A 57,671-nucleotide genomic window follows, 5' to 3' on the forward strand; every position below is an offset into this window, starting at 1 on the left:
AGCCCAGATTGCCGGCAGTGTCGCAGGCGCGCAGGATCTCTTGCGAATCGGGGATGGTATAACCGAAGTGATGCAGACGCGGGCCGGGGCCATGCAAGTACACCAGATCCTGCGTATTGCCTTTGCGTTGTAAGAATGCGGCCCCCATTCCACCCTCATTGAAATAGATGTCTGTCGCACGGAATCCCAGCTTCGTCATGTAAAATTCGGCTGCCCGCTGCACGTGGGGAGTGTGCAACTGGAAGTGATCCAGCCGCTGGGCGCTGCCGCCACGGTACAGATGCACCTGATGGTGCAAGCGCGGCACCACGGGCATTGAGGCGCACAGTTCGATCAGCGTACCAGTCGGATCGGTGAAATGCAGAGTACGCCCCTGAAACGGCACTTCGGCCCAACAATTTTCCAACCCTTGCTGGTCCAAAAACAGCTTGGCCAACTCCAGATCTTTTTCACGAAAAACACGCAGGCCAACGCGTTCGCACTGGGGCTCCGCCTTGCTGAGCTTGATAACCAGACTGTGGTGGCAAGCCTCTTCCAGCCCGCGCAAATAGAGCCGGTCCTCTTCCCGATGGGTCAGCACCATGCCGATCACCTGGGTGTAAAACAGCTCACTGGCGGCCAGATCACGCGAGGTCAGCACCAGATGGCTGGCGCGGGTAATGGAAAATGGCGGATCGTATTCGGTGAGGGGCAATGTGGTCATTGTGATTCCTTACCGGGGCCGTGGCCCCGTTTCCGTGGGATTCAGTAGCACATGATGACGGATTTAAGTTCGGTATAGGACTCGATAAACGCGCTGCCGAACTCGCGGCCAATACCGGAGGCTTTCATCCCGCCGAACGGCACCGCCGGATCCATAATGGTGTGCGAATTTACCCATACCATCCCGGCCTCAATCCGCCGCATCAAATCCATCGCCTTGCTGAAGTCATTGGTCCAGATACTGGCGGACAGGCCATAGGACGAATCATTCATCAAATGCAAGAGTTGCTCTTCATCCTCAAACGGCATAAAGCTCAGCACGCCGGCGAAGGCTTCTTCACGCATCAGCGGATCGTCCTGACCGGTGGCGCGGATCACCGTCGGGGTCACATAGAACCCCTCTCCGTCCAGCACCGTACCGCCACTCAGTACCTGGTCATGGCTGTGCGCCTGATCAAACATCGCCTTGATGCGGTTAAAATGCGCCTGGTTAGCCAACGGACCGTACTGCGTGGCTTCGTCCATCGGCGAACCTATTTGCAGCGCCTCGACCCGGGCGATAACCTGCTCGACAATCTCGTCGAAGCGCGACGCATGAATATAAAACCGCTCGGCAGAGGAACAGACCTGCCCCTGATGCACCAGCCCGGCGAGCATAATGCCGTCCACCGCCCGCTGGGTATCGACGTCGGCAAGAAACGCCGCCGGGTTTTTTCCACCCAACTCCAGGGTGATGCGGGTCAAATCGGCTTTTATCGCCGCCTGGCCGATCGCGATACCGGCCGGAACCGAACCGGTGAAACTGACTTTATTGACCCGTGGATGCTCGATCAGCCACTGCCCCACCTGGCGTTCGCCATTGACCACGTTGAACACGCCCGCAGGCACCCCGGCCTGATGGGCCAACTGCGCCAGACGCAGCAGGGTCAAAGGTGCAAACTCACTGGGTTTGACCACGATGCAACACCCGGTGCACAAGGCGGCTGCAATTTTCCAAATGGCGATCATCACCGGGAAATTCCAGGGAATAATGGCCGCCACCACGCCCACCGGCTCGCGGTAAGTCATCGCGGTATATCGCTCGCCGTTAAACGAAGGGATTGACGGCGCGAGGGTTTCACCATGCAGTTTGGTGGCCCAACCGGCGTAATACCGGATGAAAACGCAGGTATGGTCAACCTCGAACAGCCTGGAGGAACCGATCAGCTTACCGTTGGTCAGGGTTTCCAACTGGGCAATCTCCTCTCTGTGGGCCTCCAGCAGATCGGCAAAGCGTAACAGTATCTGCTGACGCTGGGCCGGCAGGCTTTTTCCCCATTCGCCCTTCAGCGCCCGGTCAGCCGATTGCATCGCCTGCTCCACTTCGTCGGAGGTGGCACCAGCCACGTTGGCGATCGTCTGGCCATTGGCCGGATTGACTACCGGCAAGCGTTGCCCGCCCGCCGCCGGGATCAGTTGTCCATCGATAAACTGCCCATGTTCCTGCGCCAGAAAGGCGGAAACCTGTGGAAGCACTTTGATATCAGCCATCGTAATCCACCTCGTTTGTCGGAAAAGAGTCCTTTAACGCCCTAAGGCGTCGTCAATCACCGGGTTACTCAGGGTGCCGATACCGGCAATCTCAACCTCCACCCGATCCCCCGCTTTCATCCAGACCGGTGGCTGTCGGAATGCGCCAACGCCACCGGGCGTACCGGTCACCAGCACATCGCCGGGCAGCAGATCGGTAAATGCCGAGCAATACTCGATCAGCGCCGGAATCGAGAAAATCAGGTCATCGACAGAGGCTTGTTGCATCACCTGCCCGTTCAGACGGGTTTCCAGCGTTAGCGCACGCGGGTCGGGAATGTCGTCGGCACTGACCAGCCAGGGACCAAAGGCCGCGGTGTGGCGGAAGTTTTTACCGGGAGTGAATTGCGAGCTGTGCCGCTGCCAGTCGCGCACGCTACCGTCGTTGTAGCAGGCGTAACCGGCGATATGCTGCATGGCATCGCGCTGGGCAATGCGGCGCCCCCCTTTACCTATCACCACGGCCAGCTCGCCTTCATAGTCAAATTGAGACGACTCCGGCGGTGCCAGCAGCGGCTGCTGATGTCCGACCTGCGAAGAAGGCAGCCGCAAAAACAGCGTTGGCCGATCGGGTTCCTCCCGGCCGGTTTCCAGCAGGTGCGGGCGGTAATTCAGCCCCACGCAAATAATTTTGTCCGGGTTGGGCACCGGCGGCAACCAACTGACCTCGCTGGCTTTCAGGGTGGCAGGCGCATTCACAAACGGCAGGAACACGTTAAAACTGCCGGCGACTAACGCGCTACGCACGTCCGGATAGGGCAATGACTGGCTGCAGTCGACAATCTCGTCGACTCCGCGCAGCAGGCCATAACCTGCACGCCCCTGGCTAATAAAACTGACGATCTTCATTTGGCCTCCGGGGACGCAGCCGCGCCGTTGAATATGGTGCTGTCGGCCTGGTTGATAATCCGCTGCACGGTGCTTTGATAATGCTGACTAAGCAGCTCGACGGCGCGGTCGGCATCGCGCGCCAGCACCGCATCCATGATGGCCTGATGCTCACCGTCGACATCGCGCGGTGAATCCATCCCTTCCAGCTCATAACCGAACCGCAGGCGGCGATAGCGCTCCGACTGATCGAACAGCAAGTCGGAAAAGCGCAGCATCCACGGTGAATTGCAGGCCATCAGCAGGCTGCGATGAAAGCTGTAATGGAGCTGGCTCCAGTTTGCCGAGTGATCTTCGTCATCCATGCGCGGGCAGCGCGTCAGTCGGTGAAAGGCGGCGATAATCCCCGCTTCCCATTCGGCATCGCCGTTGGCAATCGCTAACCGCAAAGCATGGGTTTCGATCAGTTGTCGATTGGCGGTAATGTCTTTCAGTTCGCTGAGTGATACCTCACTGGCACGAAAACCGCGTTGCTCGTGGGCGGTCACCAGCCCTTCCGTCACCAACCGCGACAGCGCCTCACGCACCAGCCCTGGGCTGATGTCCAATTCACCGGCGATATTGCCGATCACCAGTTTGCTGCCCGGCGAGTATTCACCGTTGATAATCCGACGGCGGATCAGCGCCACGGCGGCGCCGCTCAGGCTTTTGAAAGTCCCATTCTGCAATTGCAGGTTTTCTGTTTGTTTGCTGTTCATTCGCTGTTTTATCTCGCAGTACGGTTATAACAACGCTGGATAGGCGCCGCCGTCCAGGTGCATGTTTTGCCCGGTAATAAAGCCGCTCAGGTCGCTGCACAGGTAAACACAGGCCGCGCCGAATTCGGCAGGCTGGCCCATGCGACCGGCGGGGATCGAGTCAATCTGTCGTTGGCGCGCCTGTTCGAAGGTAATGCCGCTCTGTTTCATCGCCACCTGCGCCATCTGCTGCTGGCGAGGCGTATCAAAACGTTCCGGCAGCAAATTGTTAATGGTGACGTTATCGACAATGCATTCGCGGGACAACCCTTTACAGGCGGCCGTCAGACCGGCGCGGGACGCAGCGGAAAGCGTCATGTGCGCCCGCGGCGTACTGACCATCGCCGAGGTGATATTGATGATGCGGCCAAATTTCCGCTCGCGCATCCCCGGTATCAAGGCGCGGATCAACATCAGCGGTGCCAGCAAATTCCCTTGCAGCGCCGACAGCCAGGTCTGCTCGTCAAACTCAAAGAAATTCCCCGGCGGTGGCCCGGCGTTATTATTGACCAGAATATCGGCATCCGGGCAGGCAGCCAGTAAGGCTTCGCGCCCTTGTAGGGTGGTTATGTCACCGGCGACAGTAAAAACGCGCCCGCCGGTCTCAGCCTTAAGCCGCTGCTGCGCAGCCAGCAGGCGCTCTTCGTCGCGGCCATTAATCCAGACGCTGACCCCTTCTCTAAGCAGGGCTGCGGCACAGGCATAACCCAAACCACTGCTGGAAGCGCATACCAGGGCGCGTTTATCAGCCAGTCTCACATCCATAACCGTTCTCTCCTTCTAGCGAGGCAGCTCATGACTGAGCCGTGGGATGTTGCATAAATGTCATGCTATCGACAAAAAATAGTGACATCAACAAAAAATATTCTTTATATTAAAAAATATATTTTTCTTCCATCGCAAATTTTCCACCCTCATCTGCACGGAGAGAGCATGAAAGAGAATGAAAGGTACGACTACATTGTGGTCGGCGGTGGTTCTGCCGGTTGCGTGGTTGCCGGTTTGTTGGCGGCAAGAACCTCGGCGCGCATTTTGCTGCTGGAGGCCGGGCCAGAAGACAAAGGGATCTTCATCCGCATGCCGGCCGGATTTCCGGAAATTGTCGGCAAGCTGGTCTGGCCCTATCAAAGCGATGCCGAACCCCACATGGCCAATCGATCGATGAGCGTACCGCAGGGCCGTGTGCTGGGCGGTGGCAGCTCGGTGAATGGACAGCTCTACGTGCGTGGCAATGCCAGGGATTATGACGATTGGGAAACCCAGGACGGCTGTACCGGCTGGGGCTATCGCGATGTGCTGCCCTATTTTATCCGGTCGGAATGCAACCAAAGCCTGCACGACGACTATCACGGCGATAGCGGCCACCTGAAAGTCAGCGACTCCGGTTATCGCCATCCGCTCAGCTACGCCATCGTCAAAGCCGGTCAGGAGCTGGGTTATCCCTATCTCAATGACTTTAACGGCGCCAGCCAGCAAGGCATAGGCTTCTATCAAACTACCACCTATCAGGGGCACCGTTGCAGCACCTCGGTGGCCTATCTGGCACCGGTGCGCCAACACGCGAATCTCCAGGTGATGACCGGCGTGCTGGTTGAGCGCCTGTTGCTGGAGCAGGATCGTGCTACCGGCGTGGTATTTACTGACGCCGAGGGGAAACGCCAACAGGCGCTGGCCAGCCGGGAAGTGGTGTTATGCGCCGGCGCCATCGGAACCCCAAAACTGTTGATGCTGTCCGGCATCGGTCCAGCGGAGCATCTGCGCGAAGTCGGCGTCAAACTCCTGGTCGACAGCCCTCTGGTCGGCCAACGCCTGCAGGATCATCTGCATTTTTCGCTGATTGCCAGCCTGCGAAAGCCGATTAGCCTGCTCGGGCAAGACAAAGGCCTGAAGGCGTTGGCGAACGGTCTGGAATGGCTGCTGTTCAAACGCGGTATCTGCGCCTCCAACCTGCTGGAGTGCGGCGGTTTTTTCGCCACCGGCGACGACGATCGGCCAGATGTGCAGCTGATGGGGCTGGCGGCGTCGGATAACGTCGACGACAAGGGAAAACAGGCGCAAAACCAGCATGCCCTATCCCTCAAGCTGGCGCACCTGCGGCCACAGGCCAGGGGTGAAGTCCGGTTGCGCGACGGCAATCCACGTTCGTTACCGCGCATCAGCCTCAATTATATGGGGACAGCGGAAGATGTCGCTGCGCAGGTCAGAGCGGTACGTCTTGGCTTGCAGCTGTTCCAGGCCCCGGCGTTGGCGTCACTGATTGATCAGGTTCTGTTGCCCGCGCCGAATTTGAACAGCGATGAACAGTTGGCGTCGTTCGTGCGCGAGCATGGCAAAACGGAGTATCACCCTACCGGTACCTGCCGCATGGGGGCAGATCCCGCGACTTCCGTGGTGGATCTGGAACTTCGCCTGCGTGGCCTGGCGGGAGTGCGTATCGCTGATGCGTCGATTTTCCCGCGCATCCCGGCAGGCAATACCAATGCACCGACTATCATGGTGGCAGAGCGCGCAGTTGATTTGATGCTGGCCACTTCTCAGGAGCAGGAACATGCATAAAAAACTCACTTTGACCTTTGATAACGGTCCCCATCCCCAGGGAACCCCGCTGGTGCTGAAGACGCTGCAGGAGTTCCGCATTCTGGCCAACTTCTTCCCTATCGGCGAAAAGATCTCCGCGCCTGGCGGTGAAGCTCTGGTTAAATCGGTGAAAGACGCCGGTCACCGGGTCGGCATTCATACCCTGACCCACTCTCTGCCGCTGGGGCTGGGGGCACCGGGTTTTGCCCGTCACGAAATTACCGAAGGCCAGGCCCGACTGGGTCAATACGCCGAGTCGCCGCCGCTGTTTCGCCCCTATGCCGGTAAAGGGATCCTCGGACCGCACGTGTTGAATCAAGAGGCGGTTGAGGTGCTGCAACAGCAAGGATTCAGTCTGGTGTTGTGGAACTCGGTACCGCGGGATTGGGAACTGCCGACCGACGCCTGGGTGGCGCGTGCGCTGGAAGATATCGCCAATCAGCCCTGGACGGTGATGGTGTTGCACGATGCCCGGCCCGAAGCGATGGAGCATCTGGCGCATTTTATTGAAAAAGCGGTGTTGATGGACGTGGAAATCACGCAGCAACTTCCCGATTGGGTAATGCCGATGCAGGCGGGCCAGATCCGGCATCCCTTTTCTGAGTTGATCGCCCCTGTGGCGGAGTAACCGGCAACGACAAGGAGAATCTTTATGCAACAAGAAAACGTGATTGGTGAATTCCGCTATCAACAATATGCGGTCAAGCTACCGTCGCTGCACGATAACCGTGAACAGCGTCGGCATCGGGTGGTGATTGTCGGCGGTGGACCGGTGGGCTTATCGCTGGCGCTGGCATTGGCGAAACAAGGCATCGCTTCATTGGTGGTGGAGAATGATACCCAGGTATGCACCGGCAGCCGGGCGGCGTGCATCTCCCGCCGCAGCCTGGAGATCCTCGACAAACTGGGGCTGGCAGACATCTTTGTCGGCAAGGGTCTCGCCTGGACCCGTGGACGCAGCTTTTATCAGGGCGAGATGGTGATGCAGTTCGACATGCTGGTGGATGATAACCAGCAGTTTCCGGCGATGATCAACCTGCAGCAGTATTATATTGAGCAATTTTTGCTGGACGAGGTGCTGCGCCATGAGGATTTGATCGAACTGCGTTGGGGTACCGAACTCCAGAGCCTGGTGCATCATGACGAAGGTGTGACATTGTCACTGAATGCTGTCGGGGTCGATTACCAGTCAGAAGCCGACTGGGTGATTGCCTGCGACGGTGGCCGCAGCCGGGTGCGGGAACAAATGGGCCTGCATCTGCAGGGGGATGTGCATCATGGACGCTTCGCCATCATAGATATTGAATTGGAAAGCGAGACCCCGGCAGAACGGCGCGTGTGGTTCGAAACCGCCCTGCGCCCTGGCCCAATGTGGATGCACCGCCAACCGGACAACATCTGGCGCATTGATTACCTGCTGGAAGACGGCGTCAGCGACGAAGAAGGACTGAAGCCGGAAAACGTGCTGCCGGTCGTCGAGAGTTTTCTCGATATGGTCGGTGAAAAAGGGAAATGGCGCCCGATTTGGATCAGCATGTACAACGCCAAAGCGCTGTCGCTGGACAACTATCATCACGACCGGGTGCTGTTCGTCGGCGATGCGGCGCACGTAGTGCCAATTTTCGGCGTACGTGGGCTTAACGGCGGGCTGGACGATGCCTATAACCTCGGCTGGAAGCTGGCCTACGTGCTGAAAGGGTTGGCGCCGCCGTCGCTATTGGCCAGTTATTCCAGCGAACGTCAGAAGGCCTGGAGTGAAAATGCCGGACAAGCCAGCCGCAGCGCCGAGTTTATGTGCCCGGCGACCCCGGCCGGCAGCACGCTGCGTAATGCGGTGCTGTCGCTGGCGGCTCGCCACCCGCAGTTTTCCGCGCTGATCAATCCCCGTCAGACCCACAGCATTTGTTACGGGGATTCGCCTTTGAATACCCCGACGGTGACGGCCCCCGCGGCTGTAGGGCCCAAACTCGGCGCGGTATTGCCGGAGTTCCCCCTGTTACTGAATGGTGAGCCAACCCACCTGACCCGATTGCTGGATGCGCGACTCTTCACCCTGCTGCGCTTCCCGGCGCAGGACGCTACCAGCGCTGTGGAAATCAGCGACCATCCGTTGCTGCGCGTGGTCACTCTGGGGCGGCCTGGACAACCGCAGGCCGGTGCTGCCGGATGGGTGGAAGATCCTGATGGACAGGTGCACGCGGCCTACAGCGGGCCCGCCGGCGCACTCTATCTGATCCGACCGGACGGGCACGTCTGCTGGCGCTGGACGCAGAGTGATGATGTGGACTCTGCCGTCATCGAACAGGCCATCTTGCGGGCCAGCGGCTGGCAGAACGATAACCAAGGAGCAAAAGATGCAGGCTAAATTGACCGAACAGCAGCTCGATGAGCTGTACAGCCAGTTTTATCTGGCCGCCGAGCCGTTTACCGGCGAACCTCTGGCGCTATTTTTGACTCGCCTTAACCTGCTGTTGCTGGACGCATTGGCGAATGAAACGCTGGCGCGGGAACTGATAGCCGAAGCCGCGCGCTTTAAGTTCGACGCAGAGTAGCCCTGCGTTCAGGCAGCCGGCGGGGTGTCCGTGAGTTTCTGCCCCGGCGGTAATCTGGATTGCCGATAATACTCCGCGACAAAATCGACAAAACTGCGAATGTTAACCGGCAGATAACGCCGGTTAACATAGACCACATACAGCGATCGATGGCTCCAGGTGTAATCCCTCATTAACCTGATCAACGCGCCGCTGGCCAACGCCTCTCTCACCACGAACTCCGGCTCAAGAATAATGCCTCTGCCCTCCAGCGCGCTGGCCAACAAGGCATCGCCACTGTTGGCTCGCAGCGATCCGCATACCGGCACCTCGATCAGACGCCCCTCCTCATCCAGGTATTCCCATTGTTCCGCACGGGGCAACAGTGAGTAGACCAGACAATTGTGCTCCCGCAGTGCCTGTGGGTTGTCCGGGGTCCCGTGGTGCTTTAAATAATCGGGAGACGCACAAAGTATTCGGGGTATTTCACACAGCTTGCGCGCCACCAGAGACGAATCCGACAGATTGGCCACGCGGATCGCCACATCAATCCCTTGGTCGATCAGGTTGATCAACTGGTCGCTGAGGCAGAACTCCACCGACACCCGCGGATAACGACGCTGATAACCGGCCACTATGGTTGCCAGTTCAGCCCGACAATAGGGGTGTGGCGCACTGATACGCAAGGTGCCTGCGGGCTGCCCCTGGTTGCCCATATAGGCTTCCAACGCCTGGCATTCGCCGGCAATGCGCTGGCTGTATTCGTAACATTCCCGCCCGGCCTCCGTCAGCGTCATCGACCGCGTGGTACGGTGCAGCAAGCGCACGCCAAAATGCTGTTCCAACTCGGCAATACTCTTGCTCACGCGCGGTCGGGAAAGGTCAAGCGCCTCTGAAGCCGCCGTAAAATTGCCGCCTTTTACCACCGCATTGAATATGCGTAATGCATTCATCATGTCCACATTCACGTCCTTTCAGCACGCTCGTCATTAGCACAATATACGTCATCCATTGGTGCCTGTTCGGCACCAGTGTGATACGGCAAGCCCTCTGGTTGTTCAGCCTGACCACAGCTAGTTTAGCTTTATCCCTCGAAAGAGGATCCCCACAGACTGAAACAAGGACTCCCTATGAGTAGCCAGACGAAAACCTTTAAACAATGGCAGCAGCAGGCAAACGCACTGCAGATCGAAGGGCGTGCCTATATCGACGGTCAGTATCAGGACTCTGCCGACGGTGCCACTTTTGCCGATATCAGCCCGATCGACGGTCGGCTGCTAGCGGCGGTTGCCGACTGCGACGCCGCCACCGTGGATCGAGCCGTTGCGGCGGCGGCCCGAACATTTGCATCCGGAATTTGGCGCGACCAATCGCCGGTACAGCGCAAAAACGCCCTGCTGCGCCTGGCCGATTTGGTCGGTCAGCATCAAGAGGAACTGGCGCTGCTGGAAAGCCTGGACACCGGCAAAACCATCCATGAGTCGCTGGATATGGATATGCAGGACGTGCAGATCGCACTGCGTTATTACGCCGAGGCGATCGACAAGATTGCCGGCGAAATCGCCCCTACCAGCGACAGCTTCCACGGCATGATCACCTACCAGGCCTTGGGTGTGGTAGCGGTGATGACGCCGTGGAACAACCCGCTGATGATTGCCTGCTGGAAGATTGCGCCGGCGCTGGCGATGGGTAACTCGGTGGTGTTCAAACCTTCTGAAAAAGCGCCGTTAACCGGTATCCGCCTGGCGCAGCTGGCGCAACAGGCCGGTATCCCCGATGGCGTATTCAACGTGGTGACCGGCGGGGCTCAGGTCGGACAGGCACTGGCGCTGCACCCCACCGTGCGGGTGATGGCCTTTACCGGCTCCACCCAGGTGGCCAAACAGCTGCTGATTTATGCCGGCCAGTCCAACATGAAACGCACCTACCTCGAAGGCGGCGGTAAGAACGCGCATATCATTTTTGCCGATACGCCAGATTTGGCACGCGCAGCACGTTTTGCCGCCTTGGGCTTTTGCGCCAATCAGGGGGCGGTCTGTGCCTCAGGGACCCGCCTGCTGGTGCAGTCATCCATCAAGGAGCAGTTTGTCGCGCTGCTGATTGAAGAAGTGAACCGCTGGCAGCCGGGGCATCCACTCGATCCCGCAACCATGATGGGGCCAATGATTGATGCCAGGCATCAGGCCAATGTCCTGCGTTATGTCGACTCCGCGCGTGATGAAGGCGCCAGCATCGTCTGTGGTGGCCATGCGGACGACAGCATCGTACCTGGTGGGCATTTCTTCTGGCCAACGGTTATCGACAACGCCACCCCGACCATGACCGCGTCGCAAAACGAAATCTTCGGCCCGGTCGCTTCGGTCATCGCGTTTGAAGACGAAGCAGACGCCATCCGGTTGGCAAATGACAGCGAATACGGCTTAACCGCCGGATTCTGGACGCCGGATATCGCCAAAGTTCACCGCGTTGCCCGCCAACTGGAGGCAGGAACCGTCTGGGTCAATCACTTCCTGACCCGCGATATTCTCTCGCCTTTCGGCGGTTTCAAACAGTCAGGCATCGGCCGCGACCTGTCGTTACATGCGATGCGGCAATACGGCGAAATGAAAGCCACCTGGATTGCTCTGAAAGACGTCGACGCTCACTAAGCCCGCGCGTCCAAACCAATAAAAAGGGATCGTCATGAAACAAGATAAACTACAGACCGACGCCGGCCGCCGTCGGTTCATTGCCGCCAGTCTGGCAATGAGCGCTGCAGCCGCACTGCCTTTCTCCGGCTATGCCCGCCAGCCGGCCCCTCGCAGCACCGGGACCGGAAGCGACGACAAAAAATACGACTACATTATTATCGGCGCCGGTTCGGCCGGCTCGGTGGTGACCCGCCGGCTGGTTGATGCAGGATTAAAGGTCCTGCTGCTGGAAGCCGGGCCACGCGACGATATGCCGGCCATTCATAACCCGCCGGAAGCCATGGCGCTGTGGCATTCCGCGGTTGACTGGGGTTTTTCGACTCAACCGCAGATTTACGCCGGCAAACAGGATATTTACTGGCCGCGCGGCAAGACCCTGGGCGGTTCCAGCGCTATTAACGGCATGATGTACGTTCGTGGCCTGCCCTCCGATTACGACAACTGGGCGGCGATGGGGGCTACCGGCTGGAGCTGGAAGGACGTGCTGCCTTATTTCCGCAAAGCGGAAAACTGCAATATCGATGGCTTGTCTAACCTGCATGCTACCGGAGGGCTGCTGCAGGTATCTCGTCCCGCCATGACGCCATTGGCCCACGCCTTTGTCGAGGCCGGACAACAGGCCGGATTGCGGCTGGTGCAGGATTACAACAACGGCCAGGATTCCACCGGCGTCAGCTTCCCGCAGTACACCATGACGCCAGACGGCAAACGGGCCAGCGCCTGGGTCTGTTACGGCGATGCCATCCGCGGAGCGGATAACCTGTCGGTGATCACCGAAGCTCGGGTATTGAAGCTGCTTAACCAGGGCGATCACATTACCGGCGTGCACTTTGTACATCGTGGCACCGATTATCGCATCGAGGCCCGTCATGAGGTGCTGCTGTGCGCAGGTTCACTGATGAGCCCTTCCATTCTGCTGCACTCCGGTATCGGCCCGGCCGAGCAGCTGGAGAAAATGGGCATTAAGACCCTGGTCAACCTGCCAGGCGTGGGTGAAAACCTGCACGATCATCTGGTGTGTCCTATGGTTTGGTCTTCGCCGCAGCCGGTGGCTGTCGGTCTGGCCTCCGGCATCGAAGCGCAGATTTTCCATAAGTCAGCCCCGGAGCTTTCCGCACCGGACACCCAGTCCCTGCTGTTCACCATGCCGTTCATGCCGGGCGTTACCCAGGGTTACACTGTCACTCCAGGTCTGGTCGCACCGAAAAGTCGTGGACGTCTCTGGCTCAACTCACGTGACCCGCTGCAAGCCCCACTGATGGATCCGCGAGTCTATTCTGAAAACGAAGATCTTGAGGTCATGACCGACAAGGCCCTGCTGTTGCGCGAAGTGATGAAGCAAACCGCATTGGCACCGTGGCGCGGCAAAGAGATGGGCATGGAGGGTGTGAATAACCGCGATAAAATGCGCGATTACATTCGCCGAATGACGGCTTCCTACCACCATCAGGTCGGTACGGCGCGCATGGGGACCGACAACATGGCAGTGGTTGATCCGCAATTGCGCGTGCACGGTCTGTCTGGTCTGCGCGTGATCGACGCCTCGGTGATGCCGGTCATTCCTACCGGCAACACCAATGCTCCCAGCATTATGATCGGTGAAAAAGCCGCAGACATGATTTTGTCGAGCAAGGCATAACCATGACAACCACCGTATTGATTACGGGTGCCAACAGGGGCCTGGGTCATGAAACCGCCCGGCGTCTTGCCGGGTGCGGGTGGCACGTAGTCCTCGGCGCGCGGGATCCCCTGCGCGGCGAACAGGCCATTCAAGAGCTGGCGCAGCAGGGCCTGCATGCAGAATTGCTGATCATCGATGTGATTTCCGAGGAGTCAGTGCGTCAGGCGGCGGCGGATTTCAGCAAGGTGCACGATCGCCTTGATGTTCTGATCAATAACGCCGGCGTTTCTGGCCCCTGGGGACACCCAAGGGAAACCTGCGCCGTAGCCCTGACGGAAATCTACCAAACCCAGGTTTTTGGCGTAGTTCGCATGATGCAGGCCTTTCTCCCCCTGCTGCAAGCCGCCGCCAACCCCAGAGTGGTGATGGTGTCCAGCTCGCTGGGCTCGTTTCATACCATGACCGGCAAAAGCGGCACCTTCGAGTCCAGAATATTGCAACTGGCCTATCCCTCTTCAAAAGCGGCGCTCAACATGCTGGTAACGCAATACGCCAAGGCGTTGCCGAAAATCAAGATTAACGCCGTTAACCCGGGCTTTACCCAAACCGATCTCAACCCTCTGGGTTGCCAGACGATAACCGAGGGTACTGATGCGATCGTGGCACTGGCCTCCATCGCAAACGATGGCCCAACGGGAGGATTTTTTGATCGTCATGGCGAAATTCCCTGGTAATGCGCCAATGGCACCCTTTTCCGCTAAAGTCCGTTAATGTCTAAGCAATGCCTTATTTATATTAAGACATTGTTTCAAAATTCCTTCCGCATGTTGCTGACCTTTGTTTGAAAATTACCTTCAAAATAAACGTATTGGGCCGGTACCCTTACTTTTCTTGAGGAGGTTTTTTGTGCCGTGTCAAGCCCGCAATCGCCCTTAAATCGTGCCATTATTGGCCACAAAACAAGCAATTTATTGATTTTTATTAAAAAAACCATAAATACCCCCCGGCCAAATAACTATTGAGCCGGGGGGTAAAAAGCCATATATTGGGCCCGTTTTTCTCACGGTAGTTAATTGTTCAATTCAATAATTCAACTAGGGCGTCATTGTTACCCCCAGTTGTAGGAGAGATATGATGACGGATAAAGTCCGTATTGATAATTTCGGTGTGAATTTAGAAAGTGTAAATAACGAAACATATTTGGCGCGACAAGCTGAATTTGAATCGAATGTCAGGAGTTACCCCCGTAAATTGCCGTTGGCAATTGCGAAAGCCCAAGGCGTTTGGATCACTGATGTTGAGAATAATCAATATCTTGATTGCCTGGCTGGTGCGGGTACGCTGGCTCTGGGTCATAACCATCCTGACGTCCTCCAAAGCATCCAAAATGTCATTACCAGCGGCTTGCCGTTACATACCCTCGATCTTACAACACCGTTGAAAGATGAGTTTTCTGCCTATTTACTCTCTTTATTGCCAGGTCAAGGCCAGGAATACTGCCTGCAGTTCTGTGGCCCTTCGGGCGCAGATGCGGTAGAAGCCGCACTGAAACTGGCGAAAAAGCATACCGGCCGTACCGGCGTGATCAGCTTCTCCGGCGGTTACCACGGCATGACCCATGGCGCACTGGCGGTCACGGGCAACCTGTCGCCAAAAGAAGCCATTAACGGCATGATGCCGGAAGTCCAGTTTATGCCTTACCCGCACGAATACCGCTGCCCGCTCGGCATCGGTGGCGAAGCCGGGGTCAAAGCGCTGACTTACTATTTCGAAAACCTGATCAATGACGTCGAAAGCGGCGTGCGCAAACCTGCGGCGGTCATTCTGGAAGCCGTTCAGGGCGAAGGCGGCGTTAACCCGGCCCCGGTCGAGTGGCTGCAGCGTATTCGCAAAGTCACGCAGGAACACGGCATTTTGCTGATCATCGACGAAGTTCAGGCTGGTTTTGCCCGTACCGGCAAACTGTTCGCCTTCGAACACGCCGGTATTGAGCCGGACATCATCGTGATGTCCAAAGCGGTTGGCGGCGGTTTGCCTCTGGCAGTATTGGGTATCAAGAAACAGTTCGACGCCTGGGAGCCTGGCCACCATACCGGTACTTTCCGCGGCAACCAACTGGCGATGGCTACCGGCCTGACCACCCTGCAACACCTCAAAGATAACCAGGTGGCCGAAAAGGTTGCCGCGCAAGGCGAATGGCTGAAAGCCAAGCTGGCCGAGCTGCAAAAACGTTATCCGGTGATTGGTCATGTGCGTGGTCTGGGTCTGATGATCGGTTTGGAAATTGTGAAACCGAACGAAGCGCAGGATCACATGGGCTGCTACCCGGCTGACGGCCAGCTCTCTGCCCTTCTGCAGAAGAAATGCTTCGAAGCCGGTCTGATCCTGGAGCGCGGCGGCCGTAACGGCTGCGTGCTGCGTCTGCTGCCTTCCCTGCTGATCACTAACGACGAACTGGCTATCTTCCTGGATAAATTTGAACAGGCCCTGTTAGCTGCCGGCATCAAGCCGGTGGATGTGGAGTGAAGTCGATGTCCCGGTTAAACCCGATTCTGGCCGCTTCTGCGCAAAGCACCGAGGCGTACCAGCAAGCGATCGAACAGAGCAGTCAGGCCGTGGTGCAGTGGCTGCAACAACCCGAGATGTATCAGGGGAAAACCGTTGCCGAGCTGCGTGAACGCATCAAGCTTGATTTTACCCCTCAGGGCCTGGGCAACCAGGTCGCTATCGAACGCGCCATTGAGTATTTTTTAAAAGACAGCCTGTCGGTGCATCACCCGCAGTGCGTCGCGCATTTGCATTGCCCTAGCCTGGTGATCAGCCAGGCTGCCGAAGTGTTGATCAACGCCACTAACCAGAGCATGGACTCTTGGGATCAAAGCCCGTCAGCGACCCTCATCGAGATGAAGCTGATTGAATGGTTGCGTACCCAGGTAGGTTACCAGCCTGGCGACGCCGGGGTGTTCACCAGTGGTGGCACCCAGAGCAACCTGATGGGGCTGATGTTGGCGCGTGACGCCTTCTTCGCCAAACAGGGCCACTCTGTGCAGCAGGATGGCCTGATTGGTAATCTGAGAAAGATTAAAGTGTTATGTTCTGAAAATGCCCACTTCTCGGTGCAAAAGAACATGGCTTTACTCGGCCTGGGTTACCAATCCGTGACGCTGGTGAAAACCGATCAATTCGCACGTATGGATCTGAACGATTTGGCCGAAAAACTGGCGCAGGCCAAGGCCAATGGCGAGCAGATCCTGGCGATCGTCGCCACCGCAGGTACCACGGATGCCGGGGCTATCGACCCGCTGCGCGGCATTGCGCAATTGGCGGCGGAACATCAGATCTGGGTGCATGTCGATGCGGCCTGGGGCGGCGCCTTGCTGCTTTCCGAGAAGTACCGCGACTATCTGGATGGCATTGAATTGGTGGACTCCGTCACGCTGGACTTCCACAAACAATTCTTCCAGACCATCAGCTGCGGTGCTTTCTTGCTGAAAGAAGCCCGTCACTATGAACTGATGCGTTATCAGGCGGCCTACCTGAACTCCGAGTTCGACGAAGCTCAGGGCGTGCCTAACCTGGTGTCCAAATCCTTGCAGACCACCCGCCGTTTTGATGCGTTGAAACTGTGGATGGGCCTGGAAGCGTTGGGGCAGGAGCAATATGCGGCGATCATCGATCATGGCGTAACGCTGGCGCAACAGGTGGCTCACTACATCGGCGATCGGCCAGCGCTGGAACTGGTCATGCAGCCGCAGCTGGCCAGCGTGCTGTTCCGCTACCGTCCGCAGCAGTTAGCCGCCGCCGGCGATGCCGCCGTGGCACTGCTGAACCAACGGATCGGCGATGCGTTGCTGGAATCTGGCCGCGCCAACGTCGGGGTCACCGAGTTTAACGGCGTGACCTGCCTGAAAATGACGTTGTTGAACCCGACGGTCAGCCTGGACGATATCAAAGTCCTGCTGGCGCTGGTGGAAGAAACCGCGCAGCAGTTGCCTGCCGCCTAATCCGCCCGCTCTGCCCTAACCGGCAGCCAAAAGCCGATAACATTAGCTTGTTATCGGCTTTTTTGTTGGGCAGAAGCAGCATTACCATCGTCCGCAGGAAAAGCATCTTCAGCAATCTGTCACCGGCGCAGCACTAAGGGTGTCCGGCCAAACCCCATTAATGGCGCAGCGCATCGATCAACAAGGCAAACGCCGGGGGATGTTGCCTCCGGCTGGGATAATAGAGGTAGTAACCGGGAAATGTCGGACACCATTCATCCAGGATCTGGATAAGCTCCCCTGATTTGACTGCGTTTTGGATCATATCTTCGGGTACGCAGGCGATACCAAACCCTGACGATGCCGCGTCGATCCTCTCTGCCAACAGATTAAATGTCAGTTGCCCTTCCACTTTCACACGCAGCGGCTTACCGTCTTTCTCAAACTCCCAGTGGTATAAACCGCCGGCGGTAGGAAGCCGCATGTTGATGCAACGATGTTGCTGCAACTCGTGGGGCGTCTGCGGGATCCCGTGCTCGGCAAAGTAACTCGGCGCCCCCACAACCACCATTCGCATGTCCGGTCCGATTTTTACGGCAATCATGTCCTTATCTACGCTTTCCCCAAGGCGAATACCTGCATCGAAACGCCCTTCCACGATGTCAACGAACCCATTATCCACCACCAGTTCGATATTGATTTCCGGGTATTCCAAGAGAAAAGGTTTTAGCTTCGGCCACAGCAGGCATCGCGCTGCATGCTCCCCGGCGGAAAGTCTGATATTGCCCGAAGCGGTGCCATTTGGTTGGAGCAGGATTTCAAGTTCATGCTCAAGATCGGCAAGACGTGGCTCGAGACAGGCGATTAACTTCTCCCCAACCTCCGTTGGGGCGACGCTGCGGGTGGTTCGGGTCAGAAGACGCGTATTTAAACGTTGTTCTAATGCCTTCACCGCATGGCTCAATGCCGACTGAGAAACCCCCAGCTTAGCCGCCGCTTTGGTAAAGCTTTTCTCTCTGGCAACCACCAGGAAAATTTGCAGCTCATTGAAGTTTTCTTTCAACATGAGGTATTTCCTTAACGCATTGAGTAATGGCAGATAAAACTAATGACAACGCGCGATCTACGCAATCATTTTAGCCCGAAATGTCCAGCCAATTAGCGGCAAGATGCGTGAGTCATCGCAACCCCCAATCCCCGGTATGCGCCAATGAGCAGCATGGTCTGTTGCTGTTTTGGCGGTGTTTGCATGCATGAAAGTATTCCTCTGTGTTTCCGTTGTCATGTGCGGTAAAAAATATAACTATGCTAAATAGATTACGGAAGACGCAGCATTTGTACTAATCACCTGCATCGGACGCCTCTCCTATCAATAAACCAGGATCCCCGACATGTCAGAACCCGATCTCAATTTACTGATTGCGCTCGATGCGTTGCTTACGCTCGGCAGCGTGGCCGAAGCTGCACGCCGCCTAAACCTCAGCGCTTCGGCCATGAGCCGCACGCTTGGCCGCTTGCGGGCAGTCACCGGAGATCCTTTACTGGTAAGGGCCGGCCGCAATATGGTGCTCACTCCCTATGCCGAAGAGATTCGTGAACGTACGCAAAACACCGTATTTGAGGCGCGTTCGATACTGCGCCCCTCGGTTTCAGAACTGAGTTTATCAACGTTGGAACGCACATTTACCCTGCGCGCCAACGAGGGCTTTGTCGAAGCATTCGGCGCCGCACTGATCTCCGCCGTGGCAACGGCAGCCCCGTTGGTGAGACTCTGTTTTGCGCCCAAACCGGAAAAAAACTCCCGCCATTTGCGTGAGGGACGGGTTGATTTGGAAATCGGCGTTTTGGGGGATATGGGGCCGGAAATTCGCTTGCAGGCACTGTTCCGCGACCGATTTGTCGCGGTGGTCAGAAAGGGCCATCCGTTGGAGCAGAAAGCCGACATCACCGCGCGGGCCTATGCCGACTGTGGCCATGTGGTCGCATCACGCCGTGGGCTGGTCACCGGCCCGGTAGATCAGGGATTGGCTGAATTGGGGTTGGAGCGAAAAATAGCCGCCGTGGTGCCGAGTTTTCCCGCCGCGCTGGCGGTGGCTCAGGCGTCCGATCTGGTGGCATTGGTCCCTGCTTCTTTCCTGATCAATCAACCGCTGGGCACTGCGCTTTATATGTTTGAACTGCCGGTAAAAACCCAAAGCATCACCGTTTCACAGATGTGGCACCCGCGTTTGGAGGCCGATCCTGCCCACCGTTGGCTGCGGCAATGGGTGTTGAAGGTGGTTCAACAACGTTTTGCCACGCTAAATAACTGAAAGCACTGTGCCGGCAGATATTCTAGCCTTAATTTTCATCGCGTCGGAAGTTTGAGTCAGGTATCACGATAACCACCCCTTTTCTTCTGTATTCTTTGCTAAGGAATCTATTTTATCGGGAGATTAGGTGACATGAAAAAAACAGTTATATTCACCATGATGGCGCTGGGCAGCCTTATCGCCAACGCGCAGGCGAGCGACAAACTAGCTGGTAATGAAATACTTGCCGTTCAAAAAGGCGGCGTGCCAGACAAGGTTTTCACGCAGGATAAACCGCATTTGAAGATAGCCACCTATAACATCGGTAAAAATGAAGCCTCCTCTGCCGTCTCCGATTTCACTGCACTTAATTCGGCCATTAAAAGAATAGATGCGGATATCATCGCCATTCAGGAAGTGGACAATAAGACCCAGCGCAGTCAAAAACTCGATCAGCTTAAAAAAATCGCTGATGCCAATAAAATGCATTATGCCTTTGGCAAAGCGCTTGATTTCGATGGCGGCGAGTATGGGGTAGGACTGCTTTCCAAATATAAAATTCTACATTCGCAGGTGGTGAAATTACCCTCGGGTGATGCCGAACAGCGCGTCACATTACTGGCGCAAGTTGAGGTTCCCGGATTTGATTCAGCGCCAATCATCATGGTCACCCATCTCGACTGGCAAAAAGATCCGGCAATACGCACTGAACAAGCACGCTACCTGTTGGATTTGAGTATTGGCGATGCCGCATCTGATTTCAAAGATATGGCTTCCTCGATTAAGATCCTCGCCGGCGATTTCAACTCGACTCAAGATGAACAGCCATTGAAAGAAATACGCTATTTTTTCAATGAAGTTGCGAAAGATGGAGCCGATACTCGCAGTTGGCCAGCGGTTAATCCCGCTATTGATATAGACCATATCTTCACATTTAAGGGGCAAAAGTGGAACGTGAAGAATCTGGCTATCCCACATAATTCGCCTGAATTTACCTGGTCAACGGCAAGCGATCACCTGCCGGTTATTGCCGAGCTTGAGCTTTCAGAACAGTAAGGCCAATGAGGAAGCCAGTCACAGGCTTCCTCACTGTTTTTTACCCATCATGGTCCTTGCTGGCCTCAGACGCGAACCACCAGTTTGCCCTGAGCACGGTCATTCTCGATCATGCGGTGAGCGTTGGCGACATCGTCAAAGTCGAAGGTTTTCACCCGCAGCGACGGCATGGCCTGGTCCGCTACCTGTTGAGCAATCCACTTCAGCGGCGAATCGGCCAAAGGCAGCGCTGCGGTGCCAAGCAACCCACTGCCAAAGAAGGTCAAGCGTGTTGCATTGGGAAGATCGTTCATCAGATGCAGATTATCCAACACCGGTGCCCCGCCCAGCAGGCCTATTACCACTGCGGTACCAAAAGGTTTGAGCGCATTGAGGCTATCGCGCACCGTGGCGGCGCCAACCACCTCAAGGGCCACATCTACGCCTTCCGGCGCTACACCCCGTATTTGGTCTGCAATTTCACCGGTATCAATCACCACCGCATCTGCGCCAATGGCGGTCAGCCGGGCTGCGTTACTGGCCGAGCGGGTGGTGGCGATAACCCGCTGTCCACGCGCCTTGGCATAGGCCACGGCAGCCTGACCCACCGAAGAGGTCGCGCCGCGCACCAGCACCGTCTGCCCCGGTACGTTGTCGATTAAGCGGCCCAGAGCCCCCCATACGGTAAGATAGCTCTCCGGCAATGCGGCAAGTTCTTCCCATGAAAGGCTGATGCCGTCCAAATCGATGACGTTGCTGCGTAACACCGTGACCTCCTCGGCGTAGCTGCCGTTGCGGGTGAACTGCAATCCCCCCATGGCGGTGGCCACATGCTGCCCGGTGCGAAACAGTCCTGAAGCATCCTCAATCACTTCGCCTACGGCTTCAATCCCAGGCACAACCTGTCCGGCGATCGGGCCCATTTTACCGGCACGGCGGTAAATTTCGGCGCGGTTAAGACCAAACGCCCGTACCCGAATGCGAACTTCATCCGCCTTTGGCGCGACAGAAGGAATATCGCGCAGTTGCAAAACGTCCGGGCCGCCAACTTGTTCAATCACATAAGCTTTCATAACCGTTCTCCAGTTCAACAGTGAGTTAATCAACGAGCTATCTCGCCGATAGGTTGAACTGTATAGATTCCAATATTGATGGGGAATACACGAAAATGGTAACGTCAATCTCATAAATGAGAGGAGTGTCGTATGGACTTCAACGCAGCCAAAATGTTTGTCTCAGTCGTACAAGCAGGCAGTCTTTCGGCCGCCGCCGACAAGACCCATGTGCCGCTCCCTACCCTGAGCCGGCGCATACGTGAGCTGGAGCGCGAACTTGACGTGCAGTTGCTGGAGCGTTCGCCGCGCGGTATCAAGCTGACTGAAGCCGGCAGCCGTTTATATGAACATGCCAGCCGCGGGGTGGAAGCTCTGAACGAAGCTCAGCAGGCCGTGATGAACGATGAAACCCGGCTTAAAGGCCGCCTGCGTCTGTCGATGCCCCCCAACTTTGATCCCTGGTGGGACTTGCTGGGGGCTTTCCAGCAACGGTTTCCCGAAATCAGCGTTAGCGTATTTTCAACGGAACGGCGGATCGATCTGGTACAGGATGGCATTGACGTTTCGCTCCGCGTCGGCACCATCGTGCATGAGTCTATGGTGGCACGACAAATGCTGAAGTATCGGCATCTACTGGTTGCTGCGCCGTCATTACTGGCGCAGTTTGGCCAACCTGCCAGCGTGGAGGATTTGCATCGCTACCCTTGCGCGAGCTGGGCGGCGGACTCCAGCGCCCGTGGCCTCTGGCGGCTGGGCCATCAGGTGTTTGAGCCGAAGGCGGTACTGGTGGCGAACGATTACGCACTTTTACGCAGCAGAGCCGTCGCGGGTCAGGCGGTCACTGAGTTACCGCCCTTTATGGCGAACAAGGAGATCGCCGCCGGCCGTTTGTGCGCAGTCTTACCTTCTCACCCGTTGCCAGAACAAACGCTTAGCTTGCTCTATCCATCACAACGGCATCCCTCGCGACTGGTGCGGGCGTATCTCGATTTCTGTCAGGAACAGCTGACAACCTACCTGAGCGCGAATGTTGAATAAGCCAGATAGCGGCGAGGTTGGACGATAAAATTCACAGGTGATTGATAGCGGGAAATTTAGCAGAGGACGGCGTTTTTTGGGATTTTCCGCTTTAAGATTAATAATGCTTTAATAGTGCCCACTATGCAGTACAGTAAAACGATGACGCCCAATCAATCGAAGCACTGCATAGTGGAATACTAATGTTAACGTAATGAGTTAATTTCTATAACCTTATGTAACTAAAGAAACTGAAAAGTAACCTGATAATCCTTTCTCGTTGCCAGAGCAAAAATATAAAAGCGACTGGGGTATATTCTCTCTGTATAACACTCGTCCTTTTTACTTCCAGCAAACGCCTCAGGGTTTATAAATTAGTCAATAACCGCATCATTAACGCACAGCTTTAATCCAGAAAACGCGAGCGTATGCCCCATCCCATTCAACAATGATGCAGGGGCTATTAAAGGCTTTCGCCATTGCTTCTGTGTAAGGCGGTGCCTCATCCTGTCTTCACGCAATAAATAATAACTGCGGCAGTTCAGCAGATACGGCTGGCGTATGTGGCTGCTACCTTCCTTTAAATAACCAGGCATCACAAATTTTGCGCGGGGGTACCTTGCGGGCTTGGGGAGTTGCTGGACGCCTAAGCCGCGTTCTCTCCAGGATGGAGCACGCTGCCCTGCAGTTGTTGCAATTCGGGCTAAGAATTTAGTTAGCAGGCAACATATCCTTAACTTTATAATGAATCAAATGGTACAATATCGACATTCCATCGTTTGATTTACGCTCTGCTTTCACCCCACCAGGGAACGGTACGGACGCGATCATTCGAGGTAAACATGAAGAAAAACATTATCTTGGAGTCTTTCAGACATGCCTGAATCAAATGCCCGTCCGGGTATAAAACTTAAACTATGGTGTTGTTTATTAGGGATAATCCTTACCGCTGTCGGCCTATTCTTCGCCATCGCTGGCGGTAAGCTGGTTTCGCTGGGGGGCAGCAGCTACTTCCTGATTGCCGGTATCGTAACTCTGCTTTCCGCCGTGCAATTCTTCCGTCGCAAATCTTCGGCCGTGCCGCTATTCCTGCTGGTGTTTGTCGGCACGCTGGTTTGGTCGGTGGTTGATGCCGGTTTCGATTTCTGGCCATTGGTTTCGCGGCTGATGGTCCCTGCCGGTTTGATGCTGTTGGCCTTCCTGAGCTGGCCGGCCCTGCGTAAGCCAGAAGGCAAAACGCCGTTGGCAAAATTGTCTTACCTGCTAAGTGCGGTATTGGCCGTTGGCATGGTCGGCACCTTTGTGCAGATGTTCCAGCCACACCCTACCGTGGCTTTCAGCGGTGAGCCGTTGCCGCTGATCCCAGTGGACAAAAGCAAACAACAAAAAGATTGGGATAACTACGGCAATACCCCGGGTGGCAGCCGCTTCGTGGCGCTGGACCAAATCACCCGCGACAACGTGAAAGACCTGAAGGTCGCCTGGACCTTCCACACCGGCGATACTCCGTTGAGTCCGGATGGCAACGGCGCTGAAGATCAGCAAACGCCGTTGCAAATCGGCAACCGTATCTTCCTGTGTACGCCGCATAACAACGTGATTGCCGTCGATGCCGACAGCGGTAAAGAGATCTGGAAACGTGAAATCAACGCGAAATCCCAGGTCTGGAACCGTTGTCGCGGCCTGGCCTACTTTGATGTTGCCAAGCCCCTGCAACAACCGACCGTACCCGGCTCTACGCCCGCTACACCGGTCACCCTGGCTGCGGGCGACAGTTGCCAGCGCCGTATTCTGATGAATACCATCGATGCGCGCCTGGTGGCAATCAACGCCGATAACGGTGAATTCTGTCAGAACTTTGGCAACCAGGGCGTGGTTGATCTGAAAGTCGGTCTGGGCGATGCGGCCGATCCGAAATATCAGCTGACTTCCGCACCCACCCTGGCGGGTACCACCGTTGTCGTCGGCGGCCGCGTAGCCGATAACGTACAAACGGATATGCCTGGCGGCGTGCTGCGCGGTTTCGACGTGATCACCGGCGCGATGCGCTGGGCGTTCGACCCGGGTAATCAGGATCCAAACTCGGCCTTAAAACCCGGCCAGACCTTTGTACGCAGCACCCCAAATTCCTGGGCACCGATGTCCTATGACCCGGCGATGAACACCGTGTTCCTGCCAATGGGCAGCTCCTCGGTGGATCTGTGGGGCGCTAACCGTAACGCGTTGGATCACAAATACGGCGCTTCCATCCTGGCGTTGGACGCCACCACCGGTAAAGAGAAATGGGTTTATCAGACCGTTCATAACGACCTGTGGGATTTCGACCTGCCGATGCAGCCTAGCCTGATCGACTTCCCAATGAAGGACGGTACCACCAAACCGGCCCTGGTCATTGGTGCCAAAACCGGTCAGATCTTCGTGTTGGATCGCCATACCGGGAAGCCTTTGACCGAAGTGAAAGAGCTGCCGGTGAAAACCCGCACCATCCCCGGTGAGCAATACTCCGCCACTCAACCTTTCTCTGTCGGCATGCCACAAATTGGCGCTGAAAAACTGACTGAGTCCGACATGTGGGGCGCTACGCCGTTTGATCAGCTGATGTGTCGCATCAGCTTTAAATCCATGCGCTATGACGGCCTGTTTACCGCACCGGACACCGATATTTCACTCAGTTTCCCAGGCTCTCTGGGCGGCATGAACTGGGGTGGCCTGTCGACCGATCCGAACAACCATTACATCTTCGCCAACGACATGCGTTTGGGCCTGTGGGTACAAATGATCCCGCAAAAAACCGATGCCAATACCCCGGCCAGCAATGGCGGTGAATCGGTCAATGCCGGTATGGGTGCGGTACCGTTAAAAGGCACGCCTTACGGCGTGAACAAAAATCGTTTCATGTCACCTCTGGGCATTCCTTGCCAGAAACCACCGTTTGGTACCCTGTCGGCGATCGATCTGAAAACGCAGAAAGTGGTGTGGCAAGTGCCGGCCGGTACGGTTCAGGATACCGGGCCTTTCGGTATCAAAATGCGTGCACCAATGCCGGTGGGCATGCCGACGCTCGGCGGCACGCTGGCGACTCAGGGCGGCCTGGTATTCATTGCCGGTACTCAGGATTACTACCTACGGGCCTTTGACTCCTCCACCGGTAAAGAAGTGTGGAAAGCGCGCCTGCCTGTCGGCAGCGGCGGCACGCCAATGAGTTATGTTTCACCGACAACCGGCAAACAGTACATCGTGATTTCCGCCGGTGGCGCTCGTCAGTCGCCGGACCGTGGCGATTACGTCATTGCCTATGCACTTGATAAATAAATCTAACCACAGGTTATGATCGCAGCCCCCGCCTCACCGCGGGGGCTTTTTTATATTCCCAGGCAACGGTCTAATAGCCGAGACTTCATTAAGCTGGCCCATTAAAAGGCGGAAATACGAGAGTATTCCTAATGTGTTAACCGACTTTATATCTCATTCTCTCTGGCGGCTTTTTATTGCGCAGAAACGGCTATTGAATATTTCCACCCGCAGGCTTTTTATTAGCTAGCATAAAAGACAGGTGGTTTTCAGAGGAAATGACGAATGAGTGTTCTACCCGAGCGCAGTGATGAAAAACCGCCTGTGGATATGGCTAATGAAATTTTTAATGGTTTACCTAATCTCATTGGCATGGGTAATAGTCTCGGGGGACATTTCAATAAGCTTTGGTGTGAATATACCGGCCTCTCCTCATTTGATAATCCAGGCGCTTGCTGGTTGAAAGCCCTGCACCCTGCCGAATATCCTCTTATCGAATCGCTATGGCAGCAGGCGATTGCCACGGCGACCTCTTTCGTTAATGAAGTTCGCCTGCGACAGTACAACGGCGAGTACCGCTGGTTTTTACTGTCTTTCGGCGCGAAGAAAAAGCCTGATAGCGAGGAAACAGATTGGTATCTGAGCGGCACCGATATCCATGATTCCGTATTGGAAAAACAGCGAATTACCACCACGCTGGCCGCGCAGAAAAACATGCTTGATGCCAGCGTCGACTGCATCAAGGTCATCAATAATGACGGCACGCTGCTGCACATCAACAGAGCCGGCAGCGTCGCGCTGGGCATCGATGAGCACCAACCGCAATTTGGCATGCCCTGGCTGAATCTGCTGCAACCCGAAGTGCGCTCGCGCGGCAAAAAAGCGCTGCGTAAAGTGCTAACCGGTAAAAACGCCCGCTTCGCCGGCCTTAGCGCCACGCCTGACGGCAAGCTGCAGCACTGGGACAATATTCTCAGTCCGGTCTTCGATAACGAGGATCGAATAGAAAATATATTGTGCGTCTCGCGCGACGTTAGCTCTCAGCGAATAGCTGAAAAACGTTTGCTGATCGCCAGTCAGTATGACGAATTGACCGGTTTGCCCAACAGACGCTTATTCAAGAAAAGATTAAAGCAGGAAATGAAGCGAGCCCTGAGCAGCAATAAATCGCTCGGGTTGATTTTGCTGGACCTGGACCATTTTAAGCTGGTTAACGACACCCTAGGGCACGCTGCCGGCGATCATCTGCTGCGCGTGTTGTCCCGTCGGCTGACGGCTTATTTAAATCCGAACTCGTTCGTTTCCCGCCTGGGCGGCGACGAGTTTGCGATTGTGATCGGCGACGTCGAAAACGAGCAGGATATTTACAAAATCGCCAATACCTTTCTGTTGCAGCTGGAGTCACCCATTACCCATGGCGGCAAGGCGTTGCATTGCGGCATGAGTATCGGCTGCGCCCTCTATCCTCAGGATGCCCGCGACGCCTCGGAATTGATGAAATGCGCCGATACCGCGTTGTACGAACTCAAGGACGGCGGCCGGGGCGGCGTGTACATGTTTAATCCACAGATGATGGATAAGGCCAAAGAGCGTGCCGCGCAGCTTAATCACGCACGGCAGATAGTTCGCGATAATCAAATCCGCCCCAGTTACCAACCCAAGGTCAGCCTGGCAACCGGTGCCATTGTGGGCTTTGAGGCGCTGCTGCGCTGGTATTGTCCGCATCATGGTATGAAGATGCCAGATACCGTCGTCGAAGCATTCAACGATTACGAATTGGCAACCAAGATCAGCGAAACCATGCAGATGAAGGTTTTTGCCGATATCGCCACTTGGATCGCGTCTGGCGTGGAGGTGTTGCCGGTGTCTTTGAACGCCGCACCTATCGAATTTTTACGTGATAACTACGCCGAAACTTTCCTGCGGCGTCTGCAAATGTTTCGCATCCCCCACCATCTTATCGAGCTGGAGGTCACTGAACATGCCTTCAACAAACACGGGTCGAAGTATGTGCTGCGAGCCTTGCAAATGCTTAAGGAAATGGGGATCAGGATCGCGCTTGATGACTTTGGCACCGGCCACTCCTCCTTTACGCACCTGATGGACTACCCTCTGGACTGCATCAAGTTGGATCGGGATTTCATCCGCCGCATGAATAACGAACCGGCGATTTTGGGCATCGTGGAAAGTATGGGAATTTTGGGGCAGAAATTATCCATTGATATTATTGCGGAAGGCATTGAAACCGAGCAGCAGCGGCAAACGCTGCGTGATTCCGGCTATCACCTGGGGCAAGGGTTTCTGTTCAGCCAGGCCGTTGAAGCGACCCAAGTCATCAATATGCTACGAGAAAACGTCCCTTCAAACACCTGAACCGGTACAATACTTTCCGGGACTTCTTAAGGAAAGGCATGATGATTCGACAGTTCATCAAAGGCGATGAAATTGCGCTGTTTCGCGTTTTTTTCTCTGCGGTGCATGAGGTCGCATCACGCGACTACACCACTGAGCAAGTCAATGCCTGGGCTCCCGCCGATACTGATCCCCAGCTTTGGGCGGCTCGCATGAGAGATTTGCATCCCTTTGTCGTTGAGATTGATAAACAGATTGTCGGCTATGCCGATCTCCAGCCTGACGGCTATATCGACCATTTCTATGTATCCGGCGCCTGTCCCCGACAAGGCATTGGGACCTTATTGATGAATCGAATCCATAAAGAGGCCAGACTGTTAGGGCTTAAAGAGCTGACCTCAGACGTCAGTAAAACCGCAGAACCCTTCTTTATGCGCCAGGGATTTCAGGTCGTTGAGCGGAAAAGTCCGGTCCTGCGCGGCATCGTGCTGCAAAATGCTTTCATGCGTAAAAATCTCGACGTTTAAGCCCCTCACGCTCACCGAGCGCTCCCCCTTCTTTGCAACCTAACCGTTTGTAAAATTAGTTAGCCAATTTTGTTCGTTCACAGATTTAGCGGCTTGAAGGATAGTGAGTTGACCGCCTCAACAACATAATAATGCAGGTAATAATAATGATATATAGCGCAAAACTCACCGCAGCGGCGGCTCTCCTGAGCCTTTCCGCCCTGGCCCATGCCGCACCGGGGCTGGACCTGATCGCCAACGAAACCCCTATTCATACCCAGAAGGATCCCGAGGCTGCGGCCAAAATCCCCGCCGGGTTCAAATTTGTTGAACCGGGGACGCTGACCGTAGCCGTCGCGATCTTGGGCAGCGGCCCACCGTTCGGTCTGTACGCGCGCGACAATAAAACGGTGATTGGCAGCGAGTCGGATATTGCCAGGCTGGTTGCCGACGGCCTGGGGTTGAAACTGAAACTGGTTCCGACCTCATGGGAAGACTGGCCGTTAGGCGTCACCTCGGGTAAATACGACGCCGCGGTTTACAACATTACCGTCACTCAGGAACGTAAAACCAAGTTCGACTTCGCCACCTATCGCCAGGATACGTTGGGCTTCTACGTGAAATCCGACAGTAAGATCACCTCGATCAAATCGGCGCCGGACATTGCCGGCAAAAAGATCATCGTAGACTCCGGCACCAATCAGGAAGCTGTGCTGCTGGCCTGGGATAAAGAGAACCAGGCCAAAGGGTTACCGGCCCTTCAGCCGATTTATGTCACTGACAAGGCGGCGTCGACGCTGGCCATCCAGTCCGGCCGTGCGGATGCGACCTTCGGGCCGAACGTGTCCGGCGCTTATCAGGCAAAATTGACCGGTAAAACCCGGTTGGTCGGCATCGTGCCGGGCGGTTGGCCGCGCAGCGCCAACATTGCCGTTACGCTGAAGAAAGGCAATGGTTTGGTGGAAGCGGTGCAGGCGTCGCTCAATAGCGCTATTGCCAACGGCAGTTATCTGAAAGTGTTGGATCGCTGGGCGGAAAGCGACGAGAAAATCGAACGATCCGAAATCAACCCACAGGGATTGGGCGATAAATAATAACCACGCGGGGCCCTGAATGGGCCCCCGCTTTGTCAGCTCTCGGCGCGATGTTTCTCCATCTTGCGGTAAAGCGTACTGCGCGAGATCCCTAATCGTTTTGCCGCCAGGCTGATATTGCCCTTGGCGTTTCGAATAGCCGTCAACATGTCTACCGATAAGCTCTGCGGCGCTACGGGGCGAGCAAGCAGATAAAACTGCTCCGGCAGATCCTCAAGCCTGATCAGGTTACCGTCATCGGCCAAAGCCAACAGCACTTTCAAGGTGCTCAACAACTGCCGCACATTACCGGGCCAGGAATAACCCGCCAAGGCGGTGATAGCGTCCGGTGCCAGTCTGATGCCCCGCGTATCACCCCCCAATTCGCTCCAGAGATTGAGGATAAAACGATCAACGTGCGCGCGCTGCCGCAGCGGCAAGATGCGCAGGCTGAATTCCTGAATGCGATACAGCAAATCTTCGCGGAATGCCCCTGCCGCAACCCGCTGTTCCAGATCCTGATGGGTGGCACAGATAAGCGAGAAATCGACCGCATAGCTGACGCGGCTGCCGAGCGGCGTGACCGTCTTTTCCTGCAGCACCCGCAATAACCGGGTCTGCAAACTCAATGGCATATCGCCAATCTCATCAAGGAACAGCACCCCGCCGTCGGCCTCTCTGATCTTGCCGACGTACCCTTTGGTGCTGGCGCCGGTAAACGCCCCTGGCGCATAGCCAAAAAGTTCGGACTCGATCAGACTTTCCGGCAGGGCTGCACAGTTGATAGCCACAAAATTGCCCTGTCGCCGGTGGCTTTCCTCGAACAAACGCTGGCTGAAATACTCTTTACCGCAGCCGGTTTCCCCGCTAATGCATAGCGCCAACCCGGCATTAAGAATACGCAGGGCTTTCTGTCTGTCTGCTCCGTCACGATCATAAGGCTGCAACTGCTGCCTGACGCACTGCGATGGGCGTTCCGGCATCTGCAACAGTGAATAATAGTGACGATTATTCACCGCCAGAGTCTGTCGCGGCGCATTCATTGTCTGGAGGGACATTTCCGGAAACAGCGTGGCAAAGTCCATCGACCCAAAGGCCGCCGCGCTGAGATTGAATTCTTGCATCGCTAATCGGTTGGCCGCGGTGAGGATCTCATCGCGAAACACCAATATCATCTCATGGGCGCTGCCGAGAACCCGCGCATCGCTGTGCAGGCGCAGTGTCCAATGTCGGTCGGTGACACAGCTTTTCACCCATTGATGTTCAATGTGCCGGACAGCCTGCAGAATCAACGAACCTGCTTCGCTGTAAGGATGTTGGGCAGGCGTCGAGATATCCAATACGCCGGCGATCAGGCCGTCGGGGCGATAAATCGGCGCTGCGGAGCAGTAAAGCCCGGCATTCTGATTGAGAAAGTGCTCGTCGCCATTGACTTCGCACAGCGCCCCCATTGCCAAAGCGGTACCGATGGCATTGGTGCCACGCTCCTGCTCGCCCCACAGATTGCCCGGAGCCAGAGAAACCCGCGATGCCTTACGTAAAAAGTGCGTGTTGCCACAGGTTTCCAGCACCAGGCCACCGGCGTCGGACACCACCACAATGGAGGGTTGTCGGTTGATCTCACCACCCAAGCGCTCGATCAGCGGCCGCGCGAGCTGCGCAACCCAACCGTTTTGCCCCCGCACTTCTTTCAACAGGGTCGGCCGGATAAAAGGAACATGGTCGTCGCTTCGATTGAGGCCATAGTGCCGGCTGCGTAACCAGGATTCGGAAAGTGGGCCGGAGAGTGACAGGCGATCGTCGTCAGAGATACACCCGGTCTGGGTGGTCTGGTCTTTATGCAGCATACCCAACTCCCGCCAATTAAAGTGTTGCATTTTTGTATCATAAATGTGTCCCATGCGTTGCGACATGGAACACAAAAAACAATAGAAATGAATAGTAAGCCAGGGGCTTTATTGGCATTGGTAGCTATTATTCTTTTTTAATTAGTTGATATTTTTATATTATTTATTTATGTGGCACAGCTTTCCATCAATGTGGCATGGGCAATGCTTAAGTGTCTGTAGAGTGCCGGCAATCAGGCACCACCCTTACAGTCTCCGTTCCCATGAGAGGTGTTACATGAAATACGTTCATCCCGGTTTGCCTGGTTCGTTGGTCTCTTTCAAACAGCGCTACGGCAACTACATTGGCGGTAAATTTGTCGAACCCGTTTCAGGCAACTACTTCACCGACACCTCCCCGATGACAGGTCAGACTGTCGCCGAATTCCCGCGCTCCGACGCGAAAGATATCGAACAAGCGCTGGATGCGGCGCATGCCGCAGCCGAAACCTGGGGGAAAGCCAGCGTTCAGGAAAGGTCTAATGTGCTGCTGGCGATCGCCGATCGTATGGAGTCAAAGCTCGAATTGCTGGCACTGACCGAAAGCTGGGACAACGGCAAACCGATCCGCGAAACGCTGAACGCGGACATTCCGCTGGCGATCGACCACTTCCGCTATTTCGCCGGCTGTTTGCGTGCACAGGAAGGCACCGCCGCTGAGATCGATCAAAACACCGTGGCCTACCATATCTATGAGCCACTGGGCGTGGTTGGGCAGATTATTCCCTGGAACTTCCCGCTGTTGATGGCCGCATGGAAACTAGCCCCGGCGCTGGCCGCCGGCAACTGCGTGGTGCTTAAACCGGCGGAGCAAACCCCGCTCAGCATCTGCGTGCTGCTGGAAATGATTGGTGACTTGCTGCCGCCGGGCGTGCTCAATGTGGTTCACGGTTTCGGTAAAGAAGCCGGTGAGGCATTGGCAACCAGCAAGCGTATCGACAAAATCGCCTTTACCGGTTCAACCCCGGTAGGCCGCCATATTCTGGCCTGCGCGGCGGAAAATATCATTCCCAGCACCGTGGAGCTGGGCGGTAAATCGCCTAACATCTTCTTTGAAGACATCATGCAGGCGGAACCCGAATTCATCGACAAGGCGGTTGAGGGGCTGATTCTTGGCTTCTTCAACCAGGGTGAAGTCTGTACCTGCCCTTCGCGCGCCCTGATTCAGGAATCGATTTACCCGCAATTTATGGAAAAAGTGCTGGCGCGCATCACCACCATTCGCCAGGGTGACCCCTTTGACACCGACACCATGATCGGTGCTCAGGCGTCTCAGCAGCAGTTCGACAAGATCCTGTCTTACATCGAGATCGCTAAAAACGAAGGCGGCAAAATCATTGCCGGCGGCGAGCGCGCCAGCCATGAGCAAACTCTGCAAAGCGGTTTTTATCTGCAGCCCACCTTAATCACCGGCAATAACAGCATGCGTTTCTTCCGTGAAGAGATCTTCGGACCGGTGATCGGCGTGACCACCTTCAAAGATGAAGCCGAAGCACTGGCATTGGCCAACGACAGTGAGTTCGGGCTGGGTGCCGGTTTGTGGACTCGCGACGTAAATCGCGCCTATCGCATGGGGCGCGCCATCAAGGCCGGACGCGTGTGGACCAACTGTTATCACCTGTATCCGGCGCATGCTGCCTTTGGCGGCTACAAAAACTCCGGCGTCGGCCGCGAGACCCACAAGGTAGCGCTGTCGCATTACCAGCAGGTCAAAAACCTGTTGGTCAGTTACGACAGTAAACCGCTCGGGCTGTTTTGATTTTTAGCGTTACTGCAAACTAAGGCCACCTCGGTGGCCTTAGTTATTTGCGCGGGATTATGATGCGGAGAGATCGATAACCATGCGGCCACGGATAGTGCCCGACTTCATCTCTTCGAAGATCGCGTTGATGTCGCCCAACGGACGCTTGGTCACTTTCGGCGTCACTTTGCCTTCGGCGGCAAACTGGAAAGCTTCTTTAAGGTCTTCACGGGTTCCCACCAACGAGCCCACAACCTGAATACCGTCCAATACCAAGCGTGGAATGCTCAGATCCATACTCTCTGGCGGTAGCCCCACGGCGACCACTTTGCCCCCTGCGCGAACCGCATTGACCGCAGAATTAAAGGCTGAACGCGCCACCGCGGTGACTACGGCAGCATGCGCGCCCCCGACTTTTTGCTGAATGATTTCTTCGGCGTTTTCAGTTTTGGAGTTGATGACCAGATCGGCGCCGATTTCTTTGGCGAAATCCAACTGCCCCTGGTTGACGTCAATGGCGATCACTTTGGCGTTGAACACGTTCTTGGCATACTGCAATGCCAGGTTGCCCAAGCCGCCCAGGCCGTAAATCGCGATCCACTGCCCCGGTTTGATGTCGGAAATTTTCACCGCCTTATAGGTAGTGACACCGGCACAGGTAATGCTGCTGGCTGCAAAGGAGTCCAGGCCATCCGGCACCTTGACCGCATAGTCCGCCACTACGATGCACTCTTCCGCCATGCCGCCGTCGACGCTGTAACCGGCATTTTTCACCGAGCGGCACAGCGTTTCGTTACCATTAACGCAATATTCGCAATGACCACATCCCTGATAGAACCAGGCGACGCTGGTGCGATCCCCGACTTTCAACGAGGTGACACCTTCACCTACGGCGGTGACTACCCCAATCCCTTCGTGCCCCAGGGTGATGCCGGGCACTTCGCCAAAATCGCCATTTTTGACGTGAAGATCGGTATGGCAAACGCCGCAACACTCCATTTTCAGCGCGGCCTCACCGTGTTTCAGTGGACGAAGCTGTTTATCCTGAATATCGACACTGTGGTCTTTAGTCACTACGGCTGCTTTCATAGGATATCTCTCCTCAGGTGAGTTGAAGTACAGTTGTTAATGTAGTTACTCATAACCCTGAGGGCAAGAAATGTGGGGTTTTGTTTAAAAACAAATATTTAATATCAACCAGCACGATTGCGGTTGTGAAACGAAAATAATGATTAACGCTTGGTTTTAGTGATTTTTGTCGCTTTGGCAGGGTTACCGGCAACGAACTCCAGCGTTGGCGAATAGTAAAAAGGCAACCAGGCATGGTAACTGCTTTCCCACTCCCATTTTACCGGGCAGGGCCACAGAATATCTTCATGCAGAATGTAGTAGACCCATCGGCCATGCGGGCGGCGTGGTTTGGTGGTGCGCATAGCGTCTGACTTCTTCGGGGCGGATCGGTTATCGCTGATATTCAATGGCCCGCAGTCGCAGAGCCACGTTGCAGGCCTTAGGGGCAACATCCTTCGTGATGGGATAAAAATGGCCGATCTTCATGTTAAATTCTCTTTGTCATCAGGGATACAGAGTTACCTGGCACAAATTTAACATGGACCGCGGTCCGCAAGCCATCTTTCCCGCCAGCATGCTCACTGCCTGAGACCGGCGGCTGCGGACTTGCTCGTGCTCTGCCTCAGCCGGCTTGCTTTAACGCCTCTTGCCGCAGAATCGATTGAATATAGGCATTATTGTTTTTTAACGTCACAAAGTCGCCGCTGGCGACGATACCAATTCACGAATAAATCGACTCAGGACGCCAATTCACCACCGCCCGCGTAGGCAGTCTTACCGGCAATCTTCATCACTTCGGCTCCCAGGGTGACAAAAGGCGCTTGCCGACAGGCATAAATCAGCCCGCCGGCCTTGGCGCGCACCGCTTTTACCGTATCGGTGATCGGGTCGATAATTTCGGCCACCGCCTCGTCGGCCTCCACCCATTCCCCCGGCTGGCGCAACAACAGCAGAATACCGCTGGCGGATGCGGTAATGATCTCCCCGGCGGCGAACGGCAGCATCGCTACTTCGCGTTGCGGTATCGCCGGAGAGGGTCCGGCCACGGCGCCTCGGTGCTGTAAATAGCGGTACAAGCGTTCTGCGTCACCGCTGGCCAATTCATGACTGATATCTCGTTGTCCGCGTAACTCCAGCGTAACCGCCATGCAGCCCGGTTTGAGCTGGCTTAGGTCAGGATGCTGTTGCGACAGCCGAAGCCAGGGCAAACCGCAGGCTTCATCAAATGAACCACCACCGCTGTCTTGCGAAAGCAGTACCGCCTCTATGTTCATAAAGCGCGCCAGAATTTCGGCCTGCCGTTCCCAGGCCGGATCGGCGTACATATGCAAGATCGCCCGATCGTCACAGTGCAGATCCAGCACCACGTCGGCATCACAGGCCAGTAGCAGCAATTGCCGCCGCAGCGCCATGACTTCACTGCCCTCGGTCATGGCTTGCAAAACGGTACGCATGGCGGCCCGGACTTGCGGCTGAAGAGGTTCCGAGGCGGTAAAATCGTAGTTTTGCAGCAGACGCGCCAGGTCGGGAAAATCGCGGTTGAAGTTGCGACCGCTAACCAGGTCGAAGCGCCCTACGCCGCCGTTGAGCAACACCTGCGCCAGCCCTGGAGGATTGGCCAGCGGCACCAGAATTATTTCGCTTTGCAGCTCACCACGCCGTTCCGCCTGGCTGAGTAATCTTTTAAGATAATGCAGCACCAGCATTCCGGGCAGTTCGTCGGCATGCAGACCGGCCTGCAGGTAAATTTTTTCGCCTTTGCCCGGCTGGCCGAAATGAAAACTGGTGAATTGACGCTGCCCCCCCAGGGCATGTTCAGGTAACTTATGATGTTTACTTTTCATTGGACGCCCTATCTGTGGAAAAGAAAGCCCGGCTTGATCGCATCGACAAAAAAATCCTTGAAATACTGTGCCGGGATGGCCGCATTTCCTATCAAAAGCTGTCCGAGCAGGTCAATCTGACCGCTCGCCCCTGTCTGGAACGGGTGCGTGGGCTGGAGCGCGACGGCATCATCCGCGGCTACAGTGCCATCATTGAACTGCCGGAGCCGGAGCATGCGTTCGTGATCCAGGCTCAGATCGCGCTGGCCGACCACGGTCATTCCCAACCGGCGTTTGAGCAGGAGATGCGTAATACCCCGGAGGTGCTGGATTGCTGGCTGGTCAGCGGCAACTTCGATTTTCTGGTGCGCATTGGCTGTCGCAGCATGGAAAACTACCGGTTGCTGGCCGACAGCTGGCTGACCAGCAAGAAATTCCGGGTGGATAAAATCGTCACCCTGACCGAACTGCAATCCATCAAACGTTCCTGAACGGTCTCAATCACGACGTATAAAGCCCAACCAGCGCCGCTCTGCCCGCGAAAACAGGAATATCAGCAGGAAGGTGCACAGCAGGTAGAGCGCCGCGGCCATCAAAAACGGGATAAATGGCGAATAGGTGGCGGCATAAAGTGCCCGTGCCACGCCGGTGATATCCAATAGCGTTACCGTGCTGGCCAGCGAAGTGGCATGCAGCAAAAACACCATTTCGTTGTTGAGTGCTGGAATGCCGCGTCGTAGCGTTGCCGGCAGCACCAGTCGGCGAATGATCTGCCGCTGGCTCATGCCATAGGCTTCACCGGCAATCCACTCCTGGCGCGGGAAGGTCTCCATCATGCCGGCCAGCAGCTGCGCGACGTAGGCACTGGTATTGAGCACCAGCGCCAGCGTGGCGCAGAAGGTCGCGTCGCGAAACAGCAGCCAGAAAGGTTGGTCGTTCTGCCAACCCAACTGCACCACGTCAAACTGCGACAGGCCGTAATAAATCAGCATCAATTGCAGGTACAGCGGCGTACTGCGGAAAAAGTAGGTCACGCTGCGGATCAGATAAGACAGCGGACGCGGGCCGTAAACCTGACCGATCGCCATCAGCATCGCCAGCACTAAACCGGGGACGACCGACAGCAAGAAGAGTTTGGCAGTCATCGCTAGCCCGGTGACGTCGGACCCGTCACTCCACAGAAAACTCGGTGCGGCTTCCAGCATATTTTGCAGGTTCATCAGCGGGCTCCTGCATTTGAGGAAGCCAAGGCGTATCGCCGCGACAACCGGCTAAAGCCCCAACTGGAAATCGCCGTGATCGCCATATAGATCAGCGCCACCAGGAAATAAAACAGGAATGGCTTTTGCGTTGCCCGCCCGGCCTGTTCGGCCAGCCAGACCATATCCTCCAGCCCGAGGATCGACACCAGCGCCGAGGCCTTCATCAGCCCAAGCCAGTTGTTGTTGATGCCGGGGATGGCAAAGCTCAGCATTTGGGGTAACAAAACACGGCGAAATACCTGGCCTGGGCTCATCCCATAGGCCATCGCGGCCTCCAGTTGGCCACGCTCCACGGTAAGAAACGCGCCACGGAAGGTTTCGGTATAGTAAGCGCCAAACACGAAGCCAATCGCCAACACCCCAGAGATAAAGGTGTTAAACCGCAGCGGCCCCAGCCCCAGCAGACCCAAGGCTCCGTTAACCAGCATCTCACCGCCAAAGAACAACAGCAGCATAATCACCAGTTCGGGGATACCGCGCACCAGCGTGGTGTAGCCGGTTGAAACCCAGCGCAGCCAGCACGGACCAAAGAGTTTGATCAGCGCATTGACCAGTCCAAGCGCCAGCGCCACCGCCAGTGACACCAGCATGACGCACAGCGACAGCGCCGCCCCCTGCGCCAGCAACGGTAAATACTCTGTGACCATACCCGGCCTCCCATACTTGACAGATTGCCGGGCCAGCCGGCATTAGCGCGCCGGTTTAGTTACCGTAAATATCGAAGCTGAAATATTTTTTCTGGATGGCTTCGTAAGTGCCGTCGGCACGAATCGCCTTGATTGCACCGTTTAGCGCATCGCGCAGCGCCGGGTTGTCTTTGCCTACCGCGATGCCGACGTCGGAGGAAATGCTGCTGTCTTCAATCACCGGGCCGGCAAAGGCAAATTTCTGTCCGCGCGGGGTATCGATAAAGCTGCTGGCGGCCTGAGTATTGTCCTGCAACGACGCATTAATACGGCCGGACATCAGATCCAGATAGACATTATCCTGGTTGGCGTAAGAAACAATTTTCACCCCTTTTCCGCCCCAATGTTGTTTCGCGTAGGCTTCATGTATCGAGCCGGTCTGCACGCCGACGATTTTGCCTTTCAGGCTGGCAACGTCAGGCAGTAAAGCGCTGCCTTTACGCGCCACCAACTGGGCGGAACTGCGGTAATAGCGATCGGTGAAATCCACTTCCTTTTTGCGCTCATCGGTGATGGTCAGCGAAGCGATAATGGCATCGAACTTATGGGCATTGAGCGCGGCAATCATGCTTTCGAAGGGTTGTTTGACGAACACGCATTTGGCATGCAGCTGCGTACACAGCGCATTGGCGATATCGATATCAAAACCGGTGATCTCACCGTTGGGCGCGAGCACGTCAAACGGCGGATAGCCACCGTCAACGCCAAAACTGATGGTGTCGAAGGCCTGAGCCGCCGCAGGACCGCCCAACGCCAGGCTGGTCAGTAAAACCGCTAATGTTTTTTTCATCGCTGAGATCCCCGGTAAAAGAAAAGATTAGAAACGAAGTGACAGGCAGGTCAGGCCGCCGTCCATTTTTTTAAATTCACTGGTGTCGAGCTGAACGATGGGCATGCCCAGCTTTTCGATTTGCGCAAGCGTGTATGGATAGCCCTGCGGCGTAATCAGCGTATCGTTGATCCACAGCGTATTGCCGGCGTAGGACTCCGCTTCAGGAATGACGATCGAACTGAAACCGCTAAAGGCAGGATGGTGCTGGTAGTCTTCGGTCAGCAACAAGGTATTGCGGCCAACGTAATTAACAATGGACTTAAGGTGCAGACCGGCGCTGACTTCAATCGCCGTCACCCGATAGCCATAGGGCTCCACCGCCGCGGCGAATTCGCCAATACCAGCCTCATCGGTACGGGCCGTCAGGCCGACGAAAAACTGGCGATCGACCAACAGCACATCCCCCCCGTCCAGATGACCGCGTTCACTCATACGTACCACTGGCCGTTCGCCTTCAAACAAGGGCGCAATGGTGGCCACCTCGCCCTGACGGCTGGGTGCGCCCGGATGGCTGATCACCGCCAGCTCAGGCATCACCACCGCCGTGTCTTCAACAAAGTGTGCATCCGGGAATGCGGGTGCTGCCGGTAAAACGGTCACTTTTAGCCCCAGACGGAGCAAGGTGTCCACATAGGCCAAAAACTGACGGCCGGTGGCCGCGATATCGGGCACGCCCAATTGGGCGGTAGTTTGTCCGCTGCCGCAGCTGTCGGCAGGGAGTCTGGCAATGGCTTGAGTAAAGTGCATGGCGATTCTCTCGATTGAAAGGGACGATCACTGTTGCTTCGATTATCAAACAGATAACGCCGCCAATCAGGTTGAATCCGCGCGCCGACACTCTAGATTTGCGCTGTATATCGCTCCGCTAACGACAAATTCCGCTGTACGCGTTTTTAGGTCGTTGGCGCATTTGCGCCGGTGATACGCGGCATCACCTCTTTCATCAGCTCAAGGAATTTACGCAGCCGGGCAGGATAATAGCTGGCGTACGGATAAAGCAGATAAATCGGCAAGGGCGCGGCACGCCAGGTTGGCATTAAAGGAATCAGAGCGCCCTGCTCCAAATCCTGTTTGACCACCCAGGAGGACAACATCGCCACCCCGACGCCGTTCAACGCGGCTTTACGCACCGCATAAAGACTGTCGGTGCTTAATCTGGGAGCAATGTCAAAACGATAGGCTTCACCGCTATCCCTGTGAGTCAGGGTGACTTCGTTACGGTAAAAGCTATTCAACGCCAGCCAGGGCAACTGCGCTAAATCGCCGATCTGCTTCAGAGGATCATGACCTGCTAATAAGCTCGGTGCTGCCACCACAATGCGCGGCACTTCCGCCAGCAATACCGCCACCACCGAAGGATCGGTTACGGCCCCCACGTGGATCGCGCAGTCCACGCCTTCGGGGATAAAATCCGGTGAGTGGTCGTTAAGCGTCCATTCCACGCTGGTCTGGCGATAGCGTTGCAAATAGTCACCCAGCGGCCCGATTAGCTGATCCTGGCCGAAGGCATGCGGCGCACGTACCCGTAATACGCCGACCGGCTCATCGCGCACGCCGCGCAGCTCATCCTCCATGATTTGCCACTGCTCTATCAGCTTGCGCGCATGCTGATAACAACGCTCTCCGTCATCCGTCAGCTTCATACTGTGGGTGGTGCGCTGGATTAATTTAACGCCCAGCAGTTGTTCCAGCACCTGCAGGCGCCGGCTAACGGTGGGTTGTGAGGTCTGCATTTGCGCCGCAGCGGCAGAAAGACTGCCGCTGTCTACGATGCGCACCAGCGTTTGCATCATGGCTATGCGATCGCCATTGGGAAATGAGTTTTTATTCATACGTATTACGTATAACAGTTCTACCCGTTCGGGGGCTACAGTTTGCGGCAAATACTGGCAAAAATAAGCGCACTTTACCTCTACGGGATAATTACCATGACCCTGATTTCACCAGCCAATCATACCGGCACCACACCGGCCCATGCGCTTTCCGCCAAGGTTGTCTTTCTACTGGCGACCGGCGCCGGTCTTAGCGTGGCGTCCATTTACTATAGCCAGCCGATGCTAGGGATTATGGGGAATGCGTTCCATGCCGGAGTAAGTGACGCCGGCTGGGTCCCTACGCTCACCCAGGCAGGCTACGCACTCGGGATCCTACTGTTGGCCCCGCTGGGCGATCGTCACGATCGTCGCCAGATCATCCGTATAAAAGGCTTGCTGCTGGCTGTTACCCTGCTGTTCTGTGGTTTTTCATCCTCATTCCCGCTGTTGCTGCTCGGCAGCCTGGCGATCGGCCTGGCCGCTACGGTGGCGCAGGACATTATCCCGGCGGCCGCAACGCTGGCAACCGACGCCAATCGGGGTAAAACGGTGGGAACCGTGATGACCGGACTACTGGCGGGGATTTTGCTTTCACGGGTGTTCAGCGGCGTGGTGGCGGAATATTTCGGCTGGCGCAGCGTTTACCTGCTGGCGGCCGTGGCGGTGTTGGCGATCAGTTTTGCCATCGGGGCCGTATTGCCCCGTTTAAAACCCAATACTTCCCTCAGCTACCCGGCGTTGTTGCGTTCATTGGGCCAATTGTGGGCCGATTACCCGGAGCTGCGGCGTGCAGCGCTGGCGCAAGGCTTGCTGTCGATCGCGTTCAGCGCTTTCTGGTCTACGCTGGCAGTGATGTTGGCGGAACGGTATCAGTTGGGTAGCGCCGTCGCCGGGGCTTTTGGTTTGGCCGGTGCGGCAGGCGCATTGGCTGCCCCCTTGGCAGGCATGCTGGCCGATCGTCACGGGCCGGACTATGTCACTAAGATTGGCGCTGCCATGGTGGTGGTTTCTTTTGCCCTGATGTTCCTGCTGCCGTTGCTGTCGCTCCCCGCGCAATTGGCGTTGATTGCCCTGAGCGCGGTAGGTTTTGATCTCGGCATTCAGGCCACGCTAGTCGCCCATCAAACCATTATTTACGCTATCAATCCGGCCGCCCGCAGCCGCCTCAACGCCATCATGTTTACGCTGGTGTTTATCGGCATGGCAGGCGGGGCCGCGCTGGGCAGCAAGATCCTGGAAGCTGCCGGCTGGCCTGGCGTAGTGACGTTGGCCTCGCTGACGGCTGCTGGCGGTCTGGCAATGAGGTTGTTCGCCAAAACCGCCCCGCGCGTGACGGCCTGAAAAGTACATCACCGATAGCCGCAGTCACTGCGGCTATGATGCCATCGCCTCACGGCCACCAAGGGCACTATATCTACTTCTGATTAACCGCCTGGAATTCTGCCAAATTCTGCTGTGTGATGGTTTTGTAAGGTACCCAGTTATAAGGCTCGACCTTTTGTTTTTCCAACAGCGCCTTGGTTACCTGCACCGCCCCGATGGCCTGCCCTTTGGCATCCTGGAAAATGGTCAACGTCATGCCGCCGTTTTTAATGAACTGCTGACCGTCCGGCGTGCCGTCGATGCCCGCCACCAGAATGGTTTTGTTTTTGGCTTGATTCAGCGCCATGATGGCACCAATCGCCATTTCATCGTTGTTAGCGGCAATCGCGTCAATCGGTCGGCCGTTCAGCAGCCAACCGGACACCACGTCCACCGCCTCGTTGCGCTGCCATTTGGCGGTCTGCTTCTCCAGCACCTTCATGTCTTTGTATTTGGCGATCACCGCTTCCACGGCGCGGGTGCGCTCGCGTGCTTCTTCATTGGACAACGCCCCCATCAGGATCGCCACGTTCCCACGGTAGTTCATCTTTTTCGCCAAGGCTTCCATCTGCATTTCACCACCCACCGCAGAGTCAGAGCCTACGTAGGCCATGTCCTTGCCCAGTTTCACCTCCGGTTTGCGGTTGACGAAAATCAACGGAATATTGGCCCGTTCGGCGGCGTCCATCATCGGTTTCACCCCCTGAGTGTCAACCGGGTTGAGGATAATGGCGTCCACCCCGAGGTTGATAAAATCGTCCACCTGCTGCACCTGCAACGCCACGTCCCCTTTGGCATCGACAAACTGGCCGTCCATCCCCAACTGCATAAGTTCGCTCACCATCTGTGAACGCAAAATAGAGACAAAGTTAAGGTCGAAATTGGCCAGCGCCACGCCGACCTTGTAGGTTTTCGCCTGGGCGCTGAAGCTCATGACGATGCTCAGCAGTATCAGTAGCAAGCTTTTGGTTTTCATGATGACATCCTGTAGGTTGAGGTTTATTTATTATTAAAATCAACGCATCATTTTGAATGCCGGGCAGCGGCCCTGCCCGGATGTGTTCAGGCTATCGGGTAAAATGGTCGCGGAACTGTAACAGCGCCTCGGTGCTGTCACCGGATGCCCACCCTTCCATCGCCACCACGCCCTGATAACCGATGTCTTCTAACGTGCGTGCGATGGCGCGGTAATTGATTTCACCGGTACCAGGCTGTTGCCGCCCCGGCACGTCCGCCACCTGGATTTCCCCTATTGCCGGGCCACAGCGACGGATCAGTTCGATAAGATCCCCTTCGCCAATCTGCGCATGGTAAAGATCGAGATTCATCTTCAGGCCCGGACGGTTTACCGCCTCCACCAGAGCCAGGGTGTCGCAGGCTTTGGCGAAGGGTGTGCCAGGGTGGTCGCGTGGCAAATTGAGGTTCTCCAGCGTGAAGACTTTCCCGGCCTGCTCCGCCATGTGCGCCAGCCGGCTTAGCGTATCGGCCGCCTTGAGCCACATCGCACCGGTTACCGCCGCCACCGGTTTCACCGGTAATCCCTGAGGATCCAACCCAGTACCGTGAAGATTCAGGCTCGGGCAATTCAAGCGTTGGGCGACGGCCAATGACTGCTCCGCGCTGTGCAACAGTTGGGCAATGTCTTCGTCGTCGGTCAGGTTGCCGGTCAGATAGCCGGTCATTGATGTAAAGCGCGCCCCGCTGGCGGCCAAAGCATCAAGGTCTTTATTGGCCCAGTTCCACATTTCAACGCCAAAACCCAGCGCATCGATACGCGCCACGCGTTCGATAAACGGCAGATCGAGAAATACCATTTCTGCGCATACAGAGAGCTGATAACTGGCCATTATTGCCCCCCTAATTTGACCGGTTTGCCCTGCTGCACCGACTCGATACAGGCCAAGGCTATCGCCAGCGCATTGCGCGCATCTTGTCCGGTAGCACGCGGGCTGCAACCCTGCCGGATGCTCTGGGCGAATTCGGTCAACTCCGCCACGTAAGCGTCACGCAGCAGATCGGTGTCCTGCCGCGAGGTTTCTATGGCGATGCCTCCGGCGTGATAACGCACGCAGTTGTTCAGGTTGATATTGCCCGCCTGCAACATGCCTTTGCTGCCAAACACCTCGCCGCGTACGTCGTAACCGTACACCGCCTGGAAATTGGCTTCGGCAGTGGCGATTGCCCCGTTGTCAAAGCGAATGGTGACCACGGCGGTGTCCAGCAGCCCTTTGTCTTTGAAGTCCGGCCGCACCAGGGCGTCCGCCAACGCATACACCTCTACCGGCCTGGCGCCAGGGTTGAAATGCAGCAAGGTATCGAAATCATGAATCAAGGTTTCAAGAAAGATGGTCCACGCCGGGATAGGCGCCGGATCCCGTAGCAAGGGATCGCGCGTCACCGAACGGGATAACTGCGTAGTGCCATTCTCACCCGCCTTTACGGCGGCGATAGCGGCGGCAAATCCGCTGACAAAACGGCGATTAAATCCGACCTGCAGAACCACGCCCGCCCGTTTTGCGGCGGCAATTGCGCTGTCTGCCTCATCCAGCGTGATGGCCATCGGCTTTTCGCAGAACACATGCTTACCGACCTGTGCCGCTGCAATCACCCACTCCGCATGGGTGCGGGCCGGAGATGCTATTACCACCGCATCAATAGCCGGGTTGTCCAGCATCGCCTGCAAATCGCTGTAGGCTTCAACGTCCAAACGTTCCGCCAGCCGTTGCGCCGCACCCGGCAGAGGATCGGCCACCGCCGCCAGCACCGCCCCCGGCACGCGCCGTGCCAACGACTCCGCATGGAAAGTGCCCATTCTGCCAGCACCGATCAGACCAACACGCAGGGGTTGGGATAAATGACTCATAGTGATTCCTTATGTGAGGTAACACCCTATTGGGCAACGGAGTTCACCCTGGGTATTGCAAAGGGGATGCCAGCTCAAAACACGCGGAATTTGTGAGACGTTGCACAGATAGGCATAACAAAGTGACAACTAAATTGACATGTCAATTTCACATGTCAATAAAATGAACATTACATTCCAAACAGCGGAGCGCACCATGCAGACAGCCGCCGGCCTGATGCCGATCAAAGACGAGAGCGATCCGATCTTCAGCCTGCCTGAAGGGGCGGAATCCGGTGAATGGGACAGCCTGTTTTGGCAAGGGTGGCAGGCGTTTAATGAAGGCGGCCAGCCCGGCTGGATACGCAAGTCGATCCTGCAATCCTGGCGACGCTCGCGGGAATACGGCATCGATCCCGATGAGTTTGTCTATCACGCGCCACCGCCTGACCAACTGCTGGCGATTCTGGCGCACAATGCCGAGCTGATTGCCGTGGCGCGCAGCATCATGGAAAATTTGCTGGCCTATAATCCCGACGGTCACATCAACCTGACCGATGCCCATGGCGTCACCCTTCACTACTGTGGCGCAGACATGACGCCGATCGGCAGCATCTTGCGTGAAGAGGTTCAGGGCACTAACTGCACCGCACGCTGCCTGCTTGAACAGCGGCTGGTATATGTGCTGAGCGGTGAAAACTGGAAGATGGGCCTGCGGCAACGGCATCGCCAATGCGCCGCCGCGCCGGTGCGCAACGCCGAAGGCGTCATGATTGGCGTGCTGACGCTCACCGCCACGCCGGACAATTTCAATGCCCACACTCTGGGTACCGTGCAGGCGGCTGCGGAGGCCATCGGTCAACAGCTCAAGCTGCACCGGCTGTTGGCCGAGCAGCAGTCCATTTTGGAAACCCTGAATGAAGGCGTGATGGTCTGCGATAGGCACGGCCAGCTGAAAACGGTCAACCGCTATGCTCGCCAAATTTTTGGCGGGCTGGAACCCGGTGATACGCCGATCGATGAGCTGTTGTGCCCCCAATCCGGATCGTTGTTAACCATGCCGTTTTGCAACGATCGTGAAATGGTGTTTATGCCCGTCGGCAAGCCGGCCCTCTCCTGCGTGATTTCGCTGATGCCTGCGCCAGATAATGGCCGGGTGCTCTCCCTGCGCGAAAATCAGCGCATCCGTGCCATCACCCGACGAGTCATGGGCGTGAGCGCCAGCTACACCTTCGAGATGATTTTCGGTCATTCCAGCCGCATGCGGGAGGCGATCATGCAGGCGCGCACCTGCAGCCGCAGTGACAGTACGGTCTTGCTGACGGGGGAAAGCGGCACGGGCAAGGAGCTGTTCGCTCAGGCAATCCACAACGGCGGTGAGCGCTGCAACGAACCCTTTGTCGCGGTCAACTGCGGCGCCCTGCCGCGCGATCTGGTGCAAAGCGAGCTGTTTGGCTACGTCGATGGCGCCTTTACCGGATCGCGTCGCGGCGGTTCGGCAGGCAAATTCGAACTGGCGGACGGCGGCACGCTGTTGCTCGACGAAATCGGTGAAATGCCGTTGGATGCACAAACCAGCCTGCTGCGCGTATTGCAAGAAGGCGAAGTGTTGCGGATTGGCGCGGCGCATCCGGTCAAAGTGAATGTGCGAATTATTGCAGCTACCCATTGCGATTTGCTGCAGGCCGTGGAGAACGGCGCGTTTCGTCGTGACCTTTATTACCGCCTGAACGTCCTTTCCCTCCCCGTTCCGCCCCTGCGTGAACGTCGGGAAGATATCGCCGGACTGGTCAACGGCTTTATTCACAAGCTGAGTACGCGGATGAAGAAGATCCCGCCCCAGGTCTCACCGCAGGCCATGGTTTGCCTTAACGCCTGGCACTGGCCCGGCAACGTGCGCGAATTGGAAAACCTGGTGGAGCGGATGGTGAACCTGTGCGAAGGGTTGCTGATCGACGTGGATGATTTGCCCAGGGAGATCGCCCAGGCTTTTCCTGAACAGGAAGCCATCCCCTCAAGCCGCCTGGAGGACAATGAGCGCGCCCATATCATTCAGATCATTGAATCCAGTAACGGTAATCTGCGACAGGCGGCTCGTCTGCTCGGGCTTTCGCGCACCACCTTGTACAATAAAATCAACAGGTGGCAGATTGATTTGACCTTGCTGCGTCCCTGAGGAAGACGGCTTGACAGCACGACGGCGGCGTTCGATGATGCAGGCTCTCTCTCGCCGCTATGGTTCTGCCCATGAAAACATCCCCTGCCGTCACCATTCACTATTGTTCGCAATGCAACTGGCTGCTGCGTGCGGCATGGATGGCGCAAGAGTTGCTCCACACCTTCAGCACCGATTTAGCCGCCGTCACCCTGGTACCCGGTACCGGCGGCATTTATGAAATCACCGTCGACGGCGTGGTACTTTGGGATCGTAAAATCGAGGGCGGCTTTCCGGATGCGGCGGCATTGAAACAGCGCTTGCGCGATCGTTGTTTCCCCGAGCGCTCATTAGGGCACGTAGACAATAAAGGCACGAAAGCTTAAGGGGTGACGGCTTGAGCCGCCTGACGCAGTTGGCCAATGGCCGCCGGCATGGCCAGGCCAAAACTCAGCAGCGCATTATCATCAATCACCAACAGGCGCCGTTGTTGACCCGCCGGGGTAAAAGCCAATCCCGGCAGCGCCCAGATATTCGCCTCACCGCCCATCCGTCGCAAACTGCCTTTGCCTATCACCAGCAGCTGGGGCGCAGCGGCCACCAGACCCTCCTGGGTTAACGATTGATAACGTGCTACGCCGCCCATGGCATTTTGCAGCCCGGCGCTGCGAATGGCGCCATCGGCGGCGGTACCGCTGCCGGCCCCCATGGCCGTGATCCCGGTGTGCGCCATGATAAACAGCACCCTGACCGGCAGAGGGTTCGTCGGCACCGCGGCGAGCTGGCGATCCAACGCTGCCTGCAGGGCTTTCCCCTCTTTTTCGCGGCCCAGGATAGCGGCGATCGCGGTTATTTTTTCGTCGATCGCGTTCAGTTCAGGTTTGCCTGTCACGGTGACGACTTTTACCCCGGCCTGCTCGACCTGCTGCAACGCCAACGAGGGTTGTGACAGCATGCTGGCAATCACCAGCGTGGGTTTCATCGCCAGCATCCCTTCGGCATTGAGCTGTCGCATATAACCGACATTGGGCAGCGCCGTGGCTTGCGGCGGTTGCAGACTGGTGCTGTCGCGTGCGACCAACGCTTGCTGGGCGCCAAGCGCATAAACAATCTCCGTGACGTCTCCGCCAATCGAGATCACGCGTTCGGTGGCGCAGAGCGAAAACGGCAGTGCCAGCAAGCCGATAATCCACAGTTTCATGGGGTGTCTCCTTCAACGGGCGATGGATGACCAAGCCGCCTTTCACTGGCGAAGGGCGGCATAAGGAACGTTAAGGTTTCATCCACCGGATGAGCTTAGAAATCCACGTTTACGCCTAACTGGAAAGTTCTTCCCGGCATAACGGCCAACGCATTATCGTAAGCATCCTGTTGAGTCGAGTCCGTGAGTTCGCGGCTGCTCAGGTAGTCACGGTATTTTCTGTCGGTGATGTTATACACACCGCCACTCAGTTTCACATTGCGGGCCACCTGCCAGTACGCGGACATATCCACCAGGCCATAACCCGGCACGCGCAAATATTCCGTGGTTGCGTCGGTGAGCGTACTGCCGCTGGCGTTGTTGTAGCTTTCACGGTTGGTGGCCGTTGCCTGCTTGCCTTTAACGAAGGTCGCCGTCACCGCGGCGCCGTAGCGTTTCGCCGGATCGTCCCACGCCACGCCGACAATGGCCTTCATTGGCGCAACGCTGTCGATATCGACATATTTATCGCCGGAGTAACTGGACTTGGACTTGCCCTGGTTATACCCCAGGGCAAAGTTGGCGCTCAGGCCGTTAACCTGCTCAAACCAGGTGCCAAAATTCAGCCGGGTGCTGATTTCACCGCCGTAGATGTAGGCCTTGTCGCGGTTTTCTGCCTGATAAATGGTGTAGATATTGGACGGCACGTTAGCAAACTTGTCCGGACTGCTGGCGCGCTGGTAGCGGGTATAGGCAATGAAGTTTTTATAGGTGTTGTAGAACAGCGAGGTGCGCAGGGTCACGCCTTCGACAACCTCTCCCTTCACGCCCCATTCCAGGTTATTGCTGGTCTCGGTATTCAGATCGGCGTTGCCGATCAACGCATACTGCGCGGTGCCTGCGTAGCTGGAGCCGAGGTTCCATGAGCCATAAAGTTGGCTGGCGTTCGGGAACTGCGCACCGCGTTTGTACTGGAGATAAGTCATCAACGTCGGCGTCAGATTGTACTGGAAGCTGAGTGACGGCAGGACCTGGGTATCGGTGTTGCTTTTGCCGTACAGCGTTTCCAACTCGGACTCCGTCAGCACCGTGCTGCCGGTAGTCAGGCTGCTCAGGTTCTGCGGCTTGGTACTTTGGTGAGCCACGCGCACGCCCGGCACCACGGCAAAGCCGTGCCCGTCGAGATCAAACTGGATCCTGTCCTGCACATAACCGCCCAGCACATAGCTGCGACTGTCGGACTCCGGCTGCATGATGGCGGTAAATGCACTGGGTGCAGGCTCTTCACGGAACGGTCGCTCGGTATCGGTCAACCTTGCATTGAGTCCCCCGCTCAGCGTGTGCCGTCCCCATGTTTTGGCTATCTGGGTTTCAAAACCATAGGTGTTGACGTTGTAGTCGGAGTAAACCCGTTCCATGCTGCCAGTGCTGGTGGGCATATAGGTGTTGTCATGCGCCTGAGTCTGTTGGTAATAGACTTTTGAGGTCAGGGTATCGACAAAATCGTTGTACGGCGTCCATTCATCTTTCAGGCTCACTCCCCAACGGCGCGTATTGCTTTGCTGTTGGGCGGTCCCCAGAATGGCGCTGCCGGCCGAGTTCCAACTGTCGTAATGGGTGTGGTTGGTTTTGTCATAGTAATCCACCGTGCCCGTGAGTTTGTGTTCGTCGTTCGGTTGCCAGATACCGGAGGCCATCAGCGCATTGGTGTGCCAGTTGGCCGGATAGGCCTGGTGGGTGCCGCTGTTATTGCGCGTTTCCTGGCCGTCACGGCGACTGTAAACAAACACCCCGCGCAGTTGTTCATCGCCCGCAGCGGCGGTAATGCCATTGTGCCAGCTGCGATTGGACGAATCGTAATCGCTCTGGTAACCAAAGTAGGTCTGTTTGGTGGGGGAAAGGTACTGATCGGCTGATTTCGGTAAAAACGAAACGGCGCCGCCAATAGAAGTATTACTGCGTTCAATCGAGGTTGCGCCCGATTCGATCTCCACCTGGCCGTACATGTAAGGGTCGATATAGTCCCTGCCGATGCCAAAGGTATTGAGCCCGGCGCGGCTGACGTAGCTGCGTCCGGTGGCATCAGGCTGTGGAATGCCGTCGACGTCCAATCCGACGCGATTGCTCTCCAGGCCACGGATGTTATAACCGGTATACCCGCTGCGATCGAAACCGCTTTTCCCCGATGATGAGCCCCCGCTGACACCGGTGGCACTGATCAAGGGTTCGTAGCGCATAATCGAACCGAAATCATTGCCCCCTTTTTTCTGCATGTCTTGCGCGGTAATTGTGGTGATTGTCCCCGATTTGTTTTCAATAACCGGCGCCACTACCGTTATTTCTTCTTCACTTTGCGTGGTCTTTTCTAATGATATTTTCTTAACTTCCGCATTGGCGTTAAAGGCACTGGCGATTAACGCACCCCATAAGGCGGAATGCCCGATAATTCCCCGACAATTAAAAGTTCTGCACATGTGTTAGCCCTGCATTAATTATTAGTATTCGCTCGCAGTTGCTTCGCCACTCGGGTTTAACCGAGTTAAAGAGATTAAAAGAAATTAATAATGCTAAAATAAAGGTCTTTCTTCGCAGACTCAGTAAATTGATAATAATGACAATGCTTACCATAAGCAACGTCGTTATAACCTTATTAAATACATTGATGAGATACTTCCAAACCGCTTACGAAATCCTTACAAAGCGGCGACGGCAGCCGACGTGGCGAAGAGACGTTATGGGACGCAGGGGAATAAAACCGTAATAAAACGGTGGGCATAGCCCACCGTGACAGAATTAAACAATAAAATCAGTGGCGGTATTTGCCTGGCCTACGATATTCACCAGGAAGTCCGGTGTCGCATGACCACTTATATTCAATGCCAATTCACTAAAATCACTTTGTGAATTATACGTCAACGTGGCCTCACCTGCCTGACCGCTGAAGCTGTCAACGAAATGAATAAAGTCTGTACCGTTATCGCCCTGATTAAAGAAAGAGAGGTCAATCTTGTCGATACCGGTTTCAAAGTCGAGGATCTTATCCGGCGATTTGAACGGTGAATCGCTCACGGCGGAGAAAACAAAAATATCACTGCCGCTGCCACCGGATAACTGATCCTGCCCACCGCCACCGTAAATAACGTCGTTCCCCGCGCCGCCCTGAAGAATATTGGCGGCGTCATTGCCGACAATGACATCATTCCCCGAACCGCCAATGGCGTTTTCGATGACAGCGCCTACGGCGATGGAAATATTGCCCTTCAATCCGCCAACGTCAGAGAACGAGCCTTCGGTCAGATTAATACGCTGGTCTTGCGAGTACCCTGAGAAATCAAGGGTGTCGTTACCGCCCGCATCCCAGACGGAGAAAATCAGTTTCTGGCTGCTGTCCGTCGCGGTGTAGAAATCTCTGCCGGAATTAGAGTTGAATCCATATACCGTGTCACCGGTGCGCGTGGTGGTATTGGCACCATATAAATACTGAATGGCAGCAATATCATCGACCAGCGGAGCCGCGGAATAATAACCGCCGTGATCGCCGCCGGTGACAGATTCATCCCAATAGCTCATCACGCTGAACTGGCGAGTATCTTCGGCGTAGGTAGCCTTGGCATAACTCGGGCTTTGTCCGGCATTGTAAACCCCTGGGTGATCCAACCCCAAAGTGTGCCCCAATTCATGGGTGATGCTCAGGCGGCCATAGTTGCCCAATTCAGGATGTAAATTGGCATAAACACCATCACGGGGATCTGCATAGTCGTAATTAATATTGAACCAGCTTTGACCGTCGGTATTATGCCCGCGATAATCCGTACCTGCGCCGGTAAAAGGTTTAATCGCATAAGCCTGACCGTCGCCCTCATAATTACCAAAGGTAATGTTGGACTTTTGCCCTGGGGCTACCTCGACGAAATTAAGGTTCGCCACATCGGCCCAAGACTGCAGGGAAAGCTTGGCCTGCGCTTTTTGATCGGCGGTAAAGGCGCTAAGGCCGGTGTCTTGGCTGGCAAAGCGACCATTTAAATTGCTCTGATTATAATCCCAATCCGGGAAGGAGTAAGTGACGGTGGCGCCTTGGCCGATGACGTGAGTTCCATTCCAGGTTTGTTCACTGCGCGCTATTTGCTTGCCTGCCGCTGCTATATCAAAAGAAGGCTTATTATTAATGGTTAAACCATTGCCTCTATTATGGTAATTCAGCAAATCATTAACACTATCCCAACCGTTGGTTTTTCCATTTAGGGAATTATCCATATCCATCTCCATTAGGTTAATTCATTTCCGTTATATATAATTCGCTCGCGATATAAAAACCCACTGCAATGTCATCATGCAGCATTTAAAGGCTAGTCTGATTTTCGGATAGCTCAATATATATTGATAAAATATTTTTTTGCGGAGTAAATAGCTTAAAAACACGCAGTGATTAAAGGGGCTTATTTCTTTCGCATGGCATTCCCTCATCCCGGCGAAATCCCCTTTCAATCCTCGCGGGCTCTCTTGCCTTTTGACGGGCCTCTTGCGTTATACTGTATCCCACTTTTTGTAACGAACTCAGATGACTATGGAACGCTTTCTAGAAAATGCCATGTATGCCTCCCGTTGGCTACTTGCCCCGGTTTACTTCGGCCTGTCCCTGGCCTTGCTGGCGCTGTCGATTAAATTTTTCCAGGAGATATTCCATGTTCTGCCGAACATTTTCTCCATAGCCGAAGCGGATCTGGTTCTGACGCTGCTCTCGCTGGTCGATATGGCGCTGGTTGGCGGCCTGCTGGTGATGGTGATGTTCTCGGGCTATGAAAATTTTGTTTCGCAGCTGGATATCAGCGAAAACAAAGAGAAACTGAGCTGGCTGGGCAAGATGGATGCCACCTCATTAAAGAACAAGGTGGCCGCTTCGATTGTCGCCATTTCCTCCATTCACCTGCTGCGGGTGTTTATGGACGCCAAAAACGTGCCGGACAACAAGCTGATGTGGTATGTGATCATCCACCTGACCTTTGTCCTTTCGGCTTTTGTGATGGGCTACCTCGATAAGCTGACGCGCTACAAAAACTGATCCCCCTTAGCCGCCGCTCTCCTGCTGGCGGCTAACTTCCTCCCCCTCGAAACACGCAATATCTTCAACAAGTTGTAATTACTGGCGTTTGAATCGGCTGACGTTATTCGCTGTTTTTCAACCCAGAAGGCTTTCATTTGGTGCATCTGATGATAATAACATTATAATGTCATTACACTTCGACCGGCACAGAGGCCCACGCAAGCTGAGCTTTGCCCGCTGACAGGATCCGAAACACACATGCCGCTAAATGGTAATCCACTGCAGTACCAGGATGTTCAATCTATCCTGCCACACCGTTTTCCCTGTCTGCTGGTTGACCGCATCCTGCCTGCCGGCACTTGCATTGCCGAAGGCCGCCTTAGCGCCATCAAAAATATCACCGCCAACGAACCGACATTCTGGACCGGCCATCATCAGATGACGGTGTTTCCCGGCGTATTGATGGTGGAAGCGTTGGCGCAAACCACCGGTCTGTTGGCACATTATTTTCTCAGCCCGTTGCTGCCAGGCGAGCATTACTATTTTGCGGCCATCCATCGCGCCCGTTTCTATCGTTCGGCACGGCCCGGTGACCAACTCTGTATGGAAGTGACATTTGTCCGACAGCGCTCCGGCATTGCCCGATTCTCTGGCCGTGCGTCGGTCAATGGCCGCAGGATCTGTACCGCAGAATTTATGTGCGCCCGTAAGTAAGGCTGCCTTTTTAGGATGGAGGCTCGACGAAACTACTATGTCATTGGTTGATAAGCTGCTAAATAGCCTGGATTTCTCCCCTCGCGGTCAGGTGATTGCACGGGAGTTGGATCACTGCGGCGAAATTATCGTCTCCGATCACAAGGGTTACCGCACCCTGCGTTTTGACGGTATCTGCGAACAGAGCAAAATGTGCATCAGCGCGCCGCAGGTGCCGGTTCATAACTACATCAAAACCATGCTGATGGCGGTCGCCTGGCAGCCCCCCGCCTCGGCACTGATCCTGGGGCTGGGCGGCGGTGGCCTGGTGCGGGCGCTGCACGCCTATGATGCCAAGATGCTGTTGGAAGTGGTGGAATTGCGCCAGGCGGTGGTATCCGTCGCCCGCCGATACTTCACTTTGCCTGCCGTTCATAACATCACGATGCACATCGCCGATGCCGCGGATTTCTTGCAAGCCCCCGCCCAGCGGCGCTATGACCTGATTTTTTCCGACCTCTACAGCGCCTTTACCATGGATCCGCAACAGGGCACACAGGCCTTTTTGGCGCAGTGCGCCGAGCGGCTTTCGGATCCAGGCTGGTTAGTACTGAACTACCATGAAGTGCCGGATGAGGGCTCACTGCTGTATCACAGCTTACACCGGGTGTTTAACACGGTTCTGTACTGCGTGGCACCCAGCGGCAACGTGATTATCTACGCTGCGCTTGCCAATACCGAAACGCCACTCAGCCTGCTGCGCCGCCTTTCCGCTGAGGTCGGGCCAAGCTTTAGCTGCGATCTTCGCTACCTGTCACGCAAAATTGAACGGCTGCACTTTAGCTGAGGCGGTATTGCCGCCCTGCTATTATCATTTGATTATCATCCTCTGGAGCAATCACCATGGAAAAGAAAACGGCGCGTCTGACCGTCCTCATCGACCCAGACAAGAAAAAAGCCCTGGAAGAACTCTGTCTGCAACAGGACGTGACCCCCTCTCAGGTGATCCGTCAGTTGATACGTGACTATCTGCACAAGCACCAGGTGGAGTATCCCAGCCAGCCGACCCACTCCAATCCTCGGGTGGACAACGCCTGACGTCAGATGACGCACACCCAGCGCCATCCGTACCCCTCAACGATGCTGTGACTCCACAAAGCTAAGCGCAGCGCGCAAGCTGGAATCGTTGATCGTGATCGGCAGCAGGTGAATCGACTCGCCCTGCTGCAGGGTGCGTTCGATCAGCCGTTTAATTTGCGCTTCATCGTGGATATCCACCTGCAGCGCTGCCAGGCTGACCGGTAAATCCAATCGCCGGTAAAGCGCAATCAATTGCGCCACGGTTTCCGGTTGCCCCAGCAGTGCACTCTGCACCAGAATGCCGTACGCCACCTTGGTGCCATGCAAGAAGGCATCGGTTTGCGGTAGCGCGGTCAACCCGTTATGCACCGAATGCGCGGCGGCGATGCGGGTATAGCGATCGCCCAGTCCCCCCACCAAACCACCACCGGCGATGATCGCCTCCAGCACATTAAGGAAGTCCTGACTCAATTGTCCTTGCGCCTGTGCCTGCAACGCCGCCTCGCTTTGGTTGAGCAATACGTCGCGCAGCGTCAGTGCGGTATTGAGGCCCAGTTGCACGGTTAACGGCAAACGTTCCGGCTGCGGACTCAGCACCACCGCTTCATACCATTTCGCCAGGGTGTCGCCGATCCCTGCCAGCAAGTACTCCTTTGGAGCACGCAGGATAATTTCCGGCTCGACCAACACCAGATGGTTGGCATCATGGAAAATCTCATAGCGCAATGCTTGCCCCTGGTCGTTGTACCACACCGAGAGCGGCGTCCAGGCGGCACAGGTAGCGGCAATGGTCGGGATCGCCACCAGCGGCAGTCCTAAGCGACGGGCCACCACTTTGGCCGTGTCCAACACTGCACCGCCGCCAACGCCGATCACCACCTGCCGATCCGCGCCGGCCTGGCGCACGATATCCTGCACGCTGCTCTCGCTGCAGTGGCTGTTAAACAGCACCCGACGAGCATCGGCGTCGTCGAATACCGCCGGTAACCAGGGTTTTGCCGCCGCCAATGCGCGCTCACCATACACCCAGAGCGCCTTGCTCAGCTGTTGCGAGGAATAAAACTGCGCCAGTTGGTCAATGGCTCCGGGGAATGCAAAATAGTTGGCGGGGCCGGCGACCACGCGGATGGAGTTATCACTCATGCTCAAGTCCTTATTTTATCAGCTATTGCCATCATAGGGGCGAGGACGCCAATCACTAATACTCTTTTGCATTAGCTTATGTTTTTTCGTTCATTGTCATCCGCCGGTCGGCCATGGAAACTGGCTGCCTCAATTCATCCTTTCAATAAAAAGCCATCCCAATGGTGACGATGAATTGTCCTCTCGCTTTTTAATGATGCTTAACCATGCAGGGTAAAACTCAATGAAATTGTTCAACACCTCACTTCTGGCGCTCAGCCTGTTCGCCGTGTTTCCGGCATTATCCGCCCCCACTGCCGCCCCAATCCCGGCAGCGATAGCGAATCATCAGGGGCCGATCCGCATTGCGGTTATCCGCAATTTGGGTTCTGACGACAATACCACGCAGTTCGTATCCGGGGCGGTGCAGGAAGGCCGCAAGCTCGGCTTTCAGGTCAATACCTTCCTGACCAACGGCGACGACGCCAAATTCCAGGACTTCGTCAATCAGGCCATCAGCCAGAAGTACGACGGCATTATTCTGTCTCAGGGGCGCGATCCTTACTCAACCGCCCTGCTCAAACGCATCGCCGACAGCGGCATCGCGGTGGCCGCCTTTGATACCGCCGTGCAGGGCGAAATCCCGGGCGTGACCATTACCCAGCAGGACGACGCTTCATTGACCGATCTTTCGTTTGGCCAACTGGTAAAAGATTTCAACGGTCAGGCGAATATCATCAAGCTATGGGTCGCGGGCTTCCCACCCATGGAGCGGCGTCAGGCGCAGTACCAGAAACTGCTTAAACAACAGCCCGGCATCAAAGAGCTAGAATCCATCGGTGCGGTGTCCTCCGACGTTCAGGGCGATACGGCCAACAAAATTGGCGCGATCCTGGCCAAATACCCAAAAGGCAAAATCGATGCCATTTGGGGCACCTGGGATGCGTTTAGCCAGGGGGCCTACAAGGCCCTGCAGGAGAATGGCCGCACCGAAATCAAACTCTACAGTATCGATATCTCCAACCAGGATCTGGCGCTGATGCGCGCTAAAGACAGCGCCTGGAAGCTCAGCGTGGCGGTGGATCCCAAGCTGATCGGCGCCGTTAACCTGCGCCTGGTGGCCAATAAAATTGGCGGCGAGAAAACCCCGGCAACCTATGAAT

Annotated in this window: 50 protein-coding genes (2 of these 50 only partly in view); 26 read left to right on the plus strand and 24 right to left on the minus strand. The window is 55.9% G+C overall.

The genetic code is table 11. The annotated features are described in order from the left end of the window. The 5 genes in view from AC1RKC_RS01525 to AC1RKC_RS01545 are tightly spaced (at most 41 nt apart) and all read right to left on the minus strand, a layout consistent with a single transcriptional unit that may run on beyond the window. On the minus strand, window positions 1–703 hold the 5' portion of the coding sequence (locus AC1RKC_RS01525) for a VOC family protein (RefSeq protein WP_142815206.1). The gene continues 296 nt to the left of window position 1, outside the view; only the first 703 of its 999 coding nucleotides appear in the window; its start codon is at window positions 701–703; the stop codon falls past the left edge of the window. Window positions 704–744: 41 nt separating this feature from the next. Further along, window positions 745–2,232 (minus strand): aldehyde dehydrogenase family protein, encoded by a 1,488-nt coding sequence (locus AC1RKC_RS01530; protein ID WP_493092206.1) that lies wholly within the window; start codon window positions 2,230–2,232, stop codon window positions 745–747. 33 nt (window positions 2,233–2,265) lie between these two features. Next, window positions 2,266–3,120 carry a fumarylacetoacetate hydrolase family protein gene (locus AC1RKC_RS01535; protein WP_493092205.1) on the minus strand — a complete coding sequence of 285 codons (855 nt, stop codon included), beginning with the start codon at window positions 3,118–3,120 and terminating at the stop codon, window positions 2,266–2,268. Then, window positions 3,117–3,857: a GntR family transcriptional regulator gene (locus tag AC1RKC_RS01540; protein ID WP_048758932.1), complete on the minus strand. Its 741-nt coding sequence runs from the start codon at window positions 3,855–3,857 to the stop codon at window positions 3,117–3,119. The genes AC1RKC_RS01535 and AC1RKC_RS01540 overlap by 4 nt, the downstream gene beginning before the upstream one ends. 24 nt (window positions 3,858–3,881) lie before the next feature. Next, complete coding sequence (locus AC1RKC_RS01545) at window positions 3,882–4,661, minus strand: SDR family oxidoreductase (protein ID WP_020826892.1); 780 nt, start codon at window positions 4,659–4,661, stop codon at window positions 3,882–3,884. A gap of 168 nt (window positions 4,662–4,829) precedes the next feature. Between AC1RKC_RS01545 and AC1RKC_RS01550 the strand changes: the two genes are divergently transcribed. Genes AC1RKC_RS01550 through AC1RKC_RS01565 form a run of 4 tightly spaced genes read left to right on the plus strand, consistent with a single transcriptional unit; the run spans window position 4,830 to window position 9,025 of the window. Further along, window positions 4,830–6,452, plus strand: a complete 1,623-nt coding sequence (locus AC1RKC_RS01550; RefSeq protein WP_261447295.1) for a GMC family oxidoreductase — start codon at window positions 4,830–4,832, stop codon at window positions 6,450–6,452. Beyond that, window positions 6,445–7,101 (plus strand): polysaccharide deacetylase family protein, encoded by a 657-nt coding sequence (locus AC1RKC_RS01555; RefSeq protein WP_020826890.1) that lies wholly within the window; start codon window positions 6,445–6,447, stop codon window positions 7,099–7,101. The genes AC1RKC_RS01550 and AC1RKC_RS01555 overlap by 8 nt, the downstream gene beginning before the upstream one ends. 24 nt (window positions 7,102–7,125) lie before the next feature. Then, window positions 7,126–8,838: an FAD-dependent monooxygenase gene (locus AC1RKC_RS01560; RefSeq protein ID WP_258089685.1), complete on the plus strand. Its 1,713-nt coding sequence runs from the start codon at window positions 7,126–7,128 to the stop codon at window positions 8,836–8,838. Next, window positions 8,828–9,025 carry a hypothetical protein gene (locus AC1RKC_RS01565; RefSeq protein ID WP_020826888.1) on the plus strand — a complete coding sequence of 66 codons (198 nt, stop codon included), beginning with the start codon at window positions 8,828–8,830 and terminating at the stop codon, window positions 9,023–9,025. The genes AC1RKC_RS01560 and AC1RKC_RS01565 overlap by 11 nt, the downstream gene beginning before the upstream one ends. An 8-nt stretch (window positions 9,026–9,033) precedes the next feature. On the opposite strand, the gene AC1RKC_RS01570 is transcribed toward AC1RKC_RS01565, so the two are convergent. Next, a complete protein-coding gene (locus AC1RKC_RS01570) occupies window positions 9,034–9,960 on the minus strand; it encodes a LysR family transcriptional regulator (protein ID WP_020826887.1) in 927 nt (308 codons plus the stop codon). A gap of 174 nt (window positions 9,961–10,134) precedes the next feature. Here AC1RKC_RS01570 and AC1RKC_RS01575 point away from each other — a divergent pair, with 174 nt between their 5' ends. The 5 genes from AC1RKC_RS01575 to AC1RKC_RS01595 all read left to right on the plus strand — a co-directional run bounded on the left by AC1RKC_RS01575 (window position 10,135) and on the right by AC1RKC_RS01595 (window position 17,319). Next, window positions 10,135–11,652 carry an aldehyde dehydrogenase family protein gene (locus AC1RKC_RS01575; RefSeq protein WP_187962892.1) on the plus strand — a complete coding sequence of 506 codons (1,518 nt, stop codon included), beginning with the start codon at window positions 10,135–10,137 and terminating at the stop codon, window positions 11,650–11,652. 34 nt (window positions 11,653–11,686) lie between these two features. After that, entirely contained in the window at window positions 11,687–13,333 is a 1,647-nt protein-coding gene (locus tag AC1RKC_RS01580; RefSeq protein WP_115058827.1) for a GMC family oxidoreductase, read from the plus strand. Between the two features lie 2 nt (window positions 13,334–13,335). Further along, the gene (locus tag AC1RKC_RS01585; RefSeq protein ID WP_020826884.1) at window positions 13,336–14,049 is read left to right on the plus strand and encodes an SDR family NAD(P)-dependent oxidoreductase; all 714 of its coding nucleotides are present in this window, start codon (window positions 13,336–13,338) and stop codon (window positions 14,047–14,049) included. A 400-nt stretch (window positions 14,050–14,449) separates the two neighbouring features. Then, window positions 14,450–15,841 carry a diaminobutyrate--2-oxoglutarate transaminase gene (locus AC1RKC_RS01590; RefSeq protein WP_373417525.1) on the plus strand — a complete coding sequence of 464 codons (1,392 nt, stop codon included), beginning with the start codon at window positions 14,450–14,452 and terminating at the stop codon, window positions 15,839–15,841. A 5-nt stretch (window positions 15,842–15,846) separates the two neighbouring features. Further along, entirely contained in the window at window positions 15,847–17,319 is a 1,473-nt protein-coding gene (locus tag AC1RKC_RS01595) for a pyridoxal phosphate-dependent decarboxylase family protein (protein WP_258089687.1), read from the plus strand. 157 nt (window positions 17,320–17,476) lie between these two features. Here the strand turns inward: AC1RKC_RS01595 and AC1RKC_RS01600 are convergent, their stop codons facing one another. Further along, window positions 17,477–18,364, minus strand: coding sequence for a LysR family transcriptional regulator (locus tag AC1RKC_RS01600; RefSeq protein WP_262244179.1), 888 nt, complete (start codon window positions 18,362–18,364; stop codon window positions 17,477–17,479). Window positions 18,365–18,689: 325 nt separating this feature from the next. Here AC1RKC_RS01600 and AC1RKC_RS01605 point away from each other — a divergent pair, with 325 nt between their 5' ends. Together AC1RKC_RS01605 and AC1RKC_RS01610 are read left to right on the plus strand one after the other, a co-directional pair. After that, window positions 18,690–19,610 carry a LysR family transcriptional regulator gene (locus AC1RKC_RS01605; RefSeq protein ID WP_234530973.1) on the plus strand — a complete coding sequence of 307 codons (921 nt, stop codon included), beginning with the start codon at window positions 18,690–18,692 and terminating at the stop codon, window positions 19,608–19,610. Between the two features lie 132 nt (window positions 19,611–19,742). Next, on the plus strand, window positions 19,743–20,645 hold the full coding sequence (locus AC1RKC_RS01610) for an endonuclease/exonuclease/phosphatase family protein (RefSeq protein WP_234530972.1): 903 nt from the start codon (window positions 19,743–19,745) through the stop codon (window positions 20,643–20,645). Window positions 20,646–20,710: 65 nt separating this feature from the next. Here the strand turns inward: AC1RKC_RS01610 and AC1RKC_RS01615 are convergent, their stop codons facing one another. Then, window positions 20,711–21,697, minus strand: a complete 987-nt coding sequence (locus AC1RKC_RS01615) for a zinc-binding dehydrogenase (protein ID WP_234530971.1) — start codon at window positions 21,695–21,697, stop codon at window positions 20,711–20,713. 132 nt (window positions 21,698–21,829) lie between these two features. Between AC1RKC_RS01615 and AC1RKC_RS01620 the strand changes: the two genes are divergently transcribed. From AC1RKC_RS01620 to AC1RKC_RS01640, 5 genes are all read left to right on the plus strand, one after another. Continuing rightward, window positions 21,830–22,717: a LysR family transcriptional regulator gene (locus tag AC1RKC_RS01620; RefSeq protein ID WP_493092204.1), complete on the plus strand. Its 888-nt coding sequence runs from the start codon at window positions 21,830–21,832 to the stop codon at window positions 22,715–22,717. Between the two features lie 855 nt (window positions 22,718–23,572). Then, complete coding sequence (locus tag AC1RKC_RS01625) at window positions 23,573–26,008, plus strand: glucose/quinate/shikimate family membrane-bound PQQ-dependent dehydrogenase (protein ID WP_046373565.1); 2,436 nt, start codon at window positions 23,573–23,575, stop codon at window positions 26,006–26,008. A gap of 264 nt (window positions 26,009–26,272) precedes the next feature. Beyond that, window positions 26,273–28,360, plus strand: a complete 2,088-nt coding sequence (locus AC1RKC_RS01630) for a bifunctional diguanylate cyclase/phosphodiesterase (RefSeq protein ID WP_234530969.1) — start codon at window positions 26,273–26,275, stop codon at window positions 28,358–28,360. Between the two features lie 38 nt (window positions 28,361–28,398). Then, window positions 28,399–28,866 carry a GNAT family N-acetyltransferase gene (locus AC1RKC_RS01635; protein ID WP_149573288.1) on the plus strand — a complete coding sequence of 156 codons (468 nt, stop codon included), beginning with the start codon at window positions 28,399–28,401 and terminating at the stop codon, window positions 28,864–28,866. Window positions 28,867–29,012: 146 nt separating this feature from the next. Then, complete coding sequence (locus tag AC1RKC_RS01640; RefSeq protein WP_020826872.1) at window positions 29,013–29,939, plus strand: ABC transporter substrate-binding protein; 927 nt, start codon at window positions 29,013–29,015, stop codon at window positions 29,937–29,939. A gap of 35 nt (window positions 29,940–29,974) precedes the next feature. Here AC1RKC_RS01640 and AC1RKC_RS01645 read toward each other — a convergent pair whose 3' ends face one another. Next, window positions 29,975–31,765, minus strand: coding sequence for a sigma-54-dependent Fis family transcriptional regulator (locus tag AC1RKC_RS01645; protein WP_256813746.1), 1,791 nt, complete (start codon window positions 31,763–31,765; stop codon window positions 29,975–29,977). Between the two features lie 277 nt (window positions 31,766–32,042). Between AC1RKC_RS01645 and exaC the strand changes: the two genes are divergently transcribed. After that, window positions 32,043–33,563 carry an acetaldehyde dehydrogenase ExaC gene (exaC, locus tag AC1RKC_RS01650; RefSeq protein ID WP_020826870.1) on the plus strand — a complete coding sequence of 507 codons (1,521 nt, stop codon included), beginning with the start codon at window positions 32,043–32,045 and terminating at the stop codon, window positions 33,561–33,563. Window positions 33,564–33,620: 57 nt separating this feature from the next. Here exaC and adhP read toward each other — a convergent pair whose 3' ends face one another. The 3 genes from adhP to AC1RKC_RS01665 all read right to left on the minus strand — a co-directional run bounded on the left by adhP (window position 33,621) and on the right by AC1RKC_RS01665 (window position 36,460). After that, window positions 33,621–34,634, minus strand: coding sequence for an alcohol dehydrogenase AdhP (gene adhP, locus AC1RKC_RS01655; protein ID WP_020826869.1), 1,014 nt, complete (start codon window positions 34,632–34,634; stop codon window positions 33,621–33,623). 143 nt (window positions 34,635–34,777) lie between these two features. After that, a complete protein-coding gene (locus tag AC1RKC_RS01660; protein ID WP_020826868.1) occupies window positions 34,778–34,978 on the minus strand; it encodes a hypothetical protein in 201 nt (66 codons plus the stop codon). A 375-nt stretch (window positions 34,979–35,353) separates the two neighbouring features. After that, window positions 35,354–36,460 (minus strand): succinylglutamate desuccinylase/aspartoacylase family protein, encoded by a 1,107-nt coding sequence (locus tag AC1RKC_RS01665; RefSeq protein ID WP_493092203.1) that lies wholly within the window; start codon window positions 36,458–36,460, stop codon window positions 35,354–35,356. 14 nt (window positions 36,461–36,474) lie between these two features. Between AC1RKC_RS01665 and AC1RKC_RS01670 the strand changes: the two genes are divergently transcribed. Then, window positions 36,475–36,930, plus strand: a complete 456-nt coding sequence (locus AC1RKC_RS01670) for an Lrp/AsnC family transcriptional regulator (protein ID WP_020826863.1) — start codon at window positions 36,475–36,477, stop codon at window positions 36,928–36,930. A 6-nt stretch (window positions 36,931–36,936) separates the two neighbouring features. Here the strand turns inward: AC1RKC_RS01670 and AC1RKC_RS01675 are convergent, their stop codons facing one another. The 5 genes from AC1RKC_RS01675 to AC1RKC_RS01695 form a co-directional block, all read right to left on the minus strand. After that, window positions 36,937–37,659: an ABC transporter permease gene (locus tag AC1RKC_RS01675; RefSeq protein ID WP_046373569.1), complete on the minus strand. Its 723-nt coding sequence runs from the start codon at window positions 37,657–37,659 to the stop codon at window positions 36,937–36,939. Further along, window positions 37,659–38,348, minus strand: a complete 690-nt coding sequence (locus AC1RKC_RS01680; RefSeq protein WP_493092202.1) for an ABC transporter permease — start codon at window positions 38,346–38,348, stop codon at window positions 37,659–37,661. Before AC1RKC_RS01680 ends, AC1RKC_RS01675 begins: the two co-directional genes overlap by 1 nt. 55 nt (window positions 38,349–38,403) lie before the next feature. After that, complete coding sequence (locus AC1RKC_RS01685) at window positions 38,404–39,177, minus strand: ABC transporter substrate-binding protein (protein WP_493092201.1); 774 nt, start codon at window positions 39,175–39,177, stop codon at window positions 38,404–38,406. 27 nt (window positions 39,178–39,204) lie between these two features. Continuing rightward, the gene (locus AC1RKC_RS01690; protein WP_046373570.1) at window positions 39,205–39,966 is read right to left on the minus strand and encodes a dimethylarginine dimethylaminohydrolase family protein; all 762 of its coding nucleotides are present in this window, start codon (window positions 39,964–39,966) and stop codon (window positions 39,205–39,207) included. A 146-nt stretch (window positions 39,967–40,112) separates the two neighbouring features. Next, entirely contained in the window at window positions 40,113–41,051 is a 939-nt protein-coding gene (locus AC1RKC_RS01695; protein WP_041414557.1) for a LysR family transcriptional regulator, read from the minus strand. A 96-nt stretch (window positions 41,052–41,147) separates the two neighbouring features. Between AC1RKC_RS01695 and AC1RKC_RS01700 the strand changes: the two genes are divergently transcribed. Continuing rightward, window positions 41,148–42,374: an MFS transporter gene (locus AC1RKC_RS01700; protein ID WP_129982865.1), complete on the plus strand. Its 1,227-nt coding sequence runs from the start codon at window positions 41,148–41,150 to the stop codon at window positions 42,372–42,374. A gap of 73 nt (window positions 42,375–42,447) precedes the next feature. Here the strand turns inward: AC1RKC_RS01700 and AC1RKC_RS01705 are convergent, their stop codons facing one another. The 3 genes from AC1RKC_RS01705 to AC1RKC_RS01715 all read right to left on the minus strand — a co-directional run bounded on the left by AC1RKC_RS01705 (window position 42,448) and on the right by AC1RKC_RS01715 (window position 45,258). Further along, window positions 42,448–43,371, minus strand: coding sequence for a substrate-binding domain-containing protein (locus AC1RKC_RS01705; RefSeq protein ID WP_261135339.1), 924 nt, complete (start codon window positions 43,369–43,371; stop codon window positions 42,448–42,450). A gap of 91 nt (window positions 43,372–43,462) precedes the next feature. After that, on the minus strand, window positions 43,463–44,242 hold the full coding sequence (locus AC1RKC_RS01710) for a TIM barrel protein (RefSeq protein WP_493092200.1): 780 nt from the start codon (window positions 44,240–44,242) through the stop codon (window positions 43,463–43,465). Beyond that, on the minus strand, window positions 44,242–45,258 hold the full coding sequence (locus AC1RKC_RS01715; protein ID WP_493092199.1) for a Gfo/Idh/MocA family oxidoreductase: 1,017 nt from the start codon (window positions 45,256–45,258) through the stop codon (window positions 44,242–44,244). The genes AC1RKC_RS01710 and AC1RKC_RS01715 overlap by 1 nt, the downstream gene beginning before the upstream one ends. 196 nt (window positions 45,259–45,454) lie before the next feature. Between AC1RKC_RS01715 and AC1RKC_RS01720 the strand changes: the two genes are divergently transcribed. Together AC1RKC_RS01720 and AC1RKC_RS01725 are read left to right on the plus strand one after the other, a co-directional pair. Beyond that, window positions 45,455–47,413, plus strand: a complete 1,959-nt coding sequence (locus AC1RKC_RS01720; protein ID WP_493092198.1) for a sigma-54-dependent Fis family transcriptional regulator — start codon at window positions 45,455–45,457, stop codon at window positions 47,411–47,413. A 71-nt stretch (window positions 47,414–47,484) separates the two neighbouring features. Beyond that, window positions 47,485–47,778, plus strand: coding sequence for an Rdx family protein (locus AC1RKC_RS01725; protein WP_048758976.1), 294 nt, complete (start codon window positions 47,485–47,487; stop codon window positions 47,776–47,778). Here the strand turns inward: AC1RKC_RS01725 and AC1RKC_RS01730 are convergent. From AC1RKC_RS01730 to AC1RKC_RS01740, 3 genes are all read right to left on the minus strand, one after another. Next, entirely contained in the window at window positions 47,775–48,593 is an 819-nt protein-coding gene (locus AC1RKC_RS01730; RefSeq protein WP_261279267.1) for a heme/hemin ABC transporter substrate-binding protein, read from the minus strand. The two genes, AC1RKC_RS01725 and AC1RKC_RS01730, sit on opposite strands and share 4 nt — an antisense overlap. A 95-nt stretch (window positions 48,594–48,688) precedes the next feature. Next, window positions 48,689–51,046, minus strand: a complete 2,358-nt coding sequence (locus tag AC1RKC_RS01735) for a TonB-dependent receptor domain-containing protein (protein WP_128864914.1) — start codon at window positions 51,044–51,046, stop codon at window positions 48,689–48,691. 319 nt (window positions 51,047–51,365) lie between these two features. After that, complete coding sequence (locus AC1RKC_RS01740) at window positions 51,366–52,826, minus strand: serralysin family metalloprotease (protein ID WP_061069158.1); 1,461 nt, start codon at window positions 52,824–52,826, stop codon at window positions 51,366–51,368. Between the two features lie 310 nt (window positions 52,827–53,136). Between AC1RKC_RS01740 and AC1RKC_RS01745 the strand changes: the two genes are divergently transcribed. From AC1RKC_RS01745 to AC1RKC_RS01760, 4 genes are all read left to right on the plus strand, one after another. Then, window positions 53,137–53,631, plus strand: a complete 495-nt coding sequence (locus tag AC1RKC_RS01745) for a TIGR00645 family protein (protein WP_041414553.1) — start codon at window positions 53,137–53,139, stop codon at window positions 53,629–53,631. A 240-nt stretch (window positions 53,632–53,871) separates the two neighbouring features. Next, entirely contained in the window at window positions 53,872–54,327 is a 456-nt protein-coding gene (gene fabZ, locus AC1RKC_RS01750) for a 3-hydroxyacyl-ACP dehydratase FabZ (protein WP_020826847.1), read from the plus strand. Between the two features lie 37 nt (window positions 54,328–54,364). Beyond that, complete coding sequence (locus AC1RKC_RS01755; protein WP_493092197.1) at window positions 54,365–55,153, plus strand: spermidine synthase; 789 nt, start codon at window positions 54,365–54,367, stop codon at window positions 55,151–55,153. Window positions 55,154–55,209: 56 nt separating this feature from the next. Next, entirely contained in the window at window positions 55,210–55,404 is a 195-nt protein-coding gene (locus tag AC1RKC_RS01760; protein ID WP_012145111.1) for a ribbon-helix-helix protein, CopG family, read from the plus strand. Window positions 55,405–55,440: 36 nt separating this feature from the next. Here the strand turns inward: AC1RKC_RS01760 and AC1RKC_RS01765 are convergent, their stop codons facing one another. Then, window positions 55,441–56,529, minus strand: a complete 1,089-nt coding sequence (locus tag AC1RKC_RS01765; protein ID WP_493092196.1) for an oxidoreductase — start codon at window positions 56,527–56,529, stop codon at window positions 55,441–55,443. A gap of 223 nt (window positions 56,530–56,752) precedes the next feature. On the opposite strand from AC1RKC_RS01765, the gene AC1RKC_RS01770 reads away from it, so the two are divergent. Continuing rightward, window positions 56,753–57,671, plus strand: partial view of a sugar ABC transporter substrate-binding protein gene (locus tag AC1RKC_RS01770; RefSeq protein ID WP_046373581.1) — the 5' portion only. 155 nt of this gene lie beyond the right edge of the window; 919 of the gene's 1,074 nt are visible here — the first part of the coding sequence; it begins with the start codon at window positions 56,753–56,755; its stop codon lies beyond the right edge, outside the window.

It is taken from the genome of Serratia sp. GW822-FHT06E05 (assembly GCF_058799445.1).

Excerpts from the sequence above, each read along its gene's own strand:
- AC1RKC_RS01630 (WP_234530969.1), top strand. The coding sequence starts at position 26,273 with ATGAGTGTTCTACCCGAGCGCAGTGATGAAAAACCGCCTGTGGATATG.
- AC1RKC_RS01745 (WP_041414553.1), top strand. The coding sequence starts at position 53,137 with ATGGAACGCTTTCTAGAAAATGCCATGTATGCCTCCCGTTGGCTACTT.
- AC1RKC_RS01595 (WP_258089687.1), top strand. The coding sequence starts at position 15,847 with ATGTCCCGGTTAAACCCGATTCTGGCCGCTTCTGCGCAAAGCACCGAG.
- AC1RKC_RS01600 (WP_262244179.1), bottom strand. The coding sequence starts at position 18,364 with ATGTTGAAAGAAAACTTCAATGAGCTGCAAATTTTCCTGGTGGTTGCC.
- AC1RKC_RS01695 (WP_041414557.1), bottom strand. The coding sequence starts at position 41,051 with ATGAATAAAAACTCATTTCCCAATGGCGATCGCATAGCCATGATGCAA.
- AC1RKC_RS01725 (WP_048758976.1), top strand. The coding sequence starts at position 47,485 with ATGAAAACATCCCCTGCCGTCACCATTCACTATTGTTCGCAATGCAAC.
- AC1RKC_RS01715 (WP_493092199.1), bottom strand. The coding sequence starts at position 45,258 with ATGAGTCATTTATCCCAACCCCTGCGTGTTGGTCTGATCGGTGCTGGC.
- AC1RKC_RS01610 (WP_234530972.1), top strand. The coding sequence starts at position 19,743 with ATGAAAAAAACAGTTATATTCACCATGATGGCGCTGGGCAGCCTTATC.
- AC1RKC_RS01550 (WP_261447295.1), top strand. The coding sequence starts at position 4,830 with ATGAAAGAGAATGAAAGGTACGACTACATTGTGGTCGGCGGTGGTTCT.
- AC1RKC_RS01690 (WP_046373570.1), bottom strand. The coding sequence starts at position 39,966 with ATGCACTTTACTCAAGCCATTGCCAGACTCCCTGCCGACAGCTGCGGC.
- AC1RKC_RS01730 (WP_261279267.1), bottom strand. The coding sequence starts at position 48,593 with ATGAAACTGTGGATTATCGGCTTGCTGGCACTGCCGTTTTCGCTCTGC.
- AC1RKC_RS01720 (WP_493092198.1), top strand. The coding sequence starts at position 45,455 with ATGCAGACAGCCGCCGGCCTGATGCCGATCAAAGACGAGAGCGATCCG.
- AC1RKC_RS01660 (WP_020826868.1), bottom strand. The coding sequence starts at position 34,978 with ATGCGCACCACCAAACCACGCCGCCCGCATGGCCGATGGGTCTACTAC.
- AC1RKC_RS01565 (WP_020826888.1), top strand. The coding sequence starts at position 8,828 with ATGCAGGCTAAATTGACCGAACAGCAGCTCGATGAGCTGTACAGCCAG.
- adhP (WP_020826869.1), bottom strand. The coding sequence starts at position 34,634 with ATGAAAGCAGCCGTAGTGACTAAAGACCACAGTGTCGATATTCAGGAT.
- AC1RKC_RS01680 (WP_493092202.1), bottom strand. The coding sequence starts at position 38,348 with ATGGTCACAGAGTATTTACCGTTGCTGGCGCAGGGGGCGGCGCTGTCG.
- AC1RKC_RS01755 (WP_493092197.1), top strand. The coding sequence starts at position 54,365 with ATGTCATTGGTTGATAAGCTGCTAAATAGCCTGGATTTCTCCCCTCGC.
- AC1RKC_RS01545 (WP_020826892.1), bottom strand. The coding sequence starts at position 4,661 with ATGGATGTGAGACTGGCTGATAAACGCGCCCTGGTATGCGCTTCCAGC.
- AC1RKC_RS01710 (WP_493092200.1), bottom strand. The coding sequence starts at position 44,242 with ATGGCCAGTTATCAGCTCTCTGTATGCGCAGAAATGGTATTTCTCGAT.
- AC1RKC_RS01540 (WP_048758932.1), bottom strand. The coding sequence starts at position 3,857 with ATGAACAGCAAACAAACAGAAAACCTGCAATTGCAGAATGGGACTTTC.
- AC1RKC_RS01765 (WP_493092196.1), bottom strand. The coding sequence starts at position 56,529 with ATGAGTGATAACTCCATCCGCGTGGTCGCCGGCCCCGCCAACTATTTT.
- AC1RKC_RS01590 (WP_373417525.1), top strand. The coding sequence starts at position 14,450 with ATGACGGATAAAGTCCGTATTGATAATTTCGGTGTGAATTTAGAAAGT.
- AC1RKC_RS01615 (WP_234530971.1), bottom strand. The coding sequence starts at position 21,697 with ATGAAAGCTTATGTGATTGAACAAGTTGGCGGCCCGGACGTTTTGCAA.
- AC1RKC_RS01675 (WP_046373569.1), bottom strand. The coding sequence starts at position 37,659 with ATGAACCTGCAAAATATGCTGGAAGCCGCACCGAGTTTTCTGTGGAGT.
- AC1RKC_RS01700 (WP_129982865.1), top strand. The coding sequence starts at position 41,148 with ATGACCCTGATTTCACCAGCCAATCATACCGGCACCACACCGGCCCAT.
- AC1RKC_RS01555 (WP_020826890.1), top strand. The coding sequence starts at position 6,445 with ATGCATAAAAAACTCACTTTGACCTTTGATAACGGTCCCCATCCCCAG.
- fabZ (WP_020826847.1), top strand. The coding sequence starts at position 53,872 with ATGCCGCTAAATGGTAATCCACTGCAGTACCAGGATGTTCAATCTATC.
- AC1RKC_RS01570 (WP_020826887.1), bottom strand. The coding sequence starts at position 9,960 with ATGATGAATGCATTACGCATATTCAATGCGGTGGTAAAAGGCGGCAAT.
- AC1RKC_RS01760 (WP_012145111.1), top strand. The coding sequence starts at position 55,210 with ATGGAAAAGAAAACGGCGCGTCTGACCGTCCTCATCGACCCAGACAAG.
- AC1RKC_RS01625 (WP_046373565.1), top strand. The coding sequence starts at position 23,573 with ATGCCTGAATCAAATGCCCGTCCGGGTATAAAACTTAAACTATGGTGT.
- AC1RKC_RS01735 (WP_128864914.1), bottom strand. The coding sequence starts at position 51,046 with ATGTGCAGAACTTTTAATTGTCGGGGAATTATCGGGCATTCCGCCTTA.
- AC1RKC_RS01685 (WP_493092201.1), bottom strand. The coding sequence starts at position 39,177 with ATGAAAAAAACATTAGCGGTTTTACTGACCAGCCTGGCGTTGGGCGGT.
- AC1RKC_RS01635 (WP_149573288.1), top strand. The coding sequence starts at position 28,399 with ATGATGATTCGACAGTTCATCAAAGGCGATGAAATTGCGCTGTTTCGC.
- AC1RKC_RS01665 (WP_493092203.1), bottom strand. The coding sequence starts at position 36,460 with ATGAAAAGTAAACATCATAAGTTACCTGAACATGCCCTGGGGGGGCAG.
- AC1RKC_RS01645 (WP_256813746.1), bottom strand. The coding sequence starts at position 31,765 with ATGCTGCATAAAGACCAGACCACCCAGACCGGGTGTATCTCTGACGAC.
- exaC (WP_020826870.1), top strand. The coding sequence starts at position 32,043 with ATGAAATACGTTCATCCCGGTTTGCCTGGTTCGTTGGTCTCTTTCAAA.
- AC1RKC_RS01740 (WP_061069158.1), bottom strand. The coding sequence starts at position 52,826 with ATGGATAATTCCCTAAATGGAAAAACCAACGGTTGGGATAGTGTTAAT.
- AC1RKC_RS01530 (WP_493092206.1), bottom strand. The coding sequence starts at position 2,232 with ATGGCTGATATCAAAGTGCTTCCACAGGTTTCCGCCTTTCTGGCGCAG.
- AC1RKC_RS01585 (WP_020826884.1), top strand. The coding sequence starts at position 13,336 with ATGACAACCACCGTATTGATTACGGGTGCCAACAGGGGCCTGGGTCAT.
- AC1RKC_RS01580 (WP_115058827.1), top strand. The coding sequence starts at position 11,687 with ATGAAACAAGATAAACTACAGACCGACGCCGGCCGCCGTCGGTTCATT.
- AC1RKC_RS01640 (WP_020826872.1), top strand. The coding sequence starts at position 29,013 with ATGATATATAGCGCAAAACTCACCGCAGCGGCGGCTCTCCTGAGCCTT.
- AC1RKC_RS01535 (WP_493092205.1), bottom strand. The coding sequence starts at position 3,120 with ATGAAGATCGTCAGTTTTATTAGCCAGGGGCGTGCAGGTTATGGCCTG.
- AC1RKC_RS01705 (WP_261135339.1), bottom strand. The coding sequence starts at position 43,371 with ATGAAAACCAAAAGCTTGCTACTGATACTGCTGAGCATCGTCATGAGC.
- AC1RKC_RS01620 (WP_493092204.1), top strand. The coding sequence starts at position 21,830 with ATGGACTTCAACGCAGCCAAAATGTTTGTCTCAGTCGTACAAGCAGGC.
- AC1RKC_RS01575 (WP_187962892.1), top strand. The coding sequence starts at position 10,135 with ATGAGTAGCCAGACGAAAACCTTTAAACAATGGCAGCAGCAGGCAAAC.
- AC1RKC_RS01605 (WP_234530973.1), top strand. The coding sequence starts at position 18,690 with ATGTCAGAACCCGATCTCAATTTACTGATTGCGCTCGATGCGTTGCTT.
- AC1RKC_RS01560 (WP_258089685.1), top strand. The coding sequence starts at position 7,126 with ATGCAACAAGAAAACGTGATTGGTGAATTCCGCTATCAACAATATGCG.